The sequence below is a fragment of the Burkholderia sp. Ac-20345 genome, assembly GCF_017104825.1.
Lineage (GTDB): Bacteria > Pseudomonadota > Gammaproteobacteria > Burkholderiales > Burkholderiaceae > Burkholderia > Burkholderia lata_B.
On the sequence record NZ_JAAGPO010000003.1, the window covers coordinates 57,672 to 115,342 of the forward strand.

At 64.3% G+C, this 57,671-nt stretch carries 46 protein-coding genes (1 of these 46 only partly in view); 29 read left to right on the plus strand and 17 right to left on the minus strand.

Annotated features, from left to right (window positions below; genetic code table 11):
• From G3O06_RS02450 to hutC, 14 genes are all read left to right on the plus strand, one after another.
• Window positions 1–613, plus strand: the 3' portion of a protein-coding gene (locus tag G3O06_RS02450; protein ID WP_174968660.1) for an AraC family transcriptional regulator. 299 nt of this gene lie to the left of the window's left edge; the window shows 613 of its 912 coding nt (coding positions 300–912); its start codon lies beyond the left edge, outside the window; it ends in the stop codon at window positions 611–613.
• A gap of 311 nt (window positions 614–924) precedes the next feature.
• Entirely contained in the window at window positions 925–1,380 is a 456-nt protein-coding gene (locus G3O06_RS02455) for a nuclear transport factor 2 family protein (protein WP_174968659.1), read from the plus strand.
• A 161-nt stretch (window positions 1,381–1,541) separates the two neighbouring features.
• Window positions 1,542–1,904, plus strand: coding sequence for a hypothetical protein (locus G3O06_RS02460; RefSeq protein ID WP_205814836.1), 363 nt, complete (start codon window positions 1,542–1,544; stop codon window positions 1,902–1,904).
• A 55-nt stretch (window positions 1,905–1,959) separates the two neighbouring features.
• Entirely contained in the window at window positions 1,960–3,204 is a 1,245-nt protein-coding gene (locus tag G3O06_RS02465; RefSeq protein ID WP_205814837.1) for an aromatic ring-hydroxylating dioxygenase subunit alpha, read from the plus strand.
• Window positions 3,205–3,435: 231 nt separating this feature from the next.
• A complete protein-coding gene (locus G3O06_RS02470) occupies window positions 3,436–4,407 on the plus strand; it encodes a PDR/VanB family oxidoreductase (protein WP_205814838.1) in 972 nt (323 codons plus the stop codon).
• Between the two features lie 51 nt (window positions 4,408–4,458).
• Window positions 4,459–5,289: an aspartate/glutamate racemase family protein gene (locus G3O06_RS02475; protein WP_205814839.1), complete on the plus strand. Its 831-nt coding sequence runs from the start codon at window positions 4,459–4,461 to the stop codon at window positions 5,287–5,289.
• A gap of 43 nt (window positions 5,290–5,332) precedes the next feature.
• A complete protein-coding gene (locus tag G3O06_RS02480; RefSeq protein ID WP_241019464.1) occupies window positions 5,333–6,667 on the plus strand; it encodes a porin in 1,335 nt (444 codons plus the stop codon).
• A 178-nt stretch (window positions 6,668–6,845) separates the two neighbouring features.
• Window positions 6,846–8,150, plus strand: coding sequence for a replication-associated recombination protein A (locus G3O06_RS02485; protein ID WP_205814840.1), 1,305 nt, complete (start codon window positions 6,846–6,848; stop codon window positions 8,148–8,150).
• A 363-nt stretch (window positions 8,151–8,513) separates the two neighbouring features.
• Window positions 8,514–9,374: a transporter substrate-binding domain-containing protein gene (locus tag G3O06_RS02490; RefSeq protein WP_205814925.1), complete on the plus strand. Its 861-nt coding sequence runs from the start codon at window positions 8,514–8,516 to the stop codon at window positions 9,372–9,374.
• A gap of 92 nt (window positions 9,375–9,466) precedes the next feature.
• Entirely contained in the window at window positions 9,467–10,189 is a 723-nt protein-coding gene (locus G3O06_RS02495) for an ABC transporter permease subunit (RefSeq protein WP_046546595.1), read from the plus strand.
• Between the two features lie 10 nt (window positions 10,190–10,199).
• Window positions 10,200–10,946, plus strand: coding sequence for an ABC transporter permease subunit (locus G3O06_RS02500; protein ID WP_174968652.1), 747 nt, complete (start codon window positions 10,200–10,202; stop codon window positions 10,944–10,946).
• Window positions 10,947–10,973: 27 nt separating this feature from the next.
• Window positions 10,974–11,765: an ATP-binding cassette domain-containing protein gene (locus tag G3O06_RS02505; protein ID WP_039353363.1), complete on the plus strand. Its 792-nt coding sequence runs from the start codon at window positions 10,974–10,976 to the stop codon at window positions 11,763–11,765.
• A gap of 7 nt (window positions 11,766–11,772) precedes the next feature.
• Window positions 11,773–13,266, plus strand: coding sequence for a histidine ammonia-lyase (hutH, locus tag G3O06_RS02510; RefSeq protein ID WP_205814841.1), 1,494 nt, complete (start codon window positions 11,773–11,775; stop codon window positions 13,264–13,266).
• A gap of 56 nt (window positions 13,267–13,322) precedes the next feature.
• A complete protein-coding gene (gene hutC / locus G3O06_RS02515) occupies window positions 13,323–14,078 on the plus strand; it encodes a histidine utilization repressor (RefSeq protein ID WP_089449236.1) in 756 nt (251 codons plus the stop codon).
• Window positions 14,079–14,184: 106 nt separating this feature from the next.
• On the opposite strand, the gene G3O06_RS02520 is transcribed toward hutC, so the two are convergent.
• The 7 genes from G3O06_RS02520 to G3O06_RS02550 all read right to left on the minus strand — a co-directional run bounded on the left by G3O06_RS02520 (window position 14,185) and on the right by G3O06_RS02550 (window position 22,654).
• The gene (locus tag G3O06_RS02520) at window positions 14,185–15,519 is read right to left on the minus strand and encodes an LLM class flavin-dependent oxidoreductase (RefSeq protein ID WP_205814842.1); all 1,335 of its coding nucleotides are present in this window, start codon (window positions 15,517–15,519) and stop codon (window positions 14,185–14,187) included.
• Window positions 15,520–15,547: 28 nt separating this feature from the next.
• Window positions 15,548–17,236, minus strand: a complete 1,689-nt coding sequence (locus G3O06_RS02525; protein ID WP_205814843.1) for an ABC transporter ATP-binding protein — start codon at window positions 17,234–17,236, stop codon at window positions 15,548–15,550.
• Window positions 17,233–18,102 (minus strand): ABC transporter permease, encoded by an 870-nt coding sequence (locus G3O06_RS02530; RefSeq protein WP_205814844.1) that lies wholly within the window; start codon window positions 18,100–18,102, stop codon window positions 17,233–17,235. Before G3O06_RS02530 ends, G3O06_RS02525 begins: the two co-directional genes overlap by 4 nt.
• Window positions 18,103–18,115: 13 nt before the next feature.
• The gene (locus tag G3O06_RS02535; RefSeq protein ID WP_205814845.1) at window positions 18,116–19,144 is read right to left on the minus strand and encodes an ABC transporter permease; all 1,029 of its coding nucleotides are present in this window, start codon (window positions 19,142–19,144) and stop codon (window positions 18,116–18,118) included.
• A gap of 53 nt (window positions 19,145–19,197) precedes the next feature.
• Window positions 19,198–20,838, minus strand: coding sequence for an ABC transporter substrate-binding protein (locus tag G3O06_RS02540; RefSeq protein WP_205814846.1), 1,641 nt, complete (start codon window positions 20,836–20,838; stop codon window positions 19,198–19,200).
• A gap of 92 nt (window positions 20,839–20,930) precedes the next feature.
• Window positions 20,931–21,506 (minus strand): GNAT family N-acetyltransferase, encoded by a 576-nt coding sequence (locus G3O06_RS02545; RefSeq protein WP_205814847.1) that lies wholly within the window; start codon window positions 21,504–21,506, stop codon window positions 20,931–20,933.
• Window positions 21,503–22,654, minus strand: a complete 1,152-nt coding sequence (locus G3O06_RS02550; protein ID WP_205814848.1) for an MsnO8 family LLM class oxidoreductase — start codon at window positions 22,652–22,654, stop codon at window positions 21,503–21,505. Before G3O06_RS02550 ends, G3O06_RS02545 begins: the two co-directional genes overlap by 4 nt.
• 325 nt (window positions 22,655–22,979) lie before the next feature.
• Here G3O06_RS02550 and G3O06_RS02555 point away from each other — a divergent pair, with 325 nt between their 5' ends.
• On the plus strand, window positions 22,980–24,287 hold the full coding sequence (locus tag G3O06_RS02555; RefSeq protein WP_205814849.1) for an NtaA/DmoA family FMN-dependent monooxygenase: 1,308 nt from the start codon (window positions 22,980–22,982) through the stop codon (window positions 24,285–24,287).
• Window positions 24,288–24,379: 92 nt separating this feature from the next.
• Window positions 24,380–24,994: a pyridoxamine 5'-phosphate oxidase family protein gene (locus G3O06_RS02560; RefSeq protein WP_205814850.1), complete on the plus strand. Its 615-nt coding sequence runs from the start codon at window positions 24,380–24,382 to the stop codon at window positions 24,992–24,994.
• A 223-nt stretch (window positions 24,995–25,217) separates the two neighbouring features.
• On the opposite strand, the gene G3O06_RS02565 is transcribed toward G3O06_RS02560, so the two are convergent.
• Genes G3O06_RS02565 through G3O06_RS02575 form a run of 3 tightly spaced genes read right to left on the minus strand, consistent with a single transcriptional unit; the run spans window position 25,218 to window position 28,541 of the window.
• Entirely contained in the window at window positions 25,218–26,408 is a 1,191-nt protein-coding gene (locus tag G3O06_RS02565) for a hypothetical protein (protein ID WP_205814851.1), read from the minus strand.
• Between the two features lie 29 nt (window positions 26,409–26,437).
• The gene (locus G3O06_RS02570) at window positions 26,438–27,121 is read right to left on the minus strand and encodes a hypothetical protein (RefSeq protein WP_241019465.1); all 684 of its coding nucleotides are present in this window, start codon (window positions 27,119–27,121) and stop codon (window positions 26,438–26,440) included.
• Window positions 27,122–27,140: 19 nt separating this feature from the next.
• Complete coding sequence (locus tag G3O06_RS02575; RefSeq protein WP_205814853.1) at window positions 27,141–28,541, minus strand: zinc ribbon domain-containing protein; 1,401 nt, start codon at window positions 28,539–28,541, stop codon at window positions 27,141–27,143.
• Window positions 28,542–29,654: 1,113 nt separating this feature from the next.
• On the opposite strand from G3O06_RS02575, the gene G3O06_RS02580 reads away from it, so the two are divergent.
• From G3O06_RS02580 to G3O06_RS02615, 8 genes are all read left to right on the plus strand, one after another.
• The gene (locus tag G3O06_RS02580) at window positions 29,655–31,148 is read left to right on the plus strand and encodes an NAD-dependent succinate-semialdehyde dehydrogenase (protein WP_205814926.1); all 1,494 of its coding nucleotides are present in this window, start codon (window positions 29,655–29,657) and stop codon (window positions 31,146–31,148) included.
• A gap of 29 nt (window positions 31,149–31,177) precedes the next feature.
• On the plus strand, window positions 31,178–32,344 hold the full coding sequence (locus tag G3O06_RS02585; RefSeq protein ID WP_205814854.1) for an iron-containing alcohol dehydrogenase: 1,167 nt from the start codon (window positions 31,178–31,180) through the stop codon (window positions 32,342–32,344).
• A gap of 52 nt (window positions 32,345–32,396) precedes the next feature.
• Window positions 32,397–33,860: an NAD(P)/FAD-dependent oxidoreductase gene (locus tag G3O06_RS02590; RefSeq protein ID WP_205814855.1), complete on the plus strand. Its 1,464-nt coding sequence runs from the start codon at window positions 32,397–32,399 to the stop codon at window positions 33,858–33,860.
• Between the two features lie 12 nt (window positions 33,861–33,872).
• Window positions 33,873–34,856, plus strand: a complete 984-nt coding sequence (locus tag G3O06_RS02595) for an alpha/beta hydrolase (RefSeq protein WP_205814856.1) — start codon at window positions 33,873–33,875, stop codon at window positions 34,854–34,856.
• 339 nt (window positions 34,857–35,195) lie between these two features.
• Window positions 35,196–36,686, plus strand: coding sequence for an NAD(P)/FAD-dependent oxidoreductase (locus G3O06_RS02600; RefSeq protein WP_205814857.1), 1,491 nt, complete (start codon window positions 35,196–35,198; stop codon window positions 36,684–36,686).
• Between the two features lie 33 nt (window positions 36,687–36,719).
• Window positions 36,720–37,670 (plus strand): alpha/beta hydrolase, encoded by a 951-nt coding sequence (locus G3O06_RS02605; protein ID WP_205814858.1) that lies wholly within the window; start codon window positions 36,720–36,722, stop codon window positions 37,668–37,670.
• A 222-nt stretch (window positions 37,671–37,892) separates the two neighbouring features.
• Window positions 37,893–39,512 (plus strand): choline dehydrogenase, encoded by a 1,620-nt coding sequence (locus G3O06_RS02610; RefSeq protein ID WP_205814859.1) that lies wholly within the window; start codon window positions 37,893–37,895, stop codon window positions 39,510–39,512.
• A gap of 598 nt (window positions 39,513–40,110) precedes the next feature.
• Entirely contained in the window at window positions 40,111–40,800 is a 690-nt protein-coding gene (locus G3O06_RS02615; protein WP_205814860.1) for a response regulator transcription factor, read from the plus strand.
• Window positions 40,801–40,909: 109 nt separating this feature from the next.
• Here the strand turns inward: G3O06_RS02615 and G3O06_RS02620 are convergent, their stop codons facing one another.
• From G3O06_RS02620 to G3O06_RS02640, 5 genes are all read right to left on the minus strand, one after another.
• Window positions 40,910–41,884, minus strand: a complete 975-nt coding sequence (locus G3O06_RS02620; protein WP_241019467.1) for a YCF48-related protein — start codon at window positions 41,882–41,884, stop codon at window positions 40,910–40,912.
• Between the two features lie 13 nt (window positions 41,885–41,897).
• Window positions 41,898–44,297 (minus strand): MMPL family transporter, encoded by a 2,400-nt coding sequence (locus tag G3O06_RS02625; RefSeq protein WP_205814861.1) that lies wholly within the window; start codon window positions 44,295–44,297, stop codon window positions 41,898–41,900.
• A 7-nt stretch (window positions 44,298–44,304) separates the two neighbouring features.
• Window positions 44,305–46,011, minus strand: coding sequence for a DUF1302 family protein (locus G3O06_RS02630; RefSeq protein WP_174968630.1), 1,707 nt, complete (start codon window positions 46,009–46,011; stop codon window positions 44,305–44,307).
• A 16-nt stretch (window positions 46,012–46,027) separates the two neighbouring features.
• Window positions 46,028–47,347, minus strand: coding sequence for a DUF1329 domain-containing protein (locus tag G3O06_RS02635; protein ID WP_241019468.1), 1,320 nt, complete (start codon window positions 47,345–47,347; stop codon window positions 46,028–46,030).
• A gap of 405 nt (window positions 47,348–47,752) precedes the next feature.
• On the minus strand, window positions 47,753–48,733 hold the full coding sequence (locus G3O06_RS02640; protein WP_205814862.1) for an aminotransferase class IV: 981 nt from the start codon (window positions 48,731–48,733) through the stop codon (window positions 47,753–47,755).
• A gap of 566 nt (window positions 48,734–49,299) precedes the next feature.
• Between G3O06_RS02640 and G3O06_RS02645 the strand changes: the two genes are divergently transcribed.
• Window positions 49,300–50,760, plus strand: coding sequence for an aldehyde dehydrogenase family protein (locus G3O06_RS02645; RefSeq protein ID WP_174986902.1), 1,461 nt, complete (start codon window positions 49,300–49,302; stop codon window positions 50,758–50,760).
• A gap of 142 nt (window positions 50,761–50,902) precedes the next feature.
• Here the strand turns inward: G3O06_RS02645 and G3O06_RS02650 are convergent, their stop codons facing one another.
• The gene (locus tag G3O06_RS02650) at window positions 50,903–51,502 is read right to left on the minus strand and encodes a TetR/AcrR family transcriptional regulator (protein ID WP_174986900.1); all 600 of its coding nucleotides are present in this window, start codon (window positions 51,500–51,502) and stop codon (window positions 50,903–50,905) included.
• A 586-nt stretch (window positions 51,503–52,088) separates the two neighbouring features.
• Complete coding sequence (locus G3O06_RS02655; protein WP_174997488.1) at window positions 52,089–52,718, minus strand: TetR/AcrR family transcriptional regulator; 630 nt, start codon at window positions 52,716–52,718, stop codon at window positions 52,089–52,091.
• Between the two features lie 781 nt (window positions 52,719–53,499).
• Here G3O06_RS02655 and G3O06_RS02660 point away from each other — a divergent pair.
• The 4 genes from G3O06_RS02660 to G3O06_RS02675 all read left to right on the plus strand — a co-directional run bounded on the left by G3O06_RS02660 (window position 53,500) and on the right by G3O06_RS02675 (window position 57,544).
• Window positions 53,500–54,357 (plus strand): NAD(P)-binding domain-containing protein, encoded by an 858-nt coding sequence (locus G3O06_RS02660; RefSeq protein ID WP_241019469.1) that lies wholly within the window; start codon window positions 53,500–53,502, stop codon window positions 54,355–54,357.
• A 20-nt stretch (window positions 54,358–54,377) separates the two neighbouring features.
• The gene (locus G3O06_RS02665) at window positions 54,378–55,256 is read left to right on the plus strand and encodes a phytanoyl-CoA dioxygenase family protein (RefSeq protein WP_205814864.1); all 879 of its coding nucleotides are present in this window, start codon (window positions 54,378–54,380) and stop codon (window positions 55,254–55,256) included.
• Window positions 55,257–55,501: 245 nt separating this feature from the next.
• Window positions 55,502–56,650 carry an MFS transporter gene (locus G3O06_RS02670; protein WP_346779479.1) on the plus strand — a complete coding sequence of 383 codons (1,149 nt, stop codon included), beginning with the start codon at window positions 55,502–55,504 and terminating at the stop codon, window positions 56,648–56,650.
• 204 nt (window positions 56,651–56,854) lie between these two features.
• The gene (locus G3O06_RS02675; protein ID WP_174957492.1) at window positions 56,855–57,544 is read left to right on the plus strand and encodes a hypothetical protein; all 690 of its coding nucleotides are present in this window, start codon (window positions 56,855–56,857) and stop codon (window positions 57,542–57,544) included.
• Window positions 57,545–57,671 lie beyond the last annotated feature (127 nt).

The following is a 57,671-nucleotide window of genomic DNA, read 5'->3' on the forward strand; positions in this document are numbered from 1 at the left end:
GGTACATGACGGCGGCGGCGAAGTCCTGCTGATCAGCGGGTTCTTCGGGTTTTCCGACCGGCATGCCGCGATGCCGTTCGACGCACTGCCGCCGCTCATCAGTACGCCACGGACGTCCAGTCAGGCGGAGGTGCTGCGCTGGTCGCTCGACCAGCTGACGTCCGAGCTGCGCGATCCGCAACCTGGCGGCGCACTGGTGTCGAATCACCTGATGCATCTGATGCTCGTGCAGGTGCTCCGGCTTCATCTGGAGACGTCGCCCCCCGGAGCGTCGGATGGATGGTTCATGGCGTTGTCCGACCGGCGCATCGGTGCGGCCATCGGCGCGATTCACTCGAATCCGGCGCACCACTGGACGCTGGAGGAACTGGCCCGCGTCGCCGGACTGTCGCGGACGATCTTCGCGCAGCGCTTCAAGGACCTGGTGGGCGCCACGACGATCCATTACCTGACGCGCTGGCGCATGCTGACGGCGGCGAATCGGCTGCGCAGCGGCGACGACACCATCGCGTCGATTGCCTTCTCCCTCGGTTACGAATCGGAAAGCGCCTTTTGCACGGCATTCAAGCGAACGATGTGCTGTTCGCCGACGCAATATCGCCGGCAGCCGTAGGGCGCCGGTGCCGCCCGCGTAATTCTCCATTCAACCTGTCAGGCGGCGCGCAGCGCGCAGTCCGTCGGGCAAGTCACGGCCGTCATCGGGAAACCCGGCGCGGCTCCCGAGCGAAGGTCGCGGAAATTCGTACGATCGGAAAACAGAAGCGGACTATCGAGCAATGCCCGCGGGCCCCGCAAAAAATAACATCATGGTGTGTCCGATCAGGCAAGCCGGCGGCAGCCGGGAATCGGACGCTGGCTGACCGGCTTCGACACGCGTGCCGAAGTCGGGGCAACACACAAAAGTACAGATCAGGAGACAGCGGAATGGCAAGCAAGGATATGAGCCTCGAGGCGAAGATCGGCCGGCTCGTCGACGGCCACGAGATCAGGACGTTGATGTCGAAGTACTGCCACGGCATCGACAAGAAGGACGAAGCCACCTTCATGAGCATCTGGGCCGACGACGGCGTGTACGAACTGCCGCGCGGGCAGACCACCGGCCTTGACGGGATTCGGCAGCTCGTCCACAAGGTGTGGCGGGAAGTGCCGAAATGCCACCACCACATCACCAATCCGCTGATCGATATCGACGGCGACCGCGCGACGGCGAAAACCGACGTGATCTACTACCGGCAAACGGACGATGGCGTGCTGCAACTGCTCTCCGGGACGTATGCGTTCCGCTTCGCGAGAATCGCCGGCGAATGGAAGACGACCTATCTGAAGTTCACGAGTTTCGACACGGTCAGCCCGGTCTTCAAGGAAAACATCGGCGGGTGACGCGCTGATTCGACGACAGCGCCGGCGCCTGTCGGTGCTGCCGGGACGGGTCATGAACTCGTTAAATAATTAGGAATCCATTTCGAAGTGACGGTGTCGACATGTCAATGTCGGACTGCAATCAGTCTTGAATCAGCGAAGACAGAACGAGGAGGAGCGTGATGAATCACGATGCAACACCCGATTCGGGCCATTTGCCGGAAGGTTTCGAGGATCTTGAGCCGTTCCTCGCCGCGTGGAGCACACCGACGTCGCACGAGCGATGGATACGCCGAGCGGCGATGCCGTACGACGAGATCGTCAGGTTCTACGACGCGATGTTCGCGCGGGCAGAGGAAGCGACCGTCTACCTGGAGCAGTTCCCGCTGGACGACATGCCGGAGCCGGCCCGGAACCTGTTTCGATTGCTGCTTTCGCTGTGCCACGCATCCGTTGCGGTCGAGATGCACCAGGCGCCCGGTATCAAACACGCGCCGCCGGAACATGCATTGCAGATCGTGACGGGCTTCCAGCCTCACGGATGATTCCAGGCCTTCGCCGACGGGAATCTCGTTGCACAAAAAACAGGAAGGATTGCAAATGAATAATCCGATGGATTTCAACGGAAGTTTCACCGAATCGGTCGGCCTGGAAACGGGCGCCGTGCCGACATCGCTCTATACCGACGCCGCACAGTACGAAGTCGAGCGCGAGCGGATCTTTCGTCGCGCGTGGCTGATGGTCGGGCGCGTCGAGCGCATCCCGAAGCCGGGCGATTTCTTCGTGAAGCAGCTTGCGGTGCTCAACGCATCGGTCATCATCGCGCGCTCGGAGGACGGCGGGATTCGCGCGTTTCACAACGTCTGCGCGCACCGCGCGAACATCGTCGAACATCGCGCGTCCGGCAATGCGAAGCGCTTCGTGTGCCGATACCACAGCTGGGGGTACGACAATGCCGGGCAACTGGCGCACGTGCCCGACGAATCCGGGTTCTTCGGCCTCGACAAGAAGAAATGCGGGCTGACACCGGTCGCACTCGAGATCTGGGAAGGCTGGATCTTCATCAACCTGGCGACGCAACCGGAAGTCAGTCTCGTGGAATTCCTCGGGCCGATTGCCGACACGCTGGCCGGCATCGAGTACCAGAACCCCGATCACCCGATCGTGCTGCGCGGTGAATTCAACGCGAACTGGAAGGCGGTCGCCGAGAATTTCAGCGAGGCCTATCACGTGGCGTCGATCCATCCGAAGACGCTGGCGCCGTTCTACATCGGGCAACAAAACCCGTTCGGCAGGCCGATCAGCGTCCGACTTCACGGCCCGCATCGCTCGATGTCGTGGTGGCTCAACCCGATCGCGCAGCCGTTCGCGAAATCGAAAGTCGCGCAATGGCTGTTCTCGGCCGACCACTCGGTGACGGGTACCCGCAAGGCGGGGCAGGTCAACTCGGTCGTCGAGCACAAGGGCGTGAACCCGACGAAGCACGAGCACTGGGCGAGCGACGTCAACTGGTTCTTCCCGAACTGGCACCTGCAGATCTCGGCCAATCAGTTCTGGACGCACGAGTTCTGGCCGACGTCGGCGTCGACGACCGTCTGGGAGGCGCGTTTCTACTACAAGAAGGCGACGACGGTCCGCGAGCGTCTGCAGCTCGAACATTTCACGTCCCATATCACCGATTCGATGCTCGAGGACCTGGGCAACATCGAGAGCATGCAGGTTGGCATGTCGTCCGGCGCGAAGCCGGTCATCTACTTCAACGAGAGCGAAGTCCTGTGCCGGCACGGGATCGAGCAGGTCGTCAAATGGTCGGCGGCGCCGACGGCGAAAGGCGCGCTCGGCTGACCGGCGCAGCGGCCGGCCTCGTCGATCTCGCGCACGGCAACGGATCGGTCGAGGGTCGGGGCGGCCGGCGAGCGCGTGGCGTCGCATCGCCGGCCGGCCGGCTGAAGGATTGGGCCATCAATCGGGCAAGAAAAAACATGGCGAAGGGGCGGGCCTGTTCGCTCCGGAAGGCGGGGGCCGTCGGCCGCGCCGGACGGGCGCGTGCTCGCGCTCGCCGTTCCAGGAGGAGGCATGACGAGTGGGGTGGGCGGGCTGAAAGTCCGCGTGGCGGCGAAACGTGAGGAAGCCGTCGGCATTTGCAGCTTCGAGCTGGTCAGCACGGACGGCCGGCCGATGCCGGCATTTTCTGCCGGCTCGCATATCGACGTGGCGGTACCGGGCGGGCCGACGCGACAGTATTCGCTGTGCAACGCGCCCGAAGAAGGGCATCGCTATCAGATCTCGATACTGCGCGATCCGAACTCGCGCGGCGGATCGGCGGGCATGCATGATCGCGTGCAGGTCGGCGACGAGTTGGCGATCAGTGTTCCGAAGAACAATTTCCCGCTTGCGCACGATGCGACGCGCAGCCTGCTGATGGCGGGCGGCATCGGCGTGACGCCGATTCTCTGCATGGCGGAGCGGCTGGCGGCAATCGACGCGCCGTTCGAGATGCACTACTGCGCGCGTTCCCGCGCACGCACGGCCTTTCTCGATCGCATTTCCCGCGCGACGTATGCGCGGCACGTGCAGTTCCATTTCGACGATCAACCGGATAGCCCGACATTCGACGTCGCCACGCTGCTTGCACGGCCCGAGCGCGGAACTCATCTGTACGTGTGCGGGCCGGCCGGGTTCATGAACGCGGTGCTGGGCGTCGCTCGCGCGGCGGGCTGGCCGGAAGCGCAACTGCACTACGAGTTCTTTGCGGCCGGTGAACGCCCGGCGGCCGGCAGCGAACGCTTTGAAGTCGAGGTGCCGAGTTCGGGGCAGGTGGTGGTGGTCGAGGAGGACGAGTCGATCGTGCAGGCCCTCGCGAGAGCGGGAATCGAGATCGAGACGTCGTGCGGGCAGGGCGTCTGCCGGACGTGCGAGACGCGCGTACTGGCCGGCGAGCCGGACCATCGCGACGTATGCCTCACGCCTGCGGAGCGGGCGGCCAACGATCGACTGATGCCGTGCTGCTCGCGTTCGAAATCGGCACGGCTGGTGCTCGATCTGTAGGCCCGGGCGATCGCCGATCGCCCGGCAGGTTGATCCAAGGAGGAGACACGTATGGGAATCAGGATCGTATGGCAGGCAGAAAACCGTTCGAACGACGCGGACTTCGGCGGCGTGCGCGAGACCTATGGCGCGATGCTGAAGTTCGCGCAGCAGATTGCGCGGCCGGACACCGAGATCACGTTGCGCTACATGGAGGACGCCCCGCGGTCGTTCGCGAATAACCTGCTTTACCCGCGCGCCGTTACGAAGGTTCAGGTGGTGAACAGGGTCGTCGATGCGGAGAAGGAGGACTTCGATGCCGCGCTGGCCGGCGTCTGCATCATCGATGCGTATTCGCAGGAATGCCGGCAGGCGGTCAGGATGCCGGTGCTGGGCGGTGCGGAATCGACGATGCTGATGGCGCAGCTGGTCGGCAAGAAGTTTGCGTGGGTGACGATCGCACCCGCGTTCATCGAGCCGTTCGAAGCGCACATCCGGCTGCATGGTTGGGAACACCGGGCCATCCGGAACCAGCCGGTGCGGGCGCTCGATCCGTCGTGCTGGCCCGCGATCGTCGATGCCGCGAACGGCAAGCCGGATCGATGGATCGAGATGTTCGACGAAGCCGCGCAGGCCTGCGTGCGGGACGGCGCCGATACCGTGCTGTGCGGGTGCAATCCCGGCGGAGCGCTGCTTGCGCTGGCCGGCTACACCGAGGTGCGAGGGACGGGCGTGCCCGTGATCGTCGGGCCCGCGGCGATGGTGAAGCTGGCGGAGTCGATGGTCGACCTGAGGCGGAGCATCGGCCTGACCAAGTCGGAAGCGGTCGCCGGCGCGTATCGAACGACGCCGCCGCACATTCTCGAGGAACTCCAGGCGATGGGGAAAAAGCTGCTGGCATGAGGCCGGGGCGGCACGGGCCGAAGCCGTGCAGACGGCGTCGCGGATGACTTCCGCGCCGGGCCATGTGCCGCTTCTTGAGCGTGAGAGAGGGCCGGCCATGACGGCTGGCCCCGTGGACGCCCGCCATCGGCCGTCCGACGGAAACCGGGTTGCTCATGTGTGGCCCGGGCCTGACCGGCGAGGCAGTGGCAGGCGGCGGGAAGCAGGACGGGATACAGATCGATTCGGCTTTACCTTACATAACCGATTTATTTCGGATATCAAAATGATTAAACGGTTCGGAGATCGTCACTTTTCGTCGACGCAGAAGCTGTTCGCGTTCGGCATCGCGATGCTGCCTGCCTGCGCATGCGCGCAGAGCAGCGTCACCCTTTACGGAACGCTGGATGTCGGTCTTCTGTTTACGAGCAGGACAATGGATTCGACGACCCACGGCAATGCGGGCAAGCAGTTCAGTCTCATCAACGCGGGGCTGGAGCCGTCCGCCTTCGGTCTGCAGGGGCGGGAAGACCTCGGCGGCGGGCTGAAGATGTCGTTCAAGCTGGAGAGCGGCGTCAGCCTCGTCAATGGCGGTTTCGACAACAGCAACGGCAATTTCTTCGGCCGCCAGGCGTGGCTCGCGCTCGATGGCGCATTCGGCCAGTTGAAGGCCGGCGTGCAGTATTCGCCTTTCGTCCTGGCGATCTATGAGTCGGATCCGCGCAACGCCGGACAGTTTGGCACGGCGTTCTCGGTGTATGCCGACCAGATATTCTCCGGCACGTTCAATTCGAATGCCGTCACCTATGCGAGCCCGCAGATCGCCGGTTTCTCCACGAGCGTGATGGTTGCGCCCGGCGGGATGCCGGGAGACTTTCGCGCGGGGCTGCAGTATTCGGTCAGTGTTCGCTACCAGTATCAGGGGCTGGTCGTGAATGCGGCGATGTATGACTCCAGCGAAGGAAAGAACAACGCCGGATTGACGACATTCCAGCAGCCGTTCTCCGGGCGCATGATCGGCATGCTCTACAACTTCGGTTCGTTCACGGCGAAGGGGTCGTTCACCAGCTACAAGGTCCCGACGACCGTCGCCGGTGGTGTCGTGAGCGGTGGCGGCAACAATGTATGGAACATCGGGTTCGACTGGTACGTGCTTCCGCAACTGAATATCAACTCCGGCGTGTGGTATGTCCGGGATCCGCATGATTCGGCCAACCATGGTCTCGTCACGGCAATGACCGCCAGATACTTCCTGTCGAAATCGACGTCGCTGTACGCGCAGGTCGGGGCGGCGAACAATCACGGCCGCGAGCGTCTCGGCCTGTCGATCGACAATGCGCTGTACGGCGTACCGGGCACGACAGTCGGCGCGATTCTCGGGATCAACAAGCGTTTCTAGTCGAGCATGGCGTGGTCGCGATGCACTGCTACGCGTGATGCGGGGTCCGGCGGCTAGCGGCCTTGGCCTGTTCGTATGCCCGGTCGCACCGCCACCCGACGCCATAGCCGCATCGCTGTCATAATCCGCGCTTCCGGCGGCAACGGGTGCCGCCGGAAGCGTGTGCCCGTCCATACCCATGTCCGACCTGTTTTCCGCTGAACCACACCGTCCGCTGGCGGATGCGCTGCGCCCCACGTCGCTCGACGACGTGATCGGGCAGGCGCATCTGCTCGGCGCGGGCATGCCGCTGCGCCGTGCGTTCGAATCGGGCCAGCCGCATTCGATGATTTTCTGGGGCCCGCCCGGCGTCGGCAAGACCACGCTTGCGCGGCTCACCGCGCAGGCGTTCGACTGCGAGTTCGCCGCGTTGTCCGCGGTACTCGGCGGCGTCAAGGACATTCGTGCCGCTACGGCTCGTGCGCAGCAGGTGTTCGACGAAGCAGGGCGCCGTACGATCGTGTTCGTCGACGAAATCCACCGCTTCAACGAAACACAGCAGGCCGCGCTCTTGCCGTCCGTCGCGTCCGGCGCCGTCGTCTTCATCGGCGCGACGACTGAAAACCCGAGTTTCGAAGTCAATCGCGCATTGCTTTCACGTGCACGCGTCTACGTGCTGAAGCCGCTGGACGACGACGCATTGCGCGCGCTGTTCGCGCGGGCGCACGAGTCCGCGTTCGGCACGCTTTCGTTCGACGACGCTGCGCTCGACAAGCTGATCGACCAGGCGGACGGCGACGCGCGACGCTTCCTGAACCTGCTCGAACAACTGCGGACAGCGGCCGCATCGGCCGGGGTGACGACGATCGACGGCAGCTTCGTCGCGCGCGCGACGACAACCGGCGCGCGTCGCTTCGACAAGGGCGGCGAGCACTTCTACGATCAGATTTCCGCGCTGCACAAGTCGGTGCGCGGCTCGAACCCGGATGCCGCGCTGTACTGGCTGTGCCGGATGCTGGACGGCGGCACCGACCGCCGCTATCTCGCGCGCCGGATCGTCGCGATCGCGTACGACGATATCGGCCTTGCCGACCCGACCGGGCTGCGGATCGCCGACGATGCGGCCAAGACCAGCGATCGGCTCGGTGCAACCGATGGCGACCTCGCGCTCGCGCAGGCCGTGCTGTATCTCGCGTGCGCGGCGAAAAGCAATGCAGGCGGGATGGCGCTGATGCAGGCGCGGGCGTTCGTGCGGCAGGACCAGCCTCGCGACGTGCCGGCGCATTTGCGCGACGTGCGCGCTGAATTGACGCAAGCGCTCGGGCATGCGTACCGGAATCCGCACGACGAGCGTGACGGCTACGCGGCAGGCGAACGCTACCTGCCGGACGGCATGCGGGAACCGTCCTGGTACCAGCCGGCGCCGCGCGGCGTCGAGGCCAGGATCGCGGAGCGGCTCGACGGGTTGCGTCGACTCGACCGGGATGCTCCCAAGCGGCGCTGACGGGCGGCGCGCACTGTCGGCACGCATGCCCGATTCCACCGATGCGCTTTTCGAGCGATGCGCTTGCAGGCATGACTGCGGAGTTCGACTGGCGTTTTTAGTTTGTTTAGAGAAACAGTCGAATCGTGAATTTGTCTAGTCATCCTGACGGAAAGATCAGACGTAATGCACCAATATCGTGCCGCTAATCACTGCGAAGAGGCATGAAAAAGCCCCGTTATTAGGGGATTTCCCGCGTTTACCCGGTTTTTTTTGATCAACGCTTGTCGCTCCATTTTTCTTCTTGCATGCTTGTATAGACAAATTCCTGAGGCCGCTTGCATGACCGAAGGGATGACGAACTTCAACGCAAGGAGAAATCTCGTGAACGGCAAGCGCATCAAGTGGGCAGTCAGGACGATCGGCATCATTGCGGCGGCTGCGGCCACGCTTTCGGCACCGGTGCAGGCGAAGGAATGGAAGACCGTGACGGTGGCGCTCGAAGGCGGCTACGCGCCGTGGAACCTCACGCTGCCGGGCGGCAAGCTCGGCGGCTTCGAGCCCGAACTGCTCGCCAACGTGTGCGAGCGCATCAAGGTGCAGTGCAACATGGTCGCGCAGGACTGGGACGGGATGATTCCGGGGCTTCAGGCCGGTAAATTCGATATCCTGATGGATGCGATCTCGATTACGCCGGAGCGCGAGAAGATCCTGCTGTTCTCGCGTCCTTATGCGGCCACGCCCGCGACGTTCGCGGTCACCGATACGAAGATCCTGCCGAAGGCGGCGCCGGGCGCGCCGATCGTCAAGCTGTCGGGCGACACGAATGCCGACAAATCGACCGTCGACGCGCTGCGCAAGCAGCTGAAGGGCAAGACGATCGGCATCCAGTCGGGCACCGTCTACACGAAGTTCATCAACGACAGCTTCAAGGACATCGCGTCGATCCGCGTGTACAAGACTTCGCCCGAGCGCGATCTCGACCTCGTCGCCGGCCGCATCGACGCATCGTTCGACGATGTCACGTACTACGCGGCGAACAACGCGAAGAAGGACAACGCATCGATCGTGCTCGCGGGCCCGAAGCTCGGCGGACCGATCTGGGGTCCGGGCGAAGGGCTTGCATTCCGCAAGCAGGATGCCGACCTGAAGACGAAGTTCGATACGGCGATCGGCGCCGCGCTCGCGGACGGTACTGTGAAGAAGCTCGCCGACAAGTGGTTCAAGACCGACGTCACGCCGTAAGCGCACGTCCGGCCGCCGCCGCGCAAGCGGCATGAGCCGCGCGCGGCGGCGCGCATCCTGCCGATCCTATCAACGCTTGCCGGGAGGCACGCATGGCGATCCTTGAAATGCTGGGCTTCGGAACCGAAGGCTGGGGCGGCGTGCTGCTGCTCGCCGCGCTGATGACGGTTGCGCTGACGCTTGCCGCGCTCGCGGTCGGCGCCGTGATCGGCGCGGGCATCGCAGCCGCGAAGCTGTCGCGCTACCGCAGCGCCCGCCTGCTCGGCGACCTGTACACGACGGTGTTTCGCGGCGTGCCCGAGTTGCTGGTCATCTACCTGTTCTATTTCGGCGGCTCGACGCTCGTCACGGCTGTTGGCCAGTGGTTCGGCGCGGAAGGCTTCATCGGCGTGCCGCCATTCGTGATCGGCGCGCTCGCGGTGGGGATGATTTCCGGTGCGTACCAGGCCGAGGTGTATCGCGCGGCCGTGCTTGCGGTGTCGAAGGGCGAGCTCGAGGCGGCGCGCTCGATCGGCATGCCGAGCAGCATGGTCCTGCGCCGTATCCTGATTCCGCAGGTCCTGCGCTTCGCGTTGCCCGGCATCGGCAACGTGTGGCAGCTGAGCCTGAAGGATTCGGCGCTGATCTCGGTCACGGGGCTCGCCGAGCTGCTGCGCACGAGCCAGATCGCGGCGAATTCGACCCATCAGTATTTCGTGTTCTTCGTCGCGGGCGGCGCGCTCTACCTGGTCATGACGGGGCTGTCGAACCGCGTGTTCAACCGGGCCGAAGCGATCGTCGGCCGGTCGTTCCGCCGCAACTTCGCACGCAACTGACGGAGCGCACATGTCACTCGATTTCGATTTCCTGTTCGACACGCTGCGCCAGCTGCTCGCGGCGGTACCGACCACGCTCGGCCTGTTCTTCGCATCGCTGGTGCTCGGCGGCCTGCTGTCGCTCGTGATCGTCACGATGCGCGTGTCGCCGCGCTGGCTGCCGAACCGCTTCGCGCGGGCGTACATCCTCGTGTTTCGCGGCTCGCCGCTGCTGATCCAGATGTTCCTCGTGTACTACGGGCTCGGCCAGTTCGGCGTGATCCGCGAGAGCTTCATGTGGCCGCTGCTGCGCGAGCCGTACGTGTGCGCGGTGCTGTCGCTCGCGCTGTGTACGGCCGGCTACACGGCCGAGATCCTGCGCGGCGGGCTGATGGCCGTGCCGGTCGGGCAGATCGAGGCCGGCTATTCGATCGGCCTGTCGGGCTTCGCGCTGCTGCGCCGCGTGATCGGCCCGATCGCGCTGCGCCAGTGCCTGCCCGCGTATTCGACCGAAGCCGTGCTGCTGGTCAAGTCGACCGCGCTCGCCAGCCTCGTGACCGTGTGGGAGGTGACGGGCGTCGCGCAGCAGATCATCCAGCAAACCTACCGGACGACCGAGGTGTTCGTGTGTGCGGCCCTCATCTACCTGGGCCTGAACTTTATCGTCGTCCGCCTGCTCGGCGCGCTCGAATGGCGGCTGTCGGGCCACCTGCGCGCGCCGAAGCCGTCCGGCCCGCGTGCCGCCGACGCCCGCAATGCGCGGCGTGTCGCATCCTGACCGCATCCTTCCTTCCAGGAGAATCCGATGAACACCGCTGCTCCCGTCGCCCTGTCGGTCAGGAACATCCACAAGTCGTTCGGCGATCACCACGTGCTGAAGGGCATCTCGCTCGATGCGCATGAAGGCGACGTCATCTCGATCCTCGGTGCGAGCGGATCGGGCAAGAGTACCTTCCTGCGCTGCCTGAACCTGCTCGAAACGCCCGACGACGGCTCGGTCGCGCTCGCCGGCGAGGAGCTGAAGATGAAGCGCGCGCGCGACGGCAAGCTGCATCCGGGCGACCGGCGCCAGGTCGATCGCATCCGCTCGCAGCTCGGGATGGTGTTCCAGAACTTCAACCTGTGGTCGCACATGACCGTGCTCGACAATCTCGTCGAAGGTCCGCTGCGCGTGCAGAAGCGCAGTCGCGCGGAAGCGGTCGAGGAGGCCGAGGCGCTGCTCGCGCGCGTCGGACTCGCGGACAAGCGCGGCTACTATCCGGCGCACCTGTCGGGCGGCCAGCAGCAGCGGGTCGCGATCGCACGCGCGCTCGCGATGCATCCGAAGGTGATGCTGTTCGACGAACCGACGTCGGCGCTCGATCCGGAGCTGGTCGGCGAGGTGCTGCGGGTGATGCGCTCGCTCGCGGAGGAAGGGCGCACGATGCTGGTCGTCACGCACGAAATGGGCTTCGCACGGCATGTGTCGAACCGCGTGATGTTCCTGCATCAGGGCGAGGTCGATGCGGACGGGACGCCCGGCGAACTGTTCGGCGGCCAGTGTTCCGAACGCTTTCGCCAGTTCGTGTCGAGCCATCATGACCGCGCCGCGAACTGAGGCTGCCATGACCGTATTCCGTTCGGCACGGCCGCTCGACTGGCGGCAGGTTGCGGAGGTGGCGGCCGGCGCGCCGCTCGCGTTGACCGACGACGCACGCGGACGCGTCGTCGCGGCACGCGAACTCGTCGACGCAATCGTCGCACGCGGCATTCGCGCGTATGGCGTCAACACGGGCGTCGGCGCGTTGTGCGACGTGATCGTGTCGCCGGCGCAGCAGGGCGCGCTGTCGCGCAACATCCTGATGAGCCACGCGGTCGGCGTCGGCGCGCCGCTCGGTGCGGCGGAAACGCGCGCGATCATCGCGGCCGCGATCAACAACTACGCACACGGGCATTCCGGTGTGCGTGCGGACATCGTCGACCAACTGGTCGCACTGCTCGAACACGATTGCCTGCCGGAAGTGCCGGCGCACGGTTCGGTCGGCTACCTGACCCACATGGCGCACGTCGCGCTCGTCTGTATCGGGCACGGCCACGCGCGTCATCGCGGCGAACGCGTGCGCGGCGACGAAGCGCTGCGCCGCATCGGCCGCGAGCCGCTGGCGCTCGGCGCGAAGGAGGGGCTGAGTCTCGTCAACGGCACGCCATGCGTGACCGGGCTCGCCGCGCTCGCGCTCGCGCGCGCGGCACGGCTGATCGATTGGGCCGACTGGATCGCGGCGACGAGCTTCGAGAATCTCGGCGGCCAGCTCGCCGCGTTCGATCCGGCGTCGCTGGCGCTGCGCATTTCGCCGGGCATCGGGCACGTCGGCGCACGCCTGCGCGCGATGCTCGCCGACAGCGCGATGCTCGCCGCGGCGAACGGGCGGCATACGCAGGATCCGCTCAGCCTGCGCACGATTCCTCACGTGCACGGCGCGGCGCGCGACGTGCTGGCGGTGACGGCGGAAGTCGTCGACCGCGAGCTCGCGTCCGTCACCGACAATCCGATCGTCGCGGGCACGCCCGACGCGCCGGCCGTCCATTCGCAGGCGCATGCGGTCGGCGCCGGCATCGCGCTCGCGATGGACAGCCTCGCGGCCGCGATGGCGCAGGTCGCGGCGATTGCCGAGCGGCGGCTCGACCGCCTCGTCAATCCACTCGTGAGCGGGCTGCCGGCGTTTCTCGCGGCGCCGGGCGGCACGTGTTCCGGGTTCATGATCGCGCAGTACACCGCGGTCGCGCTGGTTGCGCAGAACCAGCGGCTCGCCGCGCCGGCGAGCCTCGACGGCGGCATCACGTCGGGCCTGCAGGAAGATCACCTGTGCCATGCGACGCCGGCTGCGCTGAAGGCGCTCGACATCATCGAGAACACCACACGCGTGCTCGCGATCGAGCTGCTGGCCGCCGCGCAGGCGTACGATCTGCAGGAGAACGGTGCGTCGCGCGCGGCGCCGACCGACGCGCTGTGGCGTTACGTGCGCGAACGCGTGCCGGCGTATCACGACGACCGGCCGCTCGCGGACGACATCGCGAGCGCGGCCGGCATCGTCGCGGGCGTACCGCCGTCGCTGGCGTGACGCAGCGGCGGTGCGAGGGCCGGCAGGTCATCCAACCTTCATTCGATCGAGGGCGCATGAACGAAGCGGAACGATACACGGCTGCCCGGCCGGGGGCCGTACCGGGCGACGACGTGCCGGCGCGCGCGCTGCCGGCCTACCAGCAGATCAAGCGCTACGTGGTCGAACGGATCGCGAACGGGGACTGGAAGCCCGGCGGCGCGATTCCGACCGAGGCCGAACTGGTCAAGGAGTTCGGCGTGGCGCGGATGACGGTGTCGCGTGCGCTGCGCGAGCTGACTGCCGAGCGGGTGCTGACCCGCATCCAGGGCGCGGGCACCTTCGTCGAGCGCCGTCACTATGAGTCGACGGTGCTCGAGATCCGCAACATCGCGGACGAGATCGCCGAGCGCGGCCATCGGCATAGCGCACGCGTGCTGATGATCGAAAGCAGCGACGATCCCGAAGCGATCGAAGCGCTCGGGCTTCGTGCGGGGCCGGTGTTTCATTCGCGCATCGTGCATTGCGAGGAGGGCGAGCCGATCCAGTTCGAGGATCGCTACGTCAATCCCGCGCTGTTTCCCGCCTACCTCGAGCAGGATTTCACGGTGGAGACGCCGAACCACTACATGGTGCGGCTCGCGCCGATCCAGCGTGCGGAATTCCGCATCTACGCGCAGAAGCCCGATGCGCAGGTGCGCCGGCACCTCGTGATGGAAATCGGCGAACCGTGCCTGCTGCTGCGGCGGCGCACGTGGGTCGGCGGACAGGTCGCGACGTCGGTGCAGTTGTGGCATCCGGCGTCACGGTTTCATCTGGCGGGGCGGGTGTAGGCAGGGGCAGGGCCGCTGCCGCCGATTGCCGTCGCTACCCGAAGGCGATCGTCGGGGCAGCTCGGGCAGCCGGCTGCCCGATGCGCAAACCCCGTGCGGCCGGCATTCAGGCCGCTTGCGCGTGCCGGTTGGCCGGGTACGCGAGCCCGAGATGCTCGCGCAGCGTCGCGCCTTTGTAATCGCGCCGGTACACGCCACGCTCCTGCAGGAGCGGCACGACTTTCGATGCGAACTCGGTGAACGCCGTGGGCGTGCCGCCGCGCACGATGAAGCCGTCGGTGGCGCGCGCATCGACCCACGCCTGCAGCCCGTCGGCAATCTGCTCGGGCGTGCCCGCGAACGCGGGGCGCGGCGTGGCCGCCTCGAGTGCGACCTCGCGCAGCGTGAGGCCGCGCTCGGCCGCGTCGCGCTTGATCGTGTCGGTGGTGCTGCGGAACTGGTTGCCGCCGAGTTCGCCGAGATCGGGGAACGGCGCGTCGAGCGCGTATTGCGTAAAGTCGTGGTGATCGAAGTAGCGGCCGAGATAGTCGAGCGCGTTGTCGATCGTCACGAGCCGTGCGGTGTCTTGATACTGCGCTTCCGCGTCGGCGGCCGATGCCGCGACGATCACGCTCGTGCCCTGGAACACCTTCAGGCTGTCGGGCGCGCGGCCGTGCGCCGCGAGCCGCTTCTGCACATCCGCATAGAAAGCCTGCGCGAGCGGGATCGTCTCCTGGCGCGTGTAGATCGCATCCGCATGCTCGACCGCGACGGCCTTGCCGTCATCGGACGCGCCGGCCTGGAACAGGATCGGGCGCCCCTGCCGCGAGCGGCCGATGTTCAGCGGCCCGGCGACCGAGAAGAATTCGCCGGCGTGATCCAGCGCGTGCAGTTTTTCCGGATCGAAGAACACGCCGCTCGCCTTGTCGCGCACGAACGCGTCGTCTTCCCACGAGTCCCACAGTCCCTTCGTCACGGTCAGGAATTCCGATGCGATCCGGTAGCGCAGCGCATGCTCCGGATGCTTGTCGCGCGAGAAATTCTTCGCGGAACCTTCGAGCGGCGACGTGACGACGTTCCAGCCGGCCCGGCCGTCGCTCAGGTGATCGAGGCTCGAGAATTGCCGCGCGACGGTGAACGGATCGCTGTACGACGTCGACAGCGTACCGACCAGGCCAATCCGTTCTGTGACCAGCGCGAGCGCGGACAATAGCGTGAGCGGCTCGAAGCGGTTCAGGAAGTGCGGGATCGATTTCGAGTTGATGTGCAGGCCGTCCGCGACGAACAGCAGGTCGAACTTTGCGGCCTCGGCCTGCCGCGCGAGTTCGCGCACGAAGTTCACGTTGATGCTTGCGTCGGCGACCGCATCCGGGTGCCGCCACGCGGACATGTTGCCGGACGCGCCCTGGATGATGGCACCGAGATGGATCTGGCGACGAGTTGCGGAAGTCGATTGGCTCATGACGGGAAGGAACGAGAAGGGGCGGGGGTCATGCGAACGCGGCGCGCGCGGGCGACGGGCGCGCGTCGGGCAGCGTGGGCAACGCGTCGAGCAGCGACGCGGTGTAAGGATGCGACGGCGCGTCGAACACTTTCCCGACCGGGCCGCTCTCGACCACGCGGCCGCGCCGCATCACGAGAATCCGGTCGGCGACGTGATGCACGACGCCGAGATCGTGCGAAATGAACAGCATCGCGGTGCCGTGCTCGGCCTGCAGGTCGGCGAGCAGGTCGAGCACCTGCGCCTGGATCGACACGTCGAGCGCGCTGACGGGTTCGTCCGCGACGAGCAGCGCCGGATTCGGCGCGAACGCGCGCGCGATCGCGACGCGCTGGCGCTGGCCGCCGGACAATTCGCGCGGATAGCGGTCGATGCAGCCGGCGCCGAGCCGCACTTCGTCGAGCAACTGCAGCACGCGGCGGCGGCGCGCGTCGCCGCGCACGCCGATCGCATCGAGGCTTTCCCCGATGACCTGGCCGACCGAGTAGCGCGGGTCGAACGAACTGTACGGGTCCTGCGCGATCAGTTGCAGCCGCGCGCGGCGGGCACGCCGTGCGGCTTCGGGCACACCGCTCCACGGTGCGCCGTCGAGCGCGACGGTGCCGCTGTCCGGTTCGGTCAGGCCGAGCACGATCCGCGCGACCGTCGATTTCCCGGAACCGGATTCGCCGACGATGCCGAGCGTCTCGCCGCGCGCCAGCGCGAACGACACGCCGTCCACCGCGGCAGGTGAGTCGTGGCCGCCGTAGCGCTTCGTCACCGCGTCGACGGCGAGCACCTGCGCACGAGCCTCGATCCGTTTGGGCGGCAGCGGGATGCGTGCGGCCGCTGCCGCGGCGTCGGCCTGCGGATCGGTCGCGAGCCGGAACCCGCGCGATGCGGGCGTCGGAATCGCGGCGAGCAACTGGCGCGTGTACGGATGCTTGGGCGCGGTCAGCACGTCGCGCGCCGGCCCCTGCTCGACGACCTGGCCGGCCCGCATCACGAGCACGCGATCGGCGAGTTCGGCGACGACCGCGAGATCGTGGCTGATCAGCAGCAGCGCGTCGCCGGCATCGCGGCGCGCGCGCAGCAGCGACAGGATCTGCCGCTGCACGGTCATGTCGAGCGCGGTGGTCGGCTCGTCGGCGATCAGCAGCGATGCGCCGCCGGCGAGCGCGGTGCCGATCAGCACGCGCTGGCGCAAGCCGCCCGACAACTGGTGCGGATACTGCGGCAAGCGCCGCTCCGGCTCGTCGATGCCGACTGCGCGCAGCAAGCCGGCGCTGCGTGCATGAACGTCGCGCCGCCGCGTATCGTGCAGCGCCTCGGCGACGAGATCGCGCACGCGCCACAGCGGATCGAGCGACACGAGCGCGTCCTGCAGCACGTAGCCGATCCGGCGGCCGCGAATCGCGCGCCAGTCGCGTTCGCGATGGCGGCGCGCATCGGAGCCGGCGATGTCGAAGCGTTCGGCATCCACCACGGCGTGCGGGCCGTTCAGCCCGACGAGGCTGCGCGCGGTGACCGACTTGCCGGAACCCGACTCGCCGACGAGCGCGACGCATTCGCCGGCATGGACGGCGAGGTCGAGCGGCCCGACGACGGGCCGCGTGCCGCGCGGGCCGCGGAACCCGATCGTCAGGCGTTCGACGTGGACGATGGGTGTAGGGTGCGAAGCGGGTGCGATGGCCGTCATGTCGTCTCCCGTCGTTCGAAGCGGGCCTGCCAGTAGCCGCCGAGCGCATTCACGGCGACGACGGCCGCGGTGATCGCGAGGCCGGGCCAGACCGCGATCCACCACGCGTTGTACAGGTAGTTGCGGCCCTCGGCGAGCATCAGCCCCCACTCGGCGGCGGGCGGCTGCGGCCCCATGCCGAGGAAGCTCAGGCCCGACGCGCCGATGATCGCGGTGCCGAGTCCGACGGTCGCGAGCACCGGCACCTGCGCGATCGCGTGCGGCAGCACGTGGCGCCACACCAGCACCGCCGGCGCGAGGCCGAGCGTGCGCGCCTGCTCGACATAGCCGGAACCGGCGACGACGAAGGTCTGCGCGCGCACCACGCGCGCGAAACGCGGCACCGATGCGACGCCGAGCGCGAACACGAGGTTCGTGGCGCCCGGGCCGGTAAACGAGATCAGCATCAGCGCGAGCAGCAGGTCGGGGAATGCTGACACCACATCGAGAAAGCGCGTGATCAGTTCGTCGAGCCAGCCGCGCGCGAGGCCCGCGAACAGCCCGAGCGCGGTGCCGAACAGCGTCGCGACCGCGATCGACGCCGCGCTGATCGACAGCGAGTAGCGGGCGCCGTAGACGACCCGCGAGAAGATGTCGCGGCCAAGCTGGTCGGTGCCGAGCCAGTGTTCGGCGCTGCTGCCGAGCTGCGCGGCCAGCGGATCGGCGGCCAGCGGGTCGTAGCGCGCGAGCCAGCCGGGGGCGATCACGGCGACCGCGTTCAGCAGCAGGTAGAGGGCGGCAAGCACGAGGCCCGGATGGCGGCGCAGCCAGCCGGCCGCACCGAGCGGCGCGCGAGGGCGCCACGACAGGTCGAGGGGCGTGGACATCGGATTCTCCGGTTCAATGCCGCGCGCGGCGGTCGCGCAGGCGGGGATCGATGAGGAGGTAGAGCAGGTCGACCGCCGTGCTGAGCGCGACATAGATCGCCGCCGACAGGATCGCGATCGCGAGGATCACCGGCATGTCCTTCGACAGCACCGCGTCGACGGTGATCTTGCCGAGCCCGGGCCGGCCGAATACCTGCTCGGTGATCACCGCGCCGCTCAGCAGCCCGCCGACGAGCCAGCCGGCGAGCGTGACGGCCGGCAGCGCCGCGTGGCGCAGTGCATGACGCACGCGCAGCGCGAGCCCGCCGATGCCCCACGAGCGCACCGTCAGCGCATACGGCTCGTCGAGCGCGCGCTCGATGCCCTGGCGCAGCACGCGGCCGATCACCGCGCCCTGTGCGAGCCCGAGCGACAGCGCCGGCAGCACGAGCGACGCGAAGCCGCGATCGCCGGCGACCGGGAACAGCTTCAGCGTGAAGCTGAACACGAACAGCAGCATGATCCCGAGCCAGAACGACGGCGTCGACGCGAGCAGCAGCTCGACGCCGGACGCGGCCCGCCCGGCCCAGCGGCGGCCGGCCGTCAGCACCGCGAGGCCGACCGCGAACACGAGCGTCACGACGAGAGCCGCGCCCGTCAGCTTCAGCGTCGGCCACAGCTGACCGATCACGAGCGGCGCGACGTCGGTGTTCAGGATGTAAGAGCGGCCGAAGTCGCCGTGCAGCACCCGCCACAGGTAGTGCAGGTACTGCAGCGGCAGCGGCTCGTCGAGCCCCCATTCCTGGCGGATCGCGGCTTCGATCTGCGGTGTGCTCAGCTGCTCGCCGATCAGGATGCTGACGATGTCGCCGGGTGCGAGATGCACGGCCGCGAACGACAGCGTGACCGCGGCCCACAGCACGAGTACGCCGGTGGCGAGCCGCGTCGCCACAGGTGAGTGCAGCCAGCGTCGCCACGCGGCCGGTGACGATGCGGGCGGCGCGGCGGGCGTGGGCGACGCGGCGTCATGAACGGAAACGGGTACGGCGCTCGGATGGTTCATGCTCGGCTTCTCCTGCCGGTGCCGCGCGCGGCGGACCGGTGTGGCTGACTCGCTTACTTCTTCACCCACACGTCGTACGGGTTCTCGGGCATCTGCGCGAACGGGCGGAAGCGCAGGCCCTGGACGGCCTTCGCGGCGGCGATCTGGTCCTCCGGCTCGTACAGCGGCACCGCGTATGCCTGCTCGTTGATCGCGAAGTGCTGCAGCTCGCCGTACAGCGTCTTGCGCTCGGTGACGTTCTGCGTGCGCGCGGCCGCCTGCAGCCAGCGCGTCAGTTCCGGCGCCGCCGCGCGGCTGTAGTTCAGCGCGCCGCCGCGATCGATGGGCAGGTAGTGGCCTTCGATGTCGATGCCGTCCGGCGGCGTGTTCGAATTCGCGATCGAGCCGAACTTGCCGGTCTTGCGCGCCTCGACGTACGTGCCGTCGTCGACGTACTGGATCTTCAGGTCGACGCCGAGCCGCTGCCGCGCCTGGGCCTGCAGCGCCTGCAGCAGCACGTCGCGCTGGTCGCGCACGGTCGCCTGCGCCTGGATCACCGCGATCGTCAGGCGCTCGCCGTTTTTCGTGCGGTAGCCGCCGCTGTCGCGTGCGCTCCAGCCGGCCTCGTCGAGCAATTGGTTGGCAAGCTTCGGGTTGTTGCCGTAGGTCTTCTCGATGCGCGCATCGTAGAGCGGGTCGATCGGCGACGTGATGCCCCACGCGCGTGTGCGTTCGCCGCGATAGATCGACTGCACGATGCCGGTCGCGTCGAGCCCTTCGAGCAGCGCGCGGCGCACCTTCACGTCCTGCGTGGGGCCGTAGCCGACGTTCAGGAACAGCGAGTACGGCGTGCCGGTGTTCAGCGCGTGCTGGTAGGTGAAGTCCGGATTCTTGCGGATCAGCGCCGCGTCGTTGCCGGATACGCCCTCGATCACGTCGACCTGGCCGGACAGCAGCGCGCCGGTGCGTACCGACGACTCCGGCAGGAACCGGTAGACGATCCGGTCGAGGTATGCAGGGCCCTGGTGGCCCGCCGTCGGCGGCGCCCAGCGATAGTCGGGGTTCTTCGCGAATTCGATTTCCTGCCCTTTCACGTAGCGGCGCAGGATGAACGGGCCGGTGCCGGCGATATCGGTGCCGCCCGACTTCAGGCCCGGCCGGTCGAACGCGTTCGGCGACAGTAGCGCGAACCGGCCGGCAAAGGTCAGGAATGGCGCATACGGCGCGTCGAGCGTGATCACGACGGTGCGTGCGTCAGGCGTCTTCACGTCCGCGACGTGCAGGATCTGCCCCGCGAGCTGGCTGCCGCCCGAATACGCCGGATTGCGTGCGTTCAGGAAGTTGCGCGCGACGGCCTGCGCGTCGAGCGGCGCGCCGTCGCTGAACTTCACGCCGTCGCGCAGCGTGAACGTGTAGGTCTTGCCGTCGGCCGACACCTTGTAGCCGGTCGCGAGCCACGGCACGAAGCTGCCGTCCGGCTTGCGCGCGAGCAGGCTTTCGTACACGTTGCGCAGCAGCAGCTCGACCTTGTCCTGGCCGTTCAATTGAGGATTCAGCGTGCGCGGCTCGCTTTCGACGCCCCAGGTCAGCGTGCCGCCGGTGACGGGCGTGCCCTGGGCAAACGCCGCGTGCGGCAACGCGAGTGCGAGCAGCAGCGCGGCCGATGCCGTGCGGCGCGACGCGCGGTGAGCGGAATCCGGAAAAGCGAATGTCATGCGGGGCAATCCTTCACGAGTGGTGTAGCGGGTGGAACAGGGCACGGAGAAGCGGGGCGTGACGCGGCTACCGGAACGGAGCGCGTGGCGCGTCATGCGCTCGCGCGAAGACGCCCGGCGTCCGGAGCGGCATCTGCCGCCGGCGGTTCCCGGTAGAGATCCGGGATCAGGATCTTTCTCAGCCAGACGAGCGGCGTGCCGAGCGTGTTCGTCGAGCGGTCGAACGCGACATAGCCTTGCCGCTCGTAGTACGGCTGCAGCCATGGATGATTGGTCGCGGTCGCGAGATAGGTCGCGGGCGCCTTGACCTGTTCGGTCAGGAACTGCGTTTCGACGTGGCCGAGCAGTGCGACACCGAGTCCCTGCCGCTTGAATGCGGGGGCGACCGCGAACCAGTGCAGGAACGGATACGGCGTACGGTGGCGCTCGCCGGACACCCACGGGAACCGTACGGTCAGCGTCGCGGCAGGCGCGCGGCGGCCGTCGGCGTCCGCGCGTTCGAGCACGAAGGTCGTTTCGCGCGCAACCGTCTGCGCGACGTGCTCGATCGGCGAGCGAATGATGTTGAAGTGCACGCCCTGCGGCACGAGCGGCGCATACGCGTCCTGCAGCAACGCATAAAGGGCCGGCACGTCGTCGGCGCCGGCAATGCGGATCGTATCGGTCATTGCGTTGCGCCTTCGAGGTCGGGTTGACGCGCGACGGCGGAGACGTGCGGCGTCTGTGGCGGTTTTTCCGTCGCGCGTTGCAATGCCACGGGGTCGCTGGCGTCTGCCGACGCACCGGCCAGCAGCCGCAGCGACGCAATCCTCGGCGCAGCATCGGCAAGCGGCGTGTCGACGACGAATTCCGCGATCCCGTAGCGGCGATGCAGCGTGTCGAGTTCGCGCAGCACATCGTCGCGCGTGCCGTGCACGATCCGCGTCTCGCGCGCGTCGATCCGGTGCGGGCCATCGCCCGCCTGGCGGATGTACGCGTGCGCCTGTTCGAGACTGCCGACGTTGACCGCCGGCGTGTCGCCCACTTGCACGCGAAAGCCCTGATGCCCGCTCGCGAGCCGGGCGGCGGCGTCGCGCGTGGCGGCGACGATCACCGATACGGCGAGCAGCGGCGTGCGGCCGCCGGATGCGTGGCGGTACGCGTCGAAGCTGCGTTCCAGATCGGCGGTGGAGGCATTGAGGTGCGACGCATAGACGAACGCCCAGCCAAGCTGCGCCGCCAGCGCCGCGCTTTCGGCGCTCGCGCCGAGCAGGAACGGCTGTGCGGCGGCGGGCGGAAGCGGTGTCGCGTGCAGCGTGGCGGCTTCGTGCCCCGTGTCGTCCGGTGATGTGCCGTCGCCCTGCAGATGGCGGTTCAACTCTGCCGCGAGATCAGCGAACGACGCGCGCCGCGCCGGGTCGTAGCCGGCCTGCAGCGCGCGCGTCGACAATGGCAGCCCGCCCGGCGCCTTGCCGATGCCGAGATCGACGCGATCGGGCGCAAGCGTCGCGAGCAGGTTGAAGTTCTCGGCGATCTTGTACGGGCTGTAGTGCTGCAGCATCACACCGCCCGATCCGACGCGAATTCGCCGCGTGTGTGCGAGCACATGCGCGATCAGGATTTCCGGCGACGGGCACGCGAGCGCGGCCGTGTTGTGGTGCTCGGCGAGCCAGTAGCGGTGATAACCCGCATCGTCGGCGAAGCGCGCGAGCGACACGCTGCGCGCGAGTGCGTCCACGGCGGCTTCGCCCGGTGCGACGGGGCTCTTGTCGAGCACGCTCAGGCGAAACGGAAGGGCGGGCAGCGCTGCGGCGGAATGAAGGGCGTCGGACGTCATGAGCATGCGACCGGCGCGGTTCGAAGCGGCACGATCAACTGGTTAGGCATGCCGGATTATTTTTCGCCGCCGTTCGCACGGTCAAACAATCAAGAAGAATATCGAAAGCCGAAAATATTCGTTCCGGCCCACCGGGTGCCCTGCGTTATGGTCGATGGCTGCGCGCCTTGCGGCGTGCGCATGGACCCTGCCGAGCGACCCGGCGCACACCGCTGGCTGCGCGGTGCCGGCGCGGGTCCGCCGATCAACCGGAAACATGGGGAACACGGATGAACGAGCGAGACGCGTCGGCCAATCGACATGCGGCGCAGGCCGGAGCCACATCATGAGCGACACACGCAGACGGCTGAAGACGCTCGTCGGCGCCGCGAGCGTGCTGGCTGCGCCGGGCGACGCGAACGCCGCGCAAGGCATCCGTCGCGCGGCGGCGCTCGCGCGCAAGGCGGAAGCCGAGAAGATCACCGGCCTCTTCACGGCCGACCTGTTGCAGGCCGATCCGGCCGGGCTCGCCGGCGGCACCGGCAGCCAGGAGCCGATCGTCGCGCTGGCCGCGCTGAGCCAGGCGACGTCGGCGATCGGGCTCGTCGCGACGGTGTCGACCACGTATCACCACCCGTACAACCTCGCGCGGTTGATCGGCACGCTCGATCACGTGAGCGGCGGCCGCGCCGCGTGGAACGCGGTGACGTCGTCGGTCGGCGAGGAAAATTTCGGCGACACTGCGTTGCCCGACCCGGAACAGCGCTATGCGCGTGCGGCCGAATTCGTCGAAGTCGTCAACGCGCTGTTCGACGCGAACGATCCCGACGCGGTGCGACGCACGCCGAGCGGCGGCGTGTCGGTCGATCCGCGCAAGCTCGGGCCGATCGATTACCGTGGCGCGCACTTCCAGGTGCAGGGGCCGCTGAATGTGCCGCCTTCGCCGCAGCGGCGCCCCGTGCTGTTTCAGGCGGGGCAGTCGGCGAGCGGCGTGACGCTCGGCGCGCGGTTTGCGGAAGTCGTCTACACGTCGCAGCCGACGCTCGAAGATGCACGTACGTTCGTCGACGAACTGCACCGGCAGGCGGCCGCATTCGGCCGGGCGGGGCGGCTGCCGCTCGTGATGAACTCGTTCCACTCGGTGATCGGCGAATCCGACGCCGACGTCGCGCGGCGGCTGCGCGACAAGCACGAACGCATCGATTACGAGCAGGGCCGGCTGAAGCTCGCCGACATGCTCGGTGGCGGCGTCGACCTGCGCGACCTGCCGCTCGACCAGCCGTTGCCGGGATCGATGCTGCCGGCGATCGACAGCGTGCATCGCCGGCGCGGCCGCGTCGCGATCTTCGTTGGCTATGCGCGGCAGCGCCTGACGTTGCGCGAACTGATCATCCGCGCACAGGAAACCGGCCACTGGTTCGTCGCCGGCACACCCGAACAGCTCGCCGATGCGATCGAAACGCGTTATCGCGCGGGGCTCGTCGACGTGCTGTCGCTGCACGGGCTCGGCCAGCCCGACCAGGAGGACCTGCTGCTCAACGGCTTGCTGCCCGAATTGCGCAGGCGCGATCTGCTCGATACCGACTATCACGGCGACGATTTCCGCGCGAATCTGGAATTGCCGGCCCTGCGCAGCGAGACCGCGACGGCATGAACCGGTAAGCGGCGAGCGGACGACGTGTATACGATGGCGGGACGGCGCCCCGTTTCGTCCTCGCGCCGCAACGTCGACGCAAGGATGCTGATGTGAATCACGAGATCACGACCATCGCGCAACTCGAGGCGATCTACGGGACCCCGCACGAACGTGCGCTGCGGAAGGAAATCGACCACCTGAACGACGACTACCAGGCGTTCGTGCGCGCGTCGCCGTTCGTCACGCTGTCGTCGGTCGGGCCGCACGGCACCGATGCTTCACCACGCGGCGATCGCGCGGGATTCGTGTCGATCGTCGATCCGAAAACGCTCGCGCTGCCGGATCGGCCGGGCAACAACCGGATCGATACGCTGCACAACATCGTGGCCGATCCGCGCGTATCGCTGCTGTTCCTGATTCCCGGCGTCGGCGAGATGTTGCGCGTGAATGGCCGCGCGACGATCAGCGCCGAGCCCGGCCTGCTCGCGCGCTTTGCCGTCGAAGGGAAAACGCCGCGCACGGTGGTGCTGATCTACATCGATGCGGCCTATTTCCATTGCTCGAAGGCGATCGTGCGTTCGCGTCTTTGGGATCCGGACGCGCGGATCGAACGTGACCGGCTGCCGAGCGCGGGTGCGATGCATCGGCGGCTGAGCGGCGGCACGTTCGATGGCGAGTCGTACGATCGCGATCTCCCGGCGCGCACGGTCGCCGGGCTGTACTGAGTGCGGAAGGGGCGATCTGCGCGCGCATCGGCGCAGATCGCACGCACGGATCGTGTGTCGCATTTCACGATCGCATTGAACAACTGAAGTCGTAGGAGAACCGGCTGCGGAGGCCGGGAACAGCTACTTCAGCCGCCGGCAAGTGCATGTGGTTTGCCCGAAACCCGCGACCCGCGGCGATACCTGGCCGCGGGCCGCGCGTTGATGCGCGGTCATGCAGCCGTCACGCGTGACGGCGCGCACCGCATTCGCCGCAGAACAGGTCGTCGGCGGCCATCGGCTTGTGGCACTGCGCGCACGCCGTGGCAGCGTCCGCCGCGGGTGATGCCGTATCCGACGCCGGCAGTGACGCCGTGCCCGCTGTGCTGGCGGCGTGCGAGCCGCGTGCTTTCGCGAGGTGATCGGCGGCGCGCTCGCGTGCCTGTTCGGCATGGCGTTTCGCGTCCGCGACGTGCTGGCTCAGCTGCTCTTCCGTCGCGGAGAAATCGACGCCGCTGACCGTCTGCAGATAGATGAGGCACGTGCCGTTGACGAACGTCAGGAACGGAATCACGAGGCCGATCGCGAACAGCAGGCCGTTGCCGAAGCCGTACGCGCCCAGATAGGCCATGCTGCGGTAGTCGAACCCGCCTTCCGCAGCATCCACACCAAGGCCGTAGGCGCTGGCGTGCCGGCCCAGGCCGCCCAGGCCGCCGAGCGTACCCATCAGGCCGCCCAGCGGGCTGGTGCCGGTTGCTGCCGAGATCGACGATGCGATCGCGGCGCCCGTGCCGAGAATGCCGAACACGACCGCGGACAGGACGCCGACGAGCAGCAGCAGCCCGAACATCCTGACGATCACGCTCAGCAGTTGACGACGGCCGATCTGCAGCAATCGCGCGGCGGTCTGCAGCGTCGAGTTGCCCTGCCAGATGGCGGGTGCGGCAAGCGGATAGCCGACGTACCACATGCCGGCGAAGATCGCGCCCGCGACGATCGCCGCGACCGGATACGCGATCGCATAGAGCAGCGGGCCGACGCCCGGGATCTTGCAGACCAGGAACACGATCAGCAGCGCGAGCAGCAGCAGGACCCAGCCGACCGCGAGCAGCACGCCGATCCCGACGAGACGGTGGACGCTGAACGTCGCCTGCAGCAGCGCGTCGACGAATCCGACCGACTCGCCCTGCGCATCGCGCATCAGCACGATACCGACCGCGGAATAGCCGATCAGCGAGACCGCGAAGGTCGCGATGACGAACAGCAGGCCGAGCACGGGGCTGGAACGGAGTACCTGGATCGTGAGCATGCCCATCAGCATGCTGGCGACGATCGCGAAAGCGCACATCGCGAGTGCGCGCCAGTTCGTGACCGCCTCGGCGGCGCGCAGCAGTCCGAACTTCCCTGACACGGGGGCTTGATCGAGCATTGACATCGTTGAATCTCCTTGCAGGTGCGGGCCGGTCAGTGCGCGGCGGGGGCGTCGAGCAGCGCGACGACGGTGACGCCGTCGACCTGGGCGAGCTGGATGCTGGATTGCCGGACCGAGCCCGGCTTGCCGTTCAGGTAGACCTGGCTTTTCAGCGTGTACGTGCCTTGCGGCGCACCCGACGGCAGTTTCAGCGTGAAGCTGTTGTCGAATTCGCCGCTGCCGGGCGTCGCGTTGACGATCTTCTCGCCGCGCTTGAACTGCTCGCCCGACGGCGCGTAAACGGTCACGACTTCCTTGACTTCCTGGACGGGCTCGTTCGTGCCGGACACCGCGCGAATCTGCGAGGCCAGCTTGATCGGCTCGCCGGTCTTGACGGCGGAGCGCGGCGTCACGACCGTGTTGTACGCATCGATCTTCGCGTAGGGCGGCAGGTTGTTGCGGTTGTTCGCGCGGTAATCGCGATCGACTTCGGCCGCCGTCTTGGTCTGCCGCGTCGCCACTTCGATCACGGCGCAGGCAGCGAGCCCGGCCACCGCGCCGCCGATCGCGCCCTTGGTGCCGCCGATCAGCGCGCCGACCAGTGCGCCGCCGGCGCCGAGCGCGGTACAGCGCAGCACGGATTCGGACGAGATCCCGCCGGTGCCGTTCTGGGTGGCGCAGCCGCTGGCGAGCAAGGTGACCGCGCAGGCCGCGGCGAGGGTTTTCTGGATTGTCATGTCGGTGTTCTCCGGCGCTTCATTCAAGTGTGCTGTTGTTGCGCAGTGCATCCATCTGCCGCGCCTTCGCCTTGTCGATCAGTGTCTTCGCCGGACGGTTGCCGGGCTCGATCGCAAGGATGCTTTCCGCTGTCGCGATGGCCTTGTCGTACTGGCCGCGCGACAGGTCGCCCTGCGCGCGTTTCAGCAGGCCGTCGACGGCGGGCGCGGCAGGGTTGGCCGCCGTGGACGGGCGGACCGGCGGTGTCGGATGCGGTTTGCTGCGCGGTGCCTCCGCGATGGCGGCGGGTGCGGTCGGCGCGGGCGTGTCGTCCTGCAGTTTCGCGAAGGGCGACGGCTGCTGCGCGTTCGCGGATGCGGGCGGCGCGTTCGACGCCGGTGGCGTCGCGGGCACCGGAGCCGTCGCGACATTCGTGACGACGGCCGGGCCCGACGCGGGCGAGGTCATGGCGGCGGTGGCCGTATCGATCGGCGCGGATGCCGGTGCGTCGGCCGGCGTCGTTGCAACGACCGCGCTGGCGGTGACGGAGCCCGGTCCCGCGATGTCCGATGCGGCGTTGGCCGTGACGGCCGGAACCATGGATGCGGCGGCCGATTCGGGCATCGCGGGCGCGCTCGCCTGGCGGCCGTGCCACCAGAATGCGCCGCCCGCGCAGGCGACGGCGACTGCGACGCCGGCTGCGATGATCCTGAGTTTTGACGACGTATCGTCGTTCGTCGTGGCGGCCTGCGGTATCGGCCGGGGCACCGCGCCGGATTCGGGGCGCATGGACGGGGCCGATGCCGGCGGCGCATCGGCATCCGGTACGTCGTGAGGCTCGGTAACCGCTTCGACGGCATGCATTTCGGCGGCGGCGAGTGCCGTGTCGGTGTGTGCCGATGCGCCCGCAGGCGCGGGCTGCACATCCGTGACGACGGGCGAGACATGCGACGCAGCGACCGCGTCGCCGCGATCGTCTGCCGCTGCCGCGTACGTTGCGGTGGCTGCCGTGTCGTGCGATTGGAGCGGCGCGCTCACGCGACCCGTTACCGTATCGGCGATGTCCGCGACGTGCGCGATGTCTTTCGGAATGGTGTTCGCTGCCGGTGATTCGGCGACGATGTCCGTTTGCGTACCGCATCCGTCGGCGGTGCGGTACGCAGGCTCGTGCAACGAATCCGCGGCCGCGTATCCGGGTTGCGGCGTTGCTTCGACCGGCGGCGAGGGCGCCTCGACCTCGATCGCGCCGGCGTCAATGGCCGATGCAACGGGCGTCCCGCACTTGTTGCAGAAACGCTGGTTCGGCGTCAGGACGGCGTCGCAGCCCCGGCACGGTGTGCCGGCCGCTTCGGGCCGGATGGCCGCAACCGGTGTTCCGCATTGCTTGCAGAACTTCAGCCCGCCGGGCAGATCGGTTCCGCAGTGGGTGCACGCAGTCATAATTCAGTAATCCTCTTCTTTTGATCGATCGACGTGACGACGCCGTGCGGGCATGCGCACGTTTGTCCGAATCGCGGGATGGCGGCGTACCGGCCGCGTGCTACGAAGGCAAGCGACGCGGAGCGGGCCGCTCAGCGCGGGATATCAGGCGGAATTGGGTCGGCCGCGCGGGAAGTGCCGGCGTAGAGAAGAAGAGATCCGGCCGACGTGAATTGGCACGCACGGCCCAATGGATCCGGATGCCCCGGTATTGAATGGCGAGTTCAAGCTTTCCCCGTTTCAGTCGCCAGATTGAATCCGGCTGACTGTTTTCATTATTTCAATTGATAATACAAATGGTCTTCTGCAGCGGATATTACACTGAAATTACGGGGTTCTGCCATCCGCGAATCGCGTGACGGACCGTGTTTTCGCGTGCAAACCTTAATCGCACGCACCCGCACGCACTGTCGCCAGCCTGATGGTGGATTCATCGCCGTGGCCACCCGGTTGGCGCACGAGCGCTCACCAGCACGTACCCGATTGCGGCGGACGTCATGCCATACACTGCCATCTCTTGATCGGTCGTTTTGGCACGCGCACGGCAACTGGAGCTTCCATCCCGCGATCTGATTCACCTGGACATCGAACTGCCGCACTCGCCGTGCAAATGTCCGCCCACCTCTCAAAGCAGGCAGCGTCGCCTTTGCTCAATACGGTGCCGACACCGTCCGTCGGGCGCTCCTTGCCGGTGCGGGCCCCGGAGCGATCACTCGTCTGACCGTCACAACCTTGCGTGACCATCTTCCAACGAACCACCGACAGCCCGTGCAACTACTGAGTTGCCGCGGAAAATGGTTTATGGTCAAATGACCATGTCAAATGATCTACATGTCTGTTTCATCCCCAATTGGAAGTCACCGCCCAAGCGCGGACTTTCCCAGGGTGGGCAACGTTTTGCGAAGACTTCTGCGTGGCGGAGCCATTGGCCCACGCCGACTACCTGAAGTCAGGCGAAATCTTGAGCGATGGAGCAGGCGTTCGCGTATCGACGCATGGGCGGTTTTTGCCTGTCGGCTGAAAGCGCCTGGGTTGAAAAAACAAGAATTTCTGGAGACGTTGCTCGTGGATGAGATGCACAGCAGGAAGAATCAAGCGATTGACCCCTCGGCGCTGCGCGCCCAACTGCGAGACGGCTCCTTGCTGGAGACGCGTGCGTGGCTTGCGTCGGGATGGGAGGAGGGTACGGACGGCCGCTCGTTTCCCGTCACGAATCCGGCCACGGGTGACATCCTGGCCCGCGTGGCCAGCCTCGGCGCCGCAGCGGTGGAGCAAGCCATTGCATCGTCGGCGCTCGCACAACAAGGCTGGCAGAAACGGACCAGCCACGAGCGCGCGAAGATACTGCGCGCCTGGTACGACTTGATCGTGGCGAATGCCGACGACCTCGCATTGATCATGACGTCGGAGCAGGGCAAGCCGCTGGCGGAGGCCCGCGGCGAAATCATGTATGCCGCTTCTTTCGTGGAGTGGTTCGCCGAAGAAGCGAAGCGCGTATACGGCGACGTCATTCCTCACCCGCAAGGTGACAAGCGCATCGTCGTCATTCGTCAGCCGATCGGCGTGTGTGCCGCGATCACGCCGTGGAATTTTCCTGCCGCGATGATCACACGCAAGGTTGCACCGGCACTGGCTGCGGGTTGCTCCATCATCGTGCGCCCGGCGGACCTGACACCGCTGACGGCGCTTGCGCTTGCCGTCCTGGCCGAGCGAGCGGGCATTCCGGCGGGCGTCCTTCAAGTGGTGTGCGGCCCGTCGCGCGAGATCGGCGCAGTGCTCACGGCCAGCCCGATCGTGCGCAAGCTTTCGTTTACCGGTTCGACCGAAGTCGGCCGCGTGCTCATGAGTCAATCGTCCGGGACGATCAAGCGACTCTCTCTCGAACTCGGCGGCAACGCACCTTTCATCGTGTTCGACGATGCGGACCTCGACGCGGCGATCGAAGGTGCGATGGCGTCGAAGTACCGGAATAGCGGCCAGACCTGTGTGTGCGCCAATCGCTTTCTCGTCCAGGCAGGCATTCACGACCGCTTCGTCGACGCGCTCGCCCGGCGTGTCGAGGCACTCAAGGTAGGAAACGGCGTCGAACCGGGGGTGCAGCAGGGGCCGCTGATCCAGAAGTCCGCCTGTGACCACCTGAATCAGCTGATCGACGATGCCGTAAGCAAGGGTGCACGAATCGTCACGGGCGGGAAAGGCCATCAGCTTGGGGGCACGTTCTTCGAGCCGACCGTCATCGCCGATGCGACGCCGGCCATGCGTCTCGCGCGCGAGGAACTCTTCGGGCCCGTCGGCCCGGTGTTCCGCTTCGAGGATGAAGCAGAAGCGATCGCGATGGCCAACGACACCGAGTACGGGCTCGCCGCCTATCTCTATACACGCGACCACGGCCGCATCTGGCGTGTGGGTGAGGCACTCGAGTACGGCATGGTCGGCCTGAATACCGGCGTGATTTCCAACGAGGTCGCGCCGTTCGGCGGAGTCAAGCAATCGGGCCTTGGCCGGGAGGGTTCCCGTTTTGGCATCGAGGAATACCTGGAAATCAAGTACATGTGCACCCAGGTCTAACTGCCAACGTCTGCATCAAGGAAACGTCAATGGAAATCTCCCCGCAGTCGATGCTCTTCGAAACTGTTCCGTCCATTCTCCAGGAATGGGGTTGTGCGCGCCGCTTGGGTCAGGTGATGGCGGCATGGACGGAGCGCCGTCACGTCCTGATCGTTACCGACGCCGGACTGCACAAGGCCGGCGTGCTGGAGCCGGCGAAAGCGTCGTTGGTGGCCGAGGGATTCCGTGTGGCGGTTTTCGACGAGGTCGTGGCCGACCCGCCGGAGATCGTCGTCTCGCGTTGCGTCGAGTTCGCGCGCAGTGCAGAGGCGGACATCGTCATTGGCCTCGGCGGCGGCTCGTCGATGGACATCGCAAAACTGGCCGCCGTGCTCACTGTCTCGCAGCAGTCGCTCGCGGAAATGTACGGAATTGGCAACGTTCGGGGCGCGCGCCTGCCTTTGGTGCAAATTCCTACAACGGCGGGCACCGGGTCGGAAGTCACCAACATTTCAATCGTTTCGGTTAACGAAACAACCAAGATGGGAATCGTCGCACGTCAGCTGTATGCCGACAAAGTGATCCTGGACGCCGAGCTGACGGTCGGTCTGCCACGCAGCCATACCGCTGCAACGGGCATCGACGCAATGGTTCACGCGATCGAGGCCTATACCAGCAAGCACAAGAAGAATGCCATCTCCGACGCCCTCGCGCGTGAGGCATTGCGATTGCTGGTGAGCAACCTGATCCCGGCTTGCGAAAACGGGGAAGATCGGCGCGCACGTGAAGCAATGCTGCTGGGCGCCACGCTGGCCGGGCAGGCCTTCGCCAATGCCCCGGTGGCCGCGGTCCATGCGCTGGCGTATCCGTTGGGTGGCCATTTCCATATCCCGCATGGCTTGTCCAACGCATTGATGCTCGCCCCCGTGCTGCGCTTCAACGCCGCAGCGGCCGCTTCGCAATATTCGGAACTGGCAGACGTCGTAGGCGCGGGTGGAAAAGGCGACGCCACGGAGCGCACGGCCGCGTTCATCGGATTCATGGAAGACCTGATGGACCGATCCGGCGCGCCGCGTCGTCTCCGCGACGTGGGTGTCACCCATTCGAGCCTGCCAACCCTGGCGGCAGATGCGATGAAGCAGCAGCGCTTGCTGTTGAACAATCCGGTCGTTGTCACGGAGTCGGACGCATTGCGTTTGTATGAACAGGCCTATTGAACCGACGCCGGAAAATCCGTAGTCGCCGTAACGTTGATATAGAGAGTGCACCGTGAACAATGTAGAAAGGATTGAGCACCACGAGGTCGTTATCTTGGGTGCAGGCTTCGGAGGCCTCGGCATGGCCGCCCGCATGAAAATCGCGGGCATCGACGACTTTGTCGTGCTGGAGAAGCGTCCCGATCTCGGTGGCGTCTGGCTGGACAATTCGTATCCCGGCGCGGCATGCGATACAGAATCGCACCTGTATTGCTACAGCTTCCATCCGCATTTGCGCGTGAGCGCCATGTATGCCGGCCGGAACGAGCTGCTGCATTATTTGAAATCGCTTGCCACGCGGTTCGGCCTGACGGAACACCTGCGTTTCAACAGCGAGATTCGCGGTGCCGACTGGGATGCCGGCGCAAGCCTCTGGCGGTTCGAGCTGAACGACGGTTCCCGGATGACCGCTCGCTTCTTTGTGCCGGCGTGGGGGCAGCTGAACCGTCCGATGATTCCGTCGGTGCGCGGCCTGGCGGATTTCAACGGGGACTATTTCCACTCCGCCGAGTGGCGGCACGACGTGGACTTGAGCGGCAAGCGCGTGGCAAGCATCGGAAACGCCGCCAGCGCCGTGCAGTATGTGCCGCTCATCGCGCCGAAGGTCGATCACCTGACGGTATTCCAGCGAAGCGCGAACTGGATCATGCCGCGCAACCAGATCGTCTTCTCGACGGAGCAGCTCGATACATACGAGCGCGAGCCCCATCTCTTCGAAGAAAGCAGGAAATCGCTGCACGCTTTCCGCGAGTCCGGGTTCGAGCGTACACGGATGGGTTCCAACGCACAGGTGGAAGGCAAGAGTCTCGCGTTGGCACACCTTCATCGCCAGGTGCCCGACCCGGTACTGCGCGAGCAGCTGACGCCGGATTATGAATACGCGTGCAAACGGATTCTGCGATCGGACGACTACTATCCGGCGCTCATGCGCGACAACGTCGCGCTGGAGACGGCGGGGGTGGAATCGTTCGTCGACGAGGGCATCGTGACCCGGGACGGCCGTCTGCTCCCGTTCGACGTGGTCGTGTTCGGAACCGGATTCGAGAGCCAGGCTTTCCAGGGCAGCCTGCAGGTTCGCGGAACGGACCGCACGTTGGCCCAGGCGTGGGAAGACGGCCCGGAAGCCTATCTGGGCATGACCGTGCCGGGCTTTCCGAACATGTTCATGCTGTACGGGCCGAACACGAACCTGAACCACAACTCCATCGTGTCGATGCTCGAGATCCAGCAGAACTACATCATCGACGCGATCGGCGGCATGGCTTCGGCCGGCGTGAAGGCAGTCGACGTCGACAGGGCCGTATTCGACGAATACAACGGCAAGCTGCAATCGGCGATGATCGGTTCGGCGTTTTCGGCGGGCTGCTCGAGCTGGTACAAGAACGCGCAAGGCAAGGTGATCAACAACTGGCCGGGCACGGTGGACGAGTACCGCGCCGCGACGCAATGGGATCAAAGCGTGTTCGCTGCGATCTGAGCGGAGAGGCACATGACATCGGTGCACTGGTTGCCGCTGACCGAGGTGGCTGACGATGCTCGGGACGCCGTTCGCGCGTTCCGCGAACTGGGCGGACGGCATTACGGCAGCTTTTCCGTCGACCAGTCGCGCGTGAACTTCGTGCGTGCCTGCGAATTGAACGGCCTCACGGGTGACGAGGCTGTTGTCCATGACGATATCGGTGTTCCCGTCGCGGACGGCAGCATTCGCGTACGGCTCTATCGCCCACCCGCCGGGGCGGGTGCCGAGGACAACCCGCTCGTCGTCTTCATTCACGGCGGCGGGTGGGTGATCGGCAGCGTGGACACGCATGACGGCATCTGCCGTCATCTCGCACGGCATGGCGGGTGTACTGTCGCGTCGGTAGAGTACCGGCTATCGCCGGAGCACCGTTGGCCGGGCCCGCTCGAAGACTGCGAGCGGGCACTGGACTACCTGATCGCCAACGCGTCTGTGCTCTCCATCAACGCGTCTCGGGTGATCCTGGCGGGCGACAGCGCCGGCGGCAACATGGCGACCATCATCGCCAATGCGGCATCGGCGGCGGGACCCGCGATCGTCGGGCAGATCCTGTTTTATCCCGTGACGGACCTGACGGCGTCGCGCCCGTCATATCAGCGCATTCAAGGCGGATTTCCGCTCGTCGCCGAGTCGATGCTCTGGTTCCGGGAACACTACGTGCCGGTTGGCACACCGTTTGATCTGCCGCGCCTGTCCCCGCTGCTGCATGCGGAAGGCCGGCGGCAGCCGCCGATGTTCATTGCCACGGTGGGGCTGGACCCGCTATGTGACGAAGGCATTGCGTACGCGTCATGCGCGGCCCGCGCCGGGAGCAAGGTCGAGCATCACCATCTGCCCGGGCATCATCACGGCATCATCACCGCCGCCCGCACTATCCCGGCAGCGAGATACCTGCTGGATCGCGCCGTTTCCTTTGTCTGGCGGCTTGCCGAAAAAGACGGTTTCGATGTTTGACGCTTTGGTCGTCGCGCGGGCCGACGCATGCAATCTTTGCGACCGATCGTGTAATGGAAACTCCTGATTCAAATTGCCCCCCGACTGCATAGACTGGGAACCGTGGAACTTGGTCAATTGATCATGTTCGGGGTGGCCGGTCAAACCGGGATGTGCACATCAGTGACCGGCGTGCATGTCCGGTCGGGCGCATGGATGGTTGTCTCGTGCTGGTTTGAAGCGTTGTCGCTGGCATACACGTGTGGGCGTCTCTTTCCTGCGTAGTCACATGACCAAGTCTAATGATCTAGTCGTGCGGCGTTACGGATATTTTCAATAACTGGTCATCGGAGGGATCTCATGACTAAGAATCAAGCAGATTCGTGTTCGCCTGAGCACGTAGATGTACTAATCATCGGGGCGGGGATCTCGGGGATCGATGCCGCTTGTCATCTCCGCATGAACCTGCCGGGCCGCTCGTTCGCGATCCTGGAAGCCATGGACGGATTCGGCGGTACGTGGTGGACCCATCGCTACCCCGGCGCGCGCTCCGACAGCGACCTGTACACGTATGCGTTCGGCTTCCGCCCGTGGCAGGGCCGCTCGATCGCTACGGCGGACGAGATCCACGGCTATCTGGGAGAGGTCATCAAGGAATATGACCTCGGATCGAAGATCCGCTACGGGCATCGAGTTCAAACGGTGAGCTGGTCGAGCGAACAGAAGCGCTGGACGGTCGAGGTATCGCGCAATGATACGGGCGAACACTTCTCGCTCACCACCGACTTCCTGTGGCTGGGGGCGGGGTACTACGACCATCGCCAGGGCTTCACGCCGAAGTGGAATGGCTTCGATCGCTACAAGGGAACGGTCGTTCATCCGCAGCACTGGCCGGAAGACCTCGACTATGCCGGGAAGCGGGTGGTCGTGATCGGCTCGGGCGCGACCGCCGCGACGCTGATTCCGGCGATGGCCGGCATCGCCGCGCATGTGACGATGCTGCAACGGTCGCCGACGTTCTTCACGGCGGTGCCGTGGACCCACCAGCTCGACGCCACGCTTCGCGAACTGAGCCTTCCCGAAGAGTGGCGGTCGGAGATTCTGCGGCGTGCGCACCTGAAGCAGACGTTCGACCTGATCAACCTGTCCTCAGCGAACCCGGACGCCGTTCGCGACTGGCTGATCAACGAGACCCGGCAACAGCTGCCGGAAGGCTTTGACGTCGACAAGCACTTCAATCCCAGCTATCGCCCGTGGCAGCAGCGCGTGGCGGCGGTGCCCGAAGGCGACCTCTTCACGGCCATCCGGGACGGGAAGGCATCCGTCGTGACGGACACCATCGAATCGTTCGACGAGAACGGCATCACGTTGGCGTCGGGCGAGCACCTGCAGGCGGACATCGTCGTGACGGCGACCGGCTTCGATATGAGTGCGTTCGGCCAGATCGCCTTCCACGTCGACGGAGATCCGGTCGACATGACCAAGCGGGTCTCGTATCGGGGAATGATGATCGAGGGTATCCCGAACATGGCGTTCATCTACGGCTACTACCGGTCGAGCTGGACGCTGCGCGCCGACCTCGTCTGCGAATTCACCTGCCGCGTCCTTGCGCACATGGACAAGGTGGGTGCGAAGACGGTGGAACCGTGCCTGCGCGCCGAAGACGCCGACATGCAGCGTCTGCCGTGGACGGACCCGAACAACTTCAATGCCGGGTACGTGATGCGGTCGCAACACCAGATGCACTCGCGCGGCGATCGCATGCCGTGGCAGCACCACTTCGAGTACGAGGAGGAGCGCCAGACCATTCCGGAATTGAGCCCGGATTCCGAAGTCCTCGTATATCGCTGATCTCCGAGCAACGTTCGATTAAAAGGTGATGTTATGGCACTCGATTTGCACCTCGCTGGCTTTCTCGAATCCTTTGCCGGGTCCGGCGCGAAACCGCTGCCGCAGTCGACCCCGGAAGAGGCGCGCGGATTGATGCAGCACCTGGCACGCGCCGTTCGCGCGCCAGAGGCCGTTGTCGACATTCACGGCGTGGAAGACTTGACCGTTCCCGGCGCGGCCGGACCGCTGCGGGCGCGGCTCTATCGTCCGACCCAGGAGCGTCATCTGCCGACGGTCGTCTATCTCCATGGCGGCGGGTTTGTCATTGGCGATCTGGACACCCACGACAACATTTGTCGGGAGCTGGCTCGTGGCGCGAGCGCGGTCGTCGTCTCGGTGGATTACCGGCTGGCTCCCGAGCATCCGTATCCGGCCGCGGCGGACGACGCGATTGCCGCGACCAAATGGGTGATCGCGAACGCGGGTGAGCTGGGCGGAAGCGACGTCGTGGCGGTGGCCGGAGATAGCGCCGGCGGCAATCTTGCGGCCGTCGTGACCCAGCAACTGCACGCCGACGGCATTTCGCTGTCCGCCCAGTTCCTGATCTACCCCGCGGTAGCACAGGACCGCTCCGATTTTCCTTCCTTCAAGGAAAACGGCGAAGGCTACCTGCTCGATCTCGAGACGATCGCGTGGTTCGACCGGCATTACGTGCTCGACGGTACCGACAGGGGGGATGCGCGACTGGCCCCGATCCATGCGAAGGACCTTGCCGGGCTGCCGCCCGCGGTCATCCTGACCGCCGAATTCGATCCGCTGCGTGACGAGGGCGAAGCCTATGGCCGCTTGCTCCACGCAAGCGGCGTCAAGGTCGACACGATCCGGTGCGACGGCATGATTCACGGGTTCTTCGACATGGGGGCGATCTCCCCGGGTGCGCAGACGTGGATCGAGAAGGGCATCGCGAGCTTTCGAAAGATACTCGGCGGCGCGCAGCACCATTGATACGTTGGCGGAAGCGACCTGATTTCGCTTTTCGCCATTTCGTGGCCGCACGCGGTTCGATGGATGACCTCCAACGCTGCCGGTGCGGCCACGCAGTGCTGATGCATGACGGAATGAAGCCGATTGCGCAACGGCTCGGTGAGGCCGCGACGTGAGTGGCGGAATCGATGCATCAGGTAGTTGCTTGTGAAGCGTTCAAGCATCTATCGAGGACACGGACCCGTGAAGAACTCATTCGATTATCTTGTTGTAGGCGGCGGCTCGGCAGGCAGTGTGCTGGCTTCGCGTTTGACCGAAGACCCCGATGTGACGCTGTGCCTCTTCGAAGCCGGTGGCAAGGGCGATGGATGGCCCATCAACGTGCCGGCCGCGCTGGTGCTGATGATCCCGTCCCGACTGAACAACTGGGCGTTCGAGACGGTACCCCAGAAGGGGCTGCAGGGGCGGCGCGGCTACCAGCCGCGTGGCAAGGCGTTGGGCGGATCGTCCGCGATCAATGCGATGGTGTACACGCGCGGCCATCATGCCGACTACGACGACTGGGCTGAACTCGGCAACGAAGGCTGGGGCTGGAACGACGTCTTCCCGTATTTCAAGCGAAGCGAGCACAACGAGCGGCTTGGCAATGAATGGCACGGGCGCGGCGGCCCGCTGTGGGTCAGCGACCTGAGGACGGACAATCCATTCCAGGCGCGCTGGCTGGACGCCGCACGCGAGTGCGGCCTGCCCGTCACGGACGATTTCAACGGTGCGGAGCAGGAAGGCGTCGGCATTTACCAGGTGACCCAGAAGAATGGCGAGCGCTGGAGTGCCGCACGTGCCTATCTTTTTCCGCACATGAAAGCGCGCGGCAATCTGACGGTGGAGACCGGCGCGCAGGTCAGGCGCATCGTGTTCGACGGTAAAAGGGCCGTTGGCGTCGAGGTCACGCGTGGGGGGAATGTCGAGACGATCTGGGCGAAGAAAGAGGTGATCCTTTCTGCGGGCGCGTTCCAATCGCCTCAGTTGCTGATGTTGTCCGGCGTCGGGCCGAAGGACGAACTCGAGCGTCACGGGATCAAGGTCGTAGCCGATCTCCCGGGCGTTGGAGAAAACCTGCAGGATCACCCGGACTTCGTTGTCAGCTACAAGACGAACAGCCTGGATGCGCTCGGCGTGTCGGTACGCGGCGGGATCAAGACGCTGGGCGACATCCGGCAATACCGGAACTCGCGGACCGGTACCCTGACCACCAACTTTGCCGAGGGCGGCGCGTTCCTGAAGACGCGTCCCGATCTGGACCGACCGGATGTGCAGATGCACTTTGTCGTGGGGCCCGTCAACGATCATGGAAGGAAGGTGCAGCTCGGACATGGCATTTCCTGTCACGTGTGCCTGTTGAGGCCGAAAAGCCGTGGATCGGTCAAGCTGCGAAGCGCCGATCCGCTCGATGCGCCGTTGATCGACCCGGCATTCCTCGATCACGACGATGATCTCGAGGTCCTGGTCGACGGATACAAGCTGACCCGGCGGTTGATGGCGGCGCCGGCCATGTCCCAGTTCGTGACGGAGGATCTGTTCGCGTCCCGGTCGCGAACGGACGACGACATTCGCGCGTTGCTGCGCGAGCGGACCGATACCGTGTACCACCCGGTAGGAACGTGTCGCATGGGGAACGACGCGCTCGCCGTCGTCGACGCTCAGTTGCGCGTACGGGGAACGGAAGGCTTGCGTGTGGTTGATGCCTCCGTCATGCCGACGCTGGTGGGGGCAAACACGAACGCGCCGACGATCATGATTGGGGAGAAAGCCTCGGATCTGATTCGGAGGATCTCGCGATTCCCGTCTGCGATGTCGGCGTGAAAATCGGAATGGTGGTTTGACTGACCCTCTCTCGTGCCGACATACGCCGGCATGAAGGCCTCAATCGGACACGGACGTTGCGGGCACGGTGTGCGCAGCGACGTCCGCTGCCTGGAGGCAGGGGCTTGCAGGCCGGTTGAGGCAAGGCCGGACGCTGCTGGGGCATCGCGAGCTTTCTGGCGTCGAGCGCTTGAGCGGCGAGGTCGGGTGATGCAGCCACCCGCCGATCATAAATGCATCCTTGTTTGTTGAAGAGCAAGGCGAGCACGAGGAAAGCGATGTCGCCACCCGACGCTCGGATGCCGGGTGGCGACCGGTGTGCGCCAACAACCGGAGAAAGACCGGTGCTTGCTTCGCGGCGATGAGTCGCCGCAACCAACGAACCAATCAGCCGATCGACCTTGTTCGGCGTCCGGCCTTGTCCGGGTGCAGGAAATATTCTTCCCCAGTTTCTATCCCTATGGCTTCGGCGTGCGTCATGCCGAACGCCGCTTTCAACTCGTCGAGTCGTGCCAGTGAACCTGGACCCCATCCGGCACCTGAGCGCTGTCCGGAAGGCGTTCACGCGCACGAAAGGCGACGACTCGGAAATTAAGACATGCACTCTCTCATACTCATCGCGGATGACGCACCGGAAATGTCGTCAACGCTCGATACCTGCCTGACTCGCAACGGGTTTCGAACATTTCAGACCAACACCACCCAGGCCGTGCTTGCCACGCACCTGAACCTGAAGCCGGATCTGGTCATTCTCGACGTCCGTGAACTGCGTGCGGATACCCTGGAAACGCTGGCCAGGCTTCGACGACAAAGCGATACCCCCATCGTCGTCATTTCGGAGTGTGATCTGGACAGGGAGCGGTTGCGCGCACTGCACGCCGGCGCCGACGACTACATCGTCAGGCCGTTCAACCCGGATGTGGTTGTCGCGCGATTGCTCACGATGCTTCGCCGCTCCGGTACGCTCGCGCCCGAGCGCCGTCTAAGGGTTGGAACGCTCGAGATCGATACGGAAAGCTATATGGCGTGCGTGCGAACGTCCTCCGGCGAAGTGCCCGTTTCCGTGACACTCGTCGAATTCCGCTTGCTGGCTCACATGGCCAGGCTGCCGAATCGTGCATTTACGCGCATCGAATTGCTCAACGCGTGCATGACAGACCTGAGCGCATCCACACGCACCGTCGACAGCCACATGAGCCGGCTACGGAAAAAGCTGATGGTCTCGGGAGCGTCGGGCATTTTGGAAAGCGTGCACGGCGTCGGCTATCGTCTTCGAAAACCCGGGTGACGGGGGAGGGCGTCGCTCGTGGTCTGAATCCGTGCAGGTCAGGAAGGATTCGAAGCAGCGAGCCGTGTTTCGCGAACACGGCCCGCTGCGCCGATCAGGCATCGGGCAGTTACTGCGCGACGACCCCGTCGCGAGAAAAAATCAGCCACTTGTCACCAGGCGACGGGAGAGCCGCGGTGTACGTCGTCCCGGTCTGGGTGTGCAGGCGCTGGAACGTCTTTCCATCATCGGCGCTTTGGGCCTGCAACCCGTCGACCCCTACCGCCAATACCGTGGAGCCTCGGGACGCAAGCGCGGTAATGGAATTCTTGGTGTCGAGCGTCGCGCGTGACCACGTATGGCCGTTGTCCTCGCTTCGCATCAACGTGCCGCGAAGCCCGCCGACCAGCAGCACACCGTTGGGAAGTGCCACGCCGCACCAGAACGATCCCTTGTAACCGGTCTCCACGCTTTCCCACGTGTTGCCCTTGTCCCTGGAGATAAGGAGTTGCCCCTTCTCGGCCGTGGCAAAGATCTCGCCATTGCCGTTCGAAAAAAGACCAAACAGATTCAGGTCCGACTTCTTGCCGTTCGGGAGAACGGCTTCCTTTTTTGTCCAGGTCTTGCCGCCGTCATCGGTGACAAGAATGAGCGACCAGAGCCCGACGGCCACGCCGTGGTTGGCATCGATGAAGTGCACGCCGAACAGCGGGCGATCCTCGGTCGTCGCGAGCCGTTGAATCTCCCACGTCTCGCCGCCGTCGGTCGTCTTCAGGATCGCGCCCCAGTGGCCGACCGCCCACCCTGTCCGGGCGTCGATGAAACTGACGGACGTCAGCGTCGAGCTCACGGGGACGGCCTTGGCCTGGCGGTACGTCGCACCGCGGTTGTCGGACAGGAGAATGATGCCGTTCGCACCGACACTCACCACTCGCTGGCCGGCCCACGCGGCATCCAGCACGGCCGACTGGGTCGCGATGCTGGACTGGACGGCCGGAACGGGCTTGAGTTCCGGGGCGGATACCGCGCTTTGCATGCTGCACAGCAGCGTTCCGAAGACGACGATACCCGCCGACACCGAGAGAACCTTACGATATAGGGTCATGGAATCCTCTTCTTCAATGGGCGAGCAGGCCGGGTGCGCGGGCGGGCCGGCGCCGCGGGAAGATGCGCTCGAGCCAGACGGCGAAGGCGGGCAGAACGGTCATGGCCATGACCATGTTGACGATGAACATGAATGCCAGGAGCTTGCCCATATCCGCCTGGAACTTGAGCTCGGAGAATGACCAGGTGGCGACGCCGATCGCAAGCGTGATCGCCGTAAAGATGGTCGCCGTCCCGATCTCGAGGATCGATTGCTCGAGCGCCTTGACGATGCCGACACCGTTGGCGAGATGCAGCTGCAGCCGGTTGTAGATGTAGAACGCGTAGTCGACGCCGATACCCACCGCCAGCACCATCACAGGCAGCGTGGCGACGGTCAGGCCGATCTGCAGTTCCTTCATGAACCAATACCCGATGAACGTGCCGATCGTCAGCGGCAGGCAGCATGCGAGGACGGCACGCAGGTCACGGTACGTGACGAGGACAAGCAACACGATCGTTGTATAGACGTAAAGCATCATCGGCAGTTCGCTGCGCTCGATTTCGTCGTTGACCGCGGCCAGCACGCCGGCGTTTCCGGAGGCGAGCCGGATCTTCACGCCCGGCAGCTTGTTGGTGTCGCGAAAATGCTTCGCGGCGTTGATCACCTGGGTGATCGTGGTCGCCTTGTGGTCCGCCAGATAGATGTTCACCGCGGTCATGCTGCAGTCCTTGCGCATGACGCCGGGCGTGCGGGCCACCTCGCCGGCCAGCGATGAATAGTTGTCGGGATCGATGGGGATCGCGGACATCTTCGGATTGCCTTCGTTGTACCCCTCGTTGTATTGCCGCAGCAACGACGAGAACGAAACGACCGACAATACGCCGGGAACGGCACGCATCGACCAGACGAAGCGATCCTGGTAGGCGCCGACTTCCACGTTGTTGCAAGACTGGGGAGGCGCTTCGAAGACGATGGAAATCCAGTCCAGGCCGACGTCGTAGCTCGACGCAATGGAAACCGAATCCCTGTTGAAGCGGGCGTCGGCACGAAGCTCGGGCGCGCCTGCCTGCAGCGTGCCGACTACGCGGTCGCGACTTTCCCACGCCGCCACGCAGAACACCACGACGGCAGCCAGCAGGATGATCGCTGCATTGCGCGGAATGGCGACTTTTGCGAGGACCCGCAGCACGCGGCCACGACGAGCGGCATGCAGCTCCGCATTCTTTGCATAATTGCCGTCGACCTTGAGCAGGGACGCTGCCAGCGGGAGCATCACCAGATTCGTGACGATCTTGTACGCCACGCCGAGCGAAGCGGTGATCGCGAGCTCGCGGACCATCGGGATCGGAATCAGGATCAGCGTGACGAAGGAAACGAAGGCAGTCACCAGGGCGAGCGTGCCGGGAATCAGCAGCCCGCTGAAGCTGGATCGAGCGGCTTGCTCCACCGACTTCCCGTGCGAGATCTCGCGAACGATGAAATTGATCTGCTGGACGCCGTGTGAAACGCCGATCGCGAACACCAGGAACGGGACCAGCACGCCCAACGGGTCGAGCCCGTAGCCGAGGAGATGCAGCGTGCCGAACTGCCAGACGAGCGAGACGAGCGAGCAGGTCAGCGGCAGGATCGTCAGGCGAACCGAGCGGCAGTACCAGTAGACGGCCAACGCGGTCAGGAGCAGGGCGATCGCGCAGAACTTCAGGACGGACGATGCGCCGTTTGCGATATCACCAATCTGTTTCGCGAAACCGATGATCTGGATCTCATAGTTCGAATCCTCGAACTTCGATCGCAGTTGCGATTCGAGCGCCTGATCGAATGCCACGTAGTCGACCCGTTCACCTTTGGCATCCAGCTCGTTGAGGTCCGCGGTGATCATTGCACTGCTTTGATCGCGCGACACGAGGCTGCCGACGAAACCGCCCTGGGCGGTCGAGCGCGAAATGGCACCGACCGTGTTGCTGTCGAGCTGATCGGGCGTCACGGTGCCGGGGATGAGCGGGTCGGCCCGGAATCCGTCTTCGGTGATCTCGTTGACGAATGAATTCGGAGTCCAGAGCGATTGAACGCTGCTTCGAGACACGTTCGGCAGAAACGTAACTGCCTGGGTGACTTCATACAGGCGCTTCAACGCGGCCGGCGTCCAGATGCTGCCCTTGCGGGCCTTGACGACGACGATCAAACGGTTGGCGCCGAGCAGGTCACCGCGATACTCGTTGAACGTCTGAGTGTATTCGTGGCCAAGCGGAAGCTGCTTCTCGAACCCGGCATCCATACGAAGCTTGACGGCGAAGCAGGCCATGACGACCGTGAAGAGAACCAGAAGCCCCAGAACGAGACGCCTGTGACCGAACAGCGTATTTTCCAGCGAATGAAGAGTTCTTAGCAGCTTGCTGGGTCGGGCTGCGTCGGAAACAGGCGTTTGATTCATATTGACCTCAGAAATTTCGAGATGCGACGATTGCCACGAAGTCCCTGTCACGTAGCGGGTTGGCCAGCGGGTTGGTCGGGCCCATGAAACGGGTGTAGTTCAATCCGACCTGCCAGTTCGCCGGGTTCTGTATGAAGTTCACGTACAGGTTCATGGCCGTCACGCCGCGCATGAACTGGGCATTCACGTTCGGCGTATTGCCGAACAGGCCGTATCGAACGAATATCCCCGGATTGACCTGCCACCCGGGAATGAGGGTGCCGTCGTAAACCCAGTTGAAATCGACGTCAATCCCGCCGGAGTATTTCGTTCCCTGTGCACTACCAGGAGAGTTGAGTGCGCCGGTCGCAAACAAGTCATTGAATTCATTCCCCCACAGAAGCGCACCGGGAGAAATCGGCGACCCGCCGTAGCTCTTGTGAAGCCCGGGATAAGCAATGATCACCGTCTCGGTCGTCAGGGTGGCGGTCTGGGCGCCGAGCAGCTTCAGGAATGCTCCGGAGTTGCCTGGCTGAAGCGAGTAGAGGGTCGTCAGGTGCCACTGGAATCGCTTCTCGTCGACCCAGCAGTTCCCACCTTGCGCGACGCATCCACTGGCCGGATTCAGCGGAACGGCATCGCGCGGGCGGTACGAGAGTTCGGTACCGATCGCCCAGTCGCCCACGGGGAAGTTGGCGCTGACACCGATCATGTGGCGGTCTTCCGGAAATCTGAAGACCGTCCCGCCCGTCGAACTCAGCGAGACTTGCGGGAACTTGTCGTGGTACGCGATCGTGTAGAAGCCGAGATTCAGGTCCGTTCCCGCAGGCTGGTAGCGAATGGAAAAACCATACTGCCCGCCGTTCTTCGGATGGATGGTCGAGACGCCATACGTGTTGTTGCCGGGCCCGACGATCTGATTCGACCAATAGCTGCCAACCGGCGGAAGGTAATTCTGGTTCCAGTTGCTCTGGAAGTACCCTTCGACGTTCACGCCGTGACCCACGCCGGATGCGACGCTCACGATCGGCGCGGGCAGGATGATCTCCTTGACCTGCGCCCCGGGCTGGGACGCGCGATTCACGTCGATCGCATTCGTCGCATTGACCCCGCCGATTTCCCAGATGCTTTCGCCCCAGCTGACGACCTGATTACCCACACGGACGCGTGCAATCTGGTCGCCTACGTTGAACTGCTTGCTGACCCACAGGTCGAGCAGGCGCGGCTTGAAGCGGATGTTTTTCTCGGCATCGGACGGGAGCCCGCCGCTCAGGCTGGGCGCTGGGTTATAGAACAGGTCCTGTCCGCTGGTTGCGCCTGTCGTGCGGGTACCGGAGTAGTCGTATTGCCAGGTGCCGCGCGCCATGAACGTGAGCCCTTGCGACGGCATCTTCAGGACCAACTCGTGGTTGCCCTTGAGATAGCTCGTGAAAGGATCTCCCTTGCCGTAGTTGATGTCGCCCTGATCGGAGAGGCCGCTCAACTGACCGAGCCGGCCACCACCGGTCTGCGCACCGGTGGCCACGTTGTAGGTCGGCGAGACGAGATTGCTGCTCGGCGAGGCAGTTCGAATGCCGACGCCCGCCGATATCGTCGAATCGAAACTGCCTTCGACGTTGCCGATCGTGAACGTGAAGGCGTGCGCGCTGCCGCACCCGACGGCGACAAGCGCCGCGATCGCTGCGCGCACGAACACCACGCTGGAGCGGGGCTGTAATGAGGAGGTGGTAGCCATTTTGTTTCGGCTCCTGTCAACGCTCGCTCAACGCACGGAGATTATCGGCGTTGTAGAAGCTCGGCTTGTAGTGTTGGTCCGCCGACGAGTCGACCGACCACTTTGCGTCCCGTCCGGCCGCGAGCATCGAACCGTCCACGAGGTACCGGCCATCGACGAGGTTGTATTGAGCGAATGCGAGCGTGTCGCAGCTTCCCGTCTCATACACCGGAATGACGTAACCCTCGCGAACCTTCGAGATGTTCCCCTGTGCATCGTAGTCCACCGCGCCGAGGTAGCTCCAGCTGTCTTCGTCGACGTAGAAGAGGCGCTTGGGCGCGGTATGGCGCATACCCTGCTTGACGGTGGCTTCCACGACCCACACGCGATGGAGTTCGTAGCGCCGCTTCGACGGGTTCACGAAGTCAGGGCCGTACGCATCTTCGAATTTGTCTGAGAAGTCGTACATACCGAGGTCGTTATAGGTAACGATCATTTCCTTCTTGCCGAGCAGCTTCCAGGAGAATCGGTCCGTCTGGCCGGAGAACACCAGCGCTTCATCCATGTTGTACTGGTTGTCGAAGCCGATCTGGGGCGCGTCGTACGCATACGACGGCATGCGACGGGTTCGGCGCTGGCCCGGGAAGTAGTAGAAGACTTCGGTCGGCTTGCCGGCATAGGTCGTAAAGATCGCGGCCTGGCCGGCAATGGCCGCCGGCGACTTGTACGCGTAGTAGGCGTTTCCTTCGACCTGATTGACCTTCGCGAACGTCGTGCCGGCCTTGTCACCCCACGGCTGGTAGATCCACGCGTCGGAAACGTTCTTGATCCAGTCGGACGCGCCCTTCCGCGGGGAGACGACGGTGATGATGTCGCGCATCTCGACGCCGGCGCCGCGGTAGTGCAGCTTCGCGTTCCACATCACTTCCGCGCCGGTCTTGGGCGCAGGGAACGGGTAGCCGGGAAGATGGGCATCGGCGAGTTCCGACCCGTCCGCGGACATCTTCGCGAAGCCCGCGTTGTTCTTCGTATTCTCCGCGACGAAATCGGGGACGCCACACGTGCGCCGCGACGGGTACACCGGCATCGTGAAGCCCTTCAGGTTCTTCAACAGTGCAATCTGGCCCGGGTTGAGCTTGTCCGCGTACTTGTCGACGTTGCCGGCGTCGATCGTATACAAGGGTTTGTCGGACTTGTATTTGAAGAAATCCGCGCGGCGCTTGCCGTAACTCCAGCCGGCCCCGACGTTACCTACGGGCGTCCATGCGGGAATGCCGCTCGCGGTGCCGGCGACTTCGGCGCCCGATGGCGTATGAGATGAATCCGTACCTTCCGCGAGCGCGCCGGTCAAAGACATCGCGACTGCGGAAGCGATGACGGACAATTTCGCTGCCGATCGGATGAGCGAAGCAGATTTCTTGAAAGAATGAGTCTTGACCACGGCTATCTCCTTGACCTTGACCAGGTGACGTGCGCCCGCCAAAGGGTTGTGCATAGGTGAATACGGATGAAGGTACCGATAGTCCTGTCCGTTTATTAGCTATGCGAAATGAATTGGGGTGTGCTTGTACTTTGTTTTGTTGAATCACCGAACTCCAGGTCGTCGCTATAACGTAGAAGTTCGTATCGTCCGGCGCCTGGGTTAGGCGCCGGACGGTTTGTCAATACATGCAGCTATTGGGTGCCTACCAGGGCCGGATGCGGCTTGTTCGACCGGGCCGGCTTCGTACGCGCCACTTTTGAACGGCTTCTGGCTTCCGGCTTATGCCGGGACCGACGAGAAGTATTCGGCCGGCTGCGCGTGCCATCCTGCCCAGCGCTTCTCCCAGTAGAGGTTGTGAATCTTCTCGGAGATCGGGCCGGGGCCGTTGCGGTTGCCGAGCGGCTGATCGTCGATTGCGCTGACGGGCATGATCCCGCCTGCCGACGACGAGGTGAATGCTTCGTCAGCCTCGCGCAGCTGGGTCGCCGTGTACTTGCCGATGTTCACCTTGAGGCCGAGCTCGGCGGCGATATCGAAGACGCTCTGGCGCGTGATGCCTAGCAGGCAGCCTTCGGCAGGCGTGAAGAGCTCCCCGTTCTTGATGAAGAACACGTTCGCACCGGCTGCTTCGGTGAGGTTGTCGCTTTCGTCGACGAGAACCGCCCAGTCCTTCTCCTGCGTCATCGCTTCGAACAGCGCGAGCTTCATGTCCATCCAGTGGAAGTTCTTGGCCGTGGGATCGACTGCCTTCGCGGAAATACGGTTGTACAGCTTGCTGATCAGCAGGTTCGAGCCTCGCGTGCGGACCTCATCGTCGGCCTGGAAGAAGAACGGCACGGCAAACGCGAACATGGCGTTCTTCATTGCGCCGCGGTCGCGGCGATCGACGCTCAGCGGGCCGCGGGTGACGCACCACCAGACGTACGCATCCTTCAGGCCGGCGTTGCGCACGAGGTTGTGGAGAATCTCCTTGACCTGCTCGCGATTGAACGGATTCTCGAGGAAGAACTTCGCCGACGACTCTTCCATGCGCGTGAGGTGATCGTCGAGCCGGAAGAAGTTGCCTCGCGAGACGGTGACGACATCGTAGGCCGCGTCGGCGTGCAGGAATCCCGCGTCGACGAGCGGGACGGTCGCTTCGGTGATGGGAACGTAATTGCCGTCACAAAAGGCGCTGCCATCTTCGTAGCGGGGTTCATGCGGAGCGCGAGCATGCAGCGGGTTCTCGTGCATGATCTGCTGGACTTGAATGATTGCCATGGTAATTACCTTTCGCTCCCGAGGGAGTGTTGTCGTTCGATGTTGACGTCAAAAGCGACCGGATCGCGGTGCGCTTCTTTGCGGATTGCTTACTTCCTGGCTATCCGGCGTGAAGTCTGCCATATGACTTGATCAAATGACCGTGTAGTAGAAAGTATTGCTCGAAAAATTCCTTGTCGATGAAGGTTAACCCTCTGTGAGGCCTGCCTGGATACGTGAGCGGCGAGCAGACCTTTGTCTGCCGGCCGTGATGGTCGAATGTCCGTTTCGGCAGACCAAACCGATCCGCCTGGGAAAAGTGGCTTCGGCGTGTCGCGAGCTTCGCCGGAAGCCGCCTCGTGGTTTCGTCTCCATCATCATCGGGTCACACCCGCTGCAGATATTTTGCAGCGGCATGACTGTTCGTTCCCTGAAGCGTCTTACTTTGGCGGGCCGGTGGCAATACTGATTATTACCGAGTCATGTGACTTGGCCAAATGATCAAAAAAGACGATAGTATGGATCCTCCCGGGCGATCCAGAAGACTGAAGACTCGCCCTCGATACCAACTGACATGGAGCGAGCAGATGCCGATTTTCGAAGCAGACCATCTCCGCAAGGCGTTCATAGGCGGCCGTTGGGTAGAGCCTGCGAACGGTGGCGTAGAGCACGACATCATCAACCCGGCGACGGGCGAAGTCTCCGGCGTGTTGCTGTTCTCTGACGAAGCCGATGTGAACCTGGCCGCGGAGGCGGCGCGCGACGCCTTCGCGGCATTCTCGAACACGCCCCTCGTTGAGCGGCTCAAGCTGCTCGAGCGCGTGATCGGTGCATACACCGAGCGGTTGCAGGATATGGCCGACGCAATCACGCTCGAGATGGGCGCGCCGATGGACGCCATCTCTCGCCCGCTTCAGGCGGCGCTGGGGCTCTGGCACCTCCATACGACCCTGGAAGTTGCGAAGCAGTATCCGTTTGAACGAACCCAGGGCACGTCGCGGATCGTCAAGGAGCCGGTGGGGGTGTGCGGGTTGATTACGCCCTGGAACTGGCCGATGAACCAGGTCATGTGCAAGGTGGCGCCGGCGCTGGTGGCGGGTTGCACGATCGTGTTGAAGCCCAGTCAGAATGCACCGTACTCGGCCATCGTTCTTGCCGAGATCCTCGAGAAGGCCGGCGTACCGCCCGGCGTATTCAATCTCGTGCAGGGCGCCGGTCAACGCCTGGGCAGGGCGATTGCATCCAGTCCGCTCTTTGACATGGTGTCGCTGACGGGTTCGACGAGCGCTGGCGTGGAGGTCGCTCAGGCCGCTGCGACGACGATCAAGCGGGTGACGCTGGAGCTGGGCGGCAAGTCGGCGAACATCATTCTGGATAGCGAGAACTTTCAGCAGGGCGTCACGCACGGGGTGCTCCAGATGATGGCCAATTCCGGCCAGACCTGCACCGCGCCATCGCGCATGCTGGTGCCGGCGCATCGGCTCGAAGAGGCGGAGCAGATCGCGGTCGCTGCATGCGGGCAGGTCGTCGTCGGTGATCCGCGCGATCCCGGTACGACCATGGGGCCGATGGCGAACCAGCGCCAGCATCAAAAGGTGCAGGAGATGATCCGGGTGGGAATCGACGAGGGCGCGATGCTTCTATCGGGTGGGCTCGGCAATCCCTCCGGGCTTGAGCGAGGCTACTACGTCAAGCCGACGGTGTTCAGCCGCGTGAACAATCGCATGAAGATTGCAACCGAGGAGATTTTCGGCCCCGTATTGGTGATCATCCCCTATCGGGATGAATCGGACGCCGTCACCATCGCCAACGACTCGCCGTACGGATTGTCCGGCTACGTCTATGGAGACTCGATCGAACAGGCGGAGCGCGTCGCCAGAAAATTGCGGACGGGGATGGTGCATTTGAACGGCGCGGCTGTCGATATCGCGGCGCCGTTCGGTGGGTACAAGCAATCCGGCAATGGACGAGAGTGGGGCTACGCCGGTATCGAGGAGTTCCTGGAGACGAAGTCGATGTTCGGCGCGACGCCGGGCGCCGTCAGCTAGCGGGAATCGACGACGGGCGTCCGGCGGTATGCGGACGTCCGTCTACGGAAAGGTGGCAAGGTCGAAGCGTGCGATGAGGCGGAGCGCTGACGGGGGCTGTCGGGCTGCCGGCTATGGGTGCAATGACGCGCCGTGTCGACGCTCAAGCCTGTACCGTCGAGCTCGAGAGGGAGGTGGCAAACGCCTCCAGCGCTGAACTTGCATGATCCAGGTTCGCCCTGAGCTGGCGGATATTCGTGTCCCCGTGCCAACTGTTCAGCAATCCATCGATCAGGATGATGCTCATTCTGGCGACGGATTCAATCGCGTCATGGTTGACTTGTGGCGCGCACTTGCCGAGGTAAGCGATCGTTCGCTCGATCGTCTGGACATAGGTTTTCAACGCGAAATCGGGGCGATGACGCTCTGCCCACTGGATCAGTTCAGACTGTGCGCGGGCGTACGAGGGATGCTGCACGAGCCATTCGACCATCTTGCGCAGCTGCCATCCGGCGAGTTCGCCGAAAGAATGAATTTTGCTGTCAGCGGGGGCATTCGCTGCGAGAAGGTCGAACAGGGATTCGTAAACCGCATCGAACAGATCGTCCTTGGTATGGAATACATAATGCAGCGATGCCAGAGGGCAGTTTGCGGCTTCAGCGATTCGCCGCGTGGTGGCTCCGGCAACGCCGTGCGCGGCGATGACTTCGACGGCAGCGTCAACAAAATCTTGTCGCCGCAACGCAGCGCGAACTCTTGTCATTGGTAAACTCCGGTACCCGAAAATCCTCTTCCGTTCACGTCATACACAGGTGTAGTGTTTATCCGTGATACATGGTCAAGTGACCATAACGCTCGCGAATTATGTCGGCTTCTTGAAAGTTTGTCCATGAATGAGCCGGGCCACGGGTGCCCTGAATATTCAGTTCGCTTGGTTGAGCTGATTTTGGAAAATGTGATCGATTGACTTGATCATTTGATCGGTAAACGTTAAGCAGACAAAGAAGCGCTGTCGATGGAGGTAAACCCGTGAGCGCGAGAGCGGCAACGTAAGACCGAGGGCCGCCTGCCGGGAGCGTCAGGTTTCGATGCGATTGGAAACGGGCTGCTTGGTCGCAGCCCGTGTGGATTTTCGGCGGTGCCCATCACCTCGCGTCGCACGTGCGCGGCCGGACGCGCACATCGGTTCGTGAAAGCACCTTCGAGCAGCGCTAGCGAGTAGGGCGGCGCACGGGACAAAGCTGAAAATGTCATGCGCCGCGCACCGTGCGGTCATTTAGAATAGGCGACGTGACGCTGCCGCCGTGAGGACACCGGGGAGCCGGTGCCTCGGGGCAGGTGGCAGGAGCTTATTGCTTCCGTACCGACTTGCGAGGGGGCTTGGCGGCAGGGCGAGCGTCCAGAAGCGTCGTCGCATAGGCGGCCAGCATCTTGCTGGCGTGGTCGACATCGGTGGCCAGACGCTTCGAATCTTCCTGGGCAAACCACGAGAAAAGCAGTCCGTCGACCAGGGCAATGCTCAGCCGCGCGATGGCATCCAGCGCCTTGGCATCCGCGCGAGGCTCGGCGGCGGCCAGCATGGAACGGGCACCTTCCTGGGATATGCGAAGGGCGCCAATGGCCATGTCGGGCTGATGTCTGAGCGCCCACGTGTACAACTCTGATTGAGTCTTCGCGTATGCCGGGTTTGCTTCGAACCAGGCCATCACGGAGCGCAGGTTGAACTCCGCCAGTTCCGACAGGGTGCCGTGCTCCGGCGCCTCCGGGCTATCCGAGCGGATCAAGTCGATCAAGGACTCGTAGACCGCGAATAACAGCTCGTCCTTTGAGTGAAAGACGTAGTGCAGGGAAGCCAGTGGGCACCCTGCGGCCTCGGCGATGCGGCGGGTCGTGGCACCCTTCACACCGTGCTCTGCAATCACCGCGACAGTCGCCGCTACGAGGTCCTGGCGGCGGACTTCAGCCCGTACTCTCTGCATTGGCCAGAGCTCCGTTTTATGTCTTCGTCCAAAGGTGCTACCCGTACAGGGTAGTCGAATCCTCGGATATTAGCATGACGATGGACGGCATTTCGCAAGCAACGCAAGGCGTTGTCCTGCACGGATGGTGTGCCGCCATGGCGGCGCGGGAAAAGTCGTTCGCAGGGACGTGTTGCGCGTGATCGCAGCATCGGTGCATCGCGGTGCCCGGCAAACATCACGAAGCCGACGCGACTCGGCAGCCTGCTTCGGGAACCAGGGGCGCACTCATTCATTGGGCATCCGCCCGGCTGATCAAGCGGTGCTCCGTTTGTCTGGCGGCGTTTGCGTTCCGGTTTCGATGCTGCTGTCTCGGGAGATACGCAAATGCGGTGACCGACGTGCGTCCGCGAAAAGGGCAGCCACGCGTCGCGCGGAATGGTCGCAACTGCGTTGGCTTGTACGGTGCCTTCATGAGGTGGCTAATGGAAACTCCGTATTCCAAATGTCCTGTCGAGGCATAAGATTCGTGCCTGTGGATACGTGGTCATTTGATCAAGTCAACTTGTCTGCACCGCTGACGTGACTTTGGGTATCTCTTGGTGCAGCGAAATCCCCGCTCCGGGGCATGTGTTTCGCCACCGGGCGTGTCAGCCGCAATACAGGGAAGGATGATCACTTGAATCGGGTTGGCATGTGCATTGCTTTGCGGTCATATGACCAAGTCTCGTGATCTTGTTTGTTGACTTGAACGATGAATCTCTCCTGGTGGTGTGGTCAACGACAACGATAGGGAATGCGAATGAGCAATTTGATTGCTGTCTTGGGCCTGGGGGCGATGGGGTCTGCAATTGCCACCTCCCTGATTGCGGATGGCGAGAAGGTCGTCGTCTGGAACAGAAAAGCGGAGAAGGCGCAGCGAGTGCTTGAACTGGGCGCACGCGTTGCCGATAGCGCCACGGCAGCCTGCGATCAGGCAGACGTCATCGTCGTCGTGACGGCGACACCGATTGACCTCGCGGCGGACTTCGAGGCGCTGGGCGAGCGGCTGAAAGGGAAAGCGGTGGTCAATCTGGCAACGGGGCGCCCATCCGAGGTCCAGGTACTGGATCAAATCGTGACGGGTGCTGGCGCAAAATTCATCAGCGGAACAATCCAGTGCTTCCCGCCCGATATCGGCCGTGAGAGCGCCGTCATCCTTTTGGGTGGCGACGAGAAGATCTGGAGCGAGGTTGAGCCTCTGCTTCGAAAGATTGCGCCGCAATCCACCTACGTCAGTGCCAGACCCGATGTGCCGAACGTGCTCGATGCAGGGTTGACGGGCACCTTCGTTTTCGGCGCTGGCGCAGCCTTCCTGGAAGGTCTCAGATTCGTGGTGAATTCAGGCATTTCGATCGACGAGATTCGCGACCTGATCCCAACTTATATCGCCGGTCAGACCCACTTCATCGAAGGTCTGTTCGAATCCGTGGCGGCTTCAGACTATCAACCACGAGGCGCAGATCTGGATATATACGCGCGGGCCACCGGACTGTTTCAGCAAGCGCAGGAAGATATCGGGCAGCCGCCTCGAATTCTGAAGGCGCTACGCGAGCGAATCCTGGCGTCCATTGCAGAAGGCAGTGGTGACCGAGGATACGCTGCACTTTTCAATCATTGACACCTGTTGGAGGAAGTACCATGTCGTTGCAACGCCTTTCAAGCGATAGCACTCCTGAAGATCTTGCGAACGCAGTTCGCCAGGATGGTGGAGCGATCGTCAAGAACTTTCTCGATTCCGACTTGCTCGCGCAGATCCAGCGGTCGCTCTTTGACACGCTCCAGTCCGCTCCGAACGGAGTAGACGATTACTTCGCCGGTACACAGACGCGTCGGGTCTCGCGCCTCTTTGCGCGTACCGACTGGATGGCTGAAGTTGCGTTGCATCCGCTCTATCTGGGCGCGGCGCGCAACATCCTGCAGACGCCGATCAAGATCTGGAGCGGCGAAAACCAGGTCGACATCGCTCCCGACATTCAGGTGGGCGTGACGCAAGCCATTCAGATCCTGCCGGGTCAAGGCCTTCAGCCGTTGCATCGTGACGATTCCGTATGGCTTTGGCGGCACCCGAACTATGGGCGCGAGGCCCGGTTCCAGGTCATGGTGGCGGTATCCGACTTTACGGCGGCAAACGGCGCCACGCTTGTCATTCCGGGTAGCCACAAGTGGGACGACGAGCGCATGCCCAAGCAGGAGGAAGCCGTTTCCGCGGAAATGTCCGCCGGCGATGCGCTGTTCTTCATCGGCTCCACCTATCACGGGGGCGGAAAGAACACCAGCGATGCACCGCGCACCGGCCTGACGATGTCGTATGACCTGGCCATCCTCCGGCAGGAAGAAAACCAGTACCTCACGTTGCCCATCGAGCGCGTGAAGCGCTATCCGGAAGAACTGCAGCGCCTGCTCGGCTGGACGTACGGCACGACTTTTGCCGGCTTCGTCGAGCGTAACGGTCAAATGTCGGATCCGAATGACCTGTTGAAAATGAAGGATTTCCTCGAGGTCGGGCACTTCGATTAACGGTCGGGATGGGTGATGGGATCCTGGCCCGGTTTTCACACGGAAATCGGGTGATTCCATCACCTGAAGGCATCGTAGTCGGTCGACGGGATGCAATAGGTCGGTGAAGAACGGGCAATTGTGAAATTGCGATTTTTCGGTTGGATGAAGCAGTCTTCGAAACAGTGCCAGTATGGATGCGAGCAAGAGGGCGATTCGATGCCTCGTCGCGATTTCGCATTCGTGCAAACGACAAGGAGTCGATCGTGAATTACGAAATCAAGGGAATCCGAAAAATCGCGCTGCTTTATACAGGGGCCGTGGTCTGGACGCCCACCTACCTGCTTCCGTTCAACATCGAAGAATCGATGGCCCGGTTCGGACTGTCAGAAAGCACCGCTGGATGGCTTGCGTCCGCGGTACTGCTCTGTCTTGCGCTTTCCATCATCATTTTCGGTCGTCACATGGCGACGTTGAACAAGAGAACGGGGGCGCTCGCTGCGGCAGCGCTTGCCGTTCTGTCGACGTGTGCGATGTTTTCGCATAATTTTTATGTATTCGTCGCTGCGAAACTGGTTCTCGGCGCCGCCTTGGGCGTCAGCTGTGTTTGCGCGTACGGGGTGATTGCACACGTCAAACACCCGGAGAAGGTCGCGGCTCAAGTCGCTGTCGCGATGGCCATCATATTTTCCTGTGCGATGTACGTCGTCCCGATCGTGAATGTGAAGATGGGCAATATCGGTGTGGATGCCGTCCAGCTTGCCGTTGTCGCGGTGGCGCTGTTTTTCGGCGCGTTCATGCATCCTGCCATCAACGCAAGCGAGGAAAAGGTCGCGAAGGACGCCATCAAATCCAGTGACGTCCGAGGGATTCTGATCAGCGCATTCTTCATCTACGTCTCGCAGACGGCCCTCATGGGATTCGCCGCAGAGGTCGCTGCAACCCGAGGCGTTGAAGCGGAGCAACTCGGCATGCTGTTCATGGTCAATGCGGCCTTCCAGTTGCCGGTGGGGGTAGCGGTCAACTGGCTGGGCGATCGTTTTGGCCTGTTCAAACCGATCGCCTTTGGGCTCGCGCTGCTGATCGTATGCAGCCTGGGCATGTATTGCGTGGGCGGCAGGTGGGCGTTTCTCGTGTCGACTGCCCTCATCAGTGCCGGTGCGACGCTGGTTGCCCCTTATATGGTGGGGGCACTTTCACAAATGGATGCCAGCGGAAGAAGCACCGCGACCTGTGCGTCGGCAATCAATCTTGGCCTGGCGGTGGGCCCCGCGATCGCCGGCATGGTGTTCAGCGCGGCCGGCTTGCGTGCGGTCGGCTGGCTGTCCGTCGGGTTGCTGGTGGTGCCGATCTTTCTGACCAGCGTGGCGATCCGTCAGCTCAGGTCGCGACATTCCGAGGCAGCTATCGCTTGACGCGTGAGGCGAAGCGATCAGCTTGCCGCGCGAACGCGCCCCGGCCCTTGCGGGTGCCCGAGGCGGCGCCGGCCGCCTGACATGCCGGTGCGAAACCAACCTGTGCCGGTCTCGTCTTCTCGCGTCGAGAGGTGATGCCAAGTGGGTATCGACGTTGGCAAGCGCGATGGTTACTCAAATTCTTGACGATCATTGGAATGTGTCATGGAACTCAAATTTTATCTTTATTGCCTTGCCGATCTTGCGTTGATAACGACTTCACTCGTCTATGGCGTGAAGCTTCTCAAGCGGCGCAACGGCCTGCTCGGATTCGAGTGGCTGGTGACGACGTTCTCGGCATCGAATTTGATGCTCAATGCGCTGACCGGCGAGCACGCATTTCTCAGTACCTCGCTTTTTTGCGATGCATTTTCCAGAGGTTTCGGCGTACCTGTCATCACTATCGTTGGCATGATGGCTGTTACGCACCGACATAAACCATCGATTTTCACTGACGTCTTGTATGTGGTGGGCGCGCTGGCGGGAACCGTCGTTGTGTGGACGGCAGACTTCATGGTTGAGCCCAAGCCGTATTTCTATCTGGTGATGTGGTCCTTGTTCTCGGTGTATCTCGTGTACGTCGTCGGGAAGCTGCTGCGAATTGGCGACAAGCGCAACGCAGTGAGTGTGATCGTGGCACTGGTCGCCACGCAGATTATTGCGAGCACCTATGACTTCTACCCTATACCTGGTGACCATGATCACATGATCTTCTATATCTTCGCGTTGCTTTCCTGGTCTTACCTGTCCGTCTCGCTGTATTACGCCTATTGCGCGCTGGAGCGCGCGCAGGAAAAAGCAACGAACCTCAATCGACGCTACACCATTGGCAGCCTGGAACGAAATCCGCAGTGATTGCCGCACGGCCAGCGGAATGCCGTTGGATCTTCATGCGGGAAAACGGAGATGGCTACTTCAATCGTGAGCTATCCCGCCGTGGAGGGGGCCATTTGATTGCGAGCAATATCTTGCCACCCACGCC

Excerpts from the sequence above, each read along its gene's own strand:
- G3O06_RS02455 (WP_174968659.1), top strand. The coding sequence starts at position 925 with ATGGCAAGCAAGGATATGAGCCTCGAGGCGAAGATCGGCCGGCTCGTC.
- G3O06_RS02460 (WP_205814836.1), top strand. The coding sequence starts at position 1,542 with ATGAATCACGATGCAACACCCGATTCGGGCCATTTGCCGGAAGGTTTC.
- G3O06_RS02465 (WP_205814837.1), top strand. The coding sequence starts at position 1,960 with ATGAATAATCCGATGGATTTCAACGGAAGTTTCACCGAATCGGTCGGC.
- G3O06_RS02470 (WP_205814838.1), top strand. The coding sequence starts at position 3,436 with ATGACGAGTGGGGTGGGCGGGCTGAAAGTCCGCGTGGCGGCGAAACGT.
- G3O06_RS02475 (WP_205814839.1), top strand. The coding sequence starts at position 4,459 with ATGGGAATCAGGATCGTATGGCAGGCAGAAAACCGTTCGAACGACGCG.
- G3O06_RS02480 (WP_241019464.1), top strand. The coding sequence starts at position 5,333 with ATGACTTCCGCGCCGGGCCATGTGCCGCTTCTTGAGCGTGAGAGAGGG.
- G3O06_RS02485 (WP_205814840.1), top strand. The coding sequence starts at position 6,846 with ATGTCCGACCTGTTTTCCGCTGAACCACACCGTCCGCTGGCGGATGCG.
- G3O06_RS02495 (WP_046546595.1), top strand. The coding sequence starts at position 9,467 with ATGGCGATCCTTGAAATGCTGGGCTTCGGAACCGAAGGCTGGGGCGGC.
- G3O06_RS02500 (WP_174968652.1), top strand. The coding sequence starts at position 10,200 with ATGTCACTCGATTTCGATTTCCTGTTCGACACGCTGCGCCAGCTGCTC.
- G3O06_RS02505 (WP_039353363.1), top strand. The coding sequence starts at position 10,974 with ATGAACACCGCTGCTCCCGTCGCCCTGTCGGTCAGGAACATCCACAAG.
- hutH (WP_205814841.1), top strand. The coding sequence starts at position 11,773 with ATGACCGTATTCCGTTCGGCACGGCCGCTCGACTGGCGGCAGGTTGCG.
- hutC (WP_089449236.1), top strand. The coding sequence starts at position 13,323 with ATGAACGAAGCGGAACGATACACGGCTGCCCGGCCGGGGGCCGTACCG.
- G3O06_RS02520 (WP_205814842.1), bottom strand. The coding sequence starts at position 15,519 with ATGAGCCAATCGACTTCCGCAACTCGTCGCCAGATCCATCTCGGTGCC.
- G3O06_RS02525 (WP_205814843.1), bottom strand. The coding sequence starts at position 17,236 with ATGACGGCCATCGCACCCGCTTCGCACCCTACACCCATCGTCCACGTC.
- G3O06_RS02530 (WP_205814844.1), bottom strand. The coding sequence starts at position 18,102 with ATGTCCACGCCCCTCGACCTGTCGTGGCGCCCTCGCGCGCCGCTCGGT.
- G3O06_RS02535 (WP_205814845.1), bottom strand. The coding sequence starts at position 19,144 with ATGAACCATCCGAGCGCCGTACCCGTTTCCGTTCATGACGCCGCGTCG.
- G3O06_RS02540 (WP_205814846.1), bottom strand. The coding sequence starts at position 20,838 with ATGACATTCGCTTTTCCGGATTCCGCTCACCGCGCGTCGCGCCGCACG.
- G3O06_RS02545 (WP_205814847.1), bottom strand. The coding sequence starts at position 21,506 with ATGACCGATACGATCCGCATTGCCGGCGCCGACGACGTGCCGGCCCTT.
- G3O06_RS02550 (WP_205814848.1), bottom strand. The coding sequence starts at position 22,654 with ATGACGTCCGACGCCCTTCATTCCGCCGCAGCGCTGCCCGCCCTTCCG.
- G3O06_RS02555 (WP_205814849.1), top strand. The coding sequence starts at position 22,980 with ATGAGCGACACACGCAGACGGCTGAAGACGCTCGTCGGCGCCGCGAGC.
- G3O06_RS02565 (WP_205814851.1), bottom strand. The coding sequence starts at position 26,408 with ATGTCAATGCTCGATCAAGCCCCCGTGTCAGGGAAGTTCGGACTGCTG.
- G3O06_RS02570 (WP_241019465.1), bottom strand. The coding sequence starts at position 27,121 with ATGACAATCCAGAAAACCCTCGCCGCGGCCTGCGCGGTCACCTTGCTC.
- G3O06_RS02575 (WP_205814853.1), bottom strand. The coding sequence starts at position 28,541 with ATGACTGCGTGCACCCACTGCGGAACCGATCTGCCCGGCGGGCTGAAG.
- G3O06_RS02580 (WP_205814926.1), top strand. The coding sequence starts at position 29,655 with ATGCACAGCAGGAAGAATCAAGCGATTGACCCCTCGGCGCTGCGCGCC.
- G3O06_RS02585 (WP_205814854.1), top strand. The coding sequence starts at position 31,178 with ATGGAAATCTCCCCGCAGTCGATGCTCTTCGAAACTGTTCCGTCCATT.
- G3O06_RS02595 (WP_205814856.1), top strand. The coding sequence starts at position 33,873 with ATGACATCGGTGCACTGGTTGCCGCTGACCGAGGTGGCTGACGATGCT.
- G3O06_RS02600 (WP_205814857.1), top strand. The coding sequence starts at position 35,196 with ATGACTAAGAATCAAGCAGATTCGTGTTCGCCTGAGCACGTAGATGTA.
- G3O06_RS02605 (WP_205814858.1), top strand. The coding sequence starts at position 36,720 with ATGGCACTCGATTTGCACCTCGCTGGCTTTCTCGAATCCTTTGCCGGG.
- G3O06_RS02615 (WP_205814860.1), top strand. The coding sequence starts at position 40,111 with ATGCACTCTCTCATACTCATCGCGGATGACGCACCGGAAATGTCGTCA.
- G3O06_RS02620 (WP_241019467.1), bottom strand. The coding sequence starts at position 41,884 with ATGACCCTATATCGTAAGGTTCTCTCGGTGTCGGCGGGTATCGTCGTC.
- G3O06_RS02625 (WP_205814861.1), bottom strand. The coding sequence starts at position 44,297 with ATGAATCAAACGCCTGTTTCCGACGCAGCCCGACCCAGCAAGCTGCTA.
- G3O06_RS02630 (WP_174968630.1), bottom strand. The coding sequence starts at position 46,011 with ATGGCTACCACCTCCTCATTACAGCCCCGCTCCAGCGTGGTGTTCGTG.
- G3O06_RS02635 (WP_241019468.1), bottom strand. The coding sequence starts at position 47,347 with ATGTCTTTGACCGGCGCGCTCGCGGAAGGTACGGATTCATCTCATACG.
- G3O06_RS02640 (WP_205814862.1), bottom strand. The coding sequence starts at position 48,733 with ATGGCAATCATTCAAGTCCAGCAGATCATGCACGAGAACCCGCTGCAT.
- G3O06_RS02645 (WP_174986902.1), top strand. The coding sequence starts at position 49,300 with ATGCCGATTTTCGAAGCAGACCATCTCCGCAAGGCGTTCATAGGCGGC.
- G3O06_RS02650 (WP_174986900.1), bottom strand. The coding sequence starts at position 51,502 with ATGACAAGAGTTCGCGCTGCGTTGCGGCGACAAGATTTTGTTGACGCT.
- G3O06_RS02655 (WP_174997488.1), bottom strand. The coding sequence starts at position 52,718 with ATGCAGAGAGTACGGGCTGAAGTCCGCCGCCAGGACCTCGTAGCGGCG.
- G3O06_RS02660 (WP_241019469.1), top strand. The coding sequence starts at position 53,500 with ATGAGCAATTTGATTGCTGTCTTGGGCCTGGGGGCGATGGGGTCTGCA.
- G3O06_RS02665 (WP_205814864.1), top strand. The coding sequence starts at position 54,378 with ATGTCGTTGCAACGCCTTTCAAGCGATAGCACTCCTGAAGATCTTGCG.
- G3O06_RS02675 (WP_174957492.1), top strand. The coding sequence starts at position 56,855 with ATGGAACTCAAATTTTATCTTTATTGCCTTGCCGATCTTGCGTTGATA.